Source organism: Macrococcus sp. S115 (genome assembly GCF_030067655.1).
GTDB lineage: Bacteria > Bacillota > Bacilli > Staphylococcales > Staphylococcaceae > Macrococcoides > Macrococcoides psychrotolerans.
On sequence record NZ_JASJES010000003.1, the window covers coordinates 57,672 to 115,342 of the forward strand.

Annotated in this window: 61 protein-coding genes, 1 pseudogene and 1 riboswitch (2 of these 63 cut by a window edge); of the genes and pseudogenes, 43 read left to right on the forward strand and 19 right to left on the reverse strand. The window is 34.6% G+C overall.

The features are described from left to right. The 8 genes from walK to QNJ52_RS05395 all read left to right on the forward strand — a co-directional run. Window positions 1-93 carry the 3' portion of a cell wall metabolism sensor histidine kinase WalK gene (walK, locus tag QNJ52_RS05360; protein ID WP_283722036.1) on the forward strand. Its footprint begins 1,746 nt before the window's first position, so only the last 93 of its 1,839 coding nucleotides appear in the window; its start codon lies off the left edge, out of view; the stop codon is at window positions 91-93. Continuing rightward, window positions 86-1,399 (forward strand): YycH family regulatory protein, encoded by a 1,314-nt coding sequence (locus QNJ52_RS05365; RefSeq protein WP_283722037.1) that lies wholly within the window; start codon window positions 86-88, stop codon window positions 1,397-1,399. Before walK ends, QNJ52_RS05365 begins: the two co-directional genes overlap by 8 nt. Continuing rightward, window positions 1,399-2,190 (forward strand): two-component system regulatory protein YycI, encoded by a 792-nt coding sequence (locus QNJ52_RS05370; RefSeq protein WP_283722038.1) that lies wholly within the window; start codon window positions 1,399-1,401, stop codon window positions 2,188-2,190. Before QNJ52_RS05365 ends, QNJ52_RS05370 begins: the two co-directional genes overlap by 1 nt. A 17-nt stretch (window positions 2,191-2,207) precedes the next feature. Next, window positions 2,208-2,999 carry an MBL fold metallo-hydrolase gene (locus tag QNJ52_RS05375; protein WP_219493451.1) on the forward strand — a complete coding sequence of 264 codons (792 nt, stop codon included), beginning with the start codon at window positions 2,208-2,210 and terminating at the stop codon, window positions 2,997-2,999. Window positions 3,000-3,258: 259 nt separating this feature from the next. Further along, a complete protein-coding gene (rlmH, locus tag QNJ52_RS05380) occupies window positions 3,259-3,738 on the forward strand; it encodes a 23S rRNA (pseudouridine(1915)-N(3))-methyltransferase RlmH (protein ID WP_219493452.1) in 480 nt (159 codons plus the stop codon). A gap of 166 nt (window positions 3,739-3,904) precedes the next feature. Further along, window positions 3,905-4,531 (forward strand): DUF4004 family protein, encoded by a 627-nt coding sequence (locus QNJ52_RS05385; protein WP_283722039.1) that lies wholly within the window; start codon window positions 3,905-3,907, stop codon window positions 4,529-4,531. Next, a complete protein-coding gene (locus tag QNJ52_RS05390) occupies window positions 4,506-5,231 on the forward strand; it encodes a hypothetical protein (protein ID WP_283722040.1) in 726 nt (241 codons plus the stop codon). The genes QNJ52_RS05385 and QNJ52_RS05390 overlap by 26 nt, the downstream gene beginning before the upstream one ends. Before the next feature lie 129 nt (window positions 5,232-5,360). Further along, window positions 5,361-5,945: an NUDIX hydrolase gene (locus QNJ52_RS05395; RefSeq protein ID WP_283722041.1), complete on the forward strand. Its 585-nt coding sequence runs from the start codon at window positions 5,361-5,363 to the stop codon at window positions 5,943-5,945. A gap of 108 nt (window positions 5,946-6,053) precedes the next feature. On the opposite strand, the gene hxlB is transcribed toward QNJ52_RS05395, so the two are convergent. Next, window positions 6,054-6,602 (reverse strand): 6-phospho-3-hexuloisomerase, encoded by a 549-nt coding sequence (gene hxlB / locus QNJ52_RS05400; protein WP_219494790.1) that lies wholly within the window; start codon window positions 6,600-6,602, stop codon window positions 6,054-6,056. Further along, entirely contained in the window at window positions 6,589-7,224 is a 636-nt protein-coding gene (hxlA, locus tag QNJ52_RS05405) for a 3-hexulose-6-phosphate synthase (RefSeq protein ID WP_099482777.1), read from the reverse strand. Before hxlA ends, hxlB begins: the two co-directional genes overlap by 14 nt. A gap of 102 nt (window positions 7,225-7,326) precedes the next feature. On the opposite strand from hxlA, the gene QNJ52_RS05410 reads away from it, so the two are divergent. From QNJ52_RS05410 to QNJ52_RS05450, 9 genes are all read left to right on the forward strand, one after another. Continuing rightward, window positions 7,327-7,686, forward strand: a complete 360-nt coding sequence (locus QNJ52_RS05410) for a winged helix-turn-helix transcriptional regulator (protein WP_012655949.1) — start codon at window positions 7,327-7,329, stop codon at window positions 7,684-7,686. Between the two features lie 272 nt (window positions 7,687-7,958). Next, window positions 7,959-8,438: a glycosyl-4,4'-diaponeurosporenoate acyltransferase CrtO family protein gene (locus tag QNJ52_RS05415; RefSeq protein ID WP_120786309.1), complete on the forward strand. Its 480-nt coding sequence runs from the start codon at window positions 7,959-7,961 to the stop codon at window positions 8,436-8,438. Window positions 8,439-8,458: 20 nt separating this feature from the next. Then, window positions 8,459-9,478, forward strand: coding sequence for a type 2 isopentenyl-diphosphate Delta-isomerase (gene fni, locus QNJ52_RS05420; RefSeq protein ID WP_283722042.1), 1,020 nt, complete (start codon window positions 8,459-8,461; stop codon window positions 9,476-9,478). Continuing rightward, entirely contained in the window at window positions 9,454-10,986 is a 1,533-nt protein-coding gene (locus tag QNJ52_RS05425) for a phytoene desaturase family protein (RefSeq protein ID WP_283722043.1), read from the forward strand. Before fni ends, QNJ52_RS05425 begins: the two co-directional genes overlap by 25 nt. An 8-nt stretch (window positions 10,987-10,994) precedes the next feature. Beyond that, window positions 10,995-11,858, forward strand: coding sequence for a phytoene/squalene synthase family protein (locus QNJ52_RS05430; protein WP_283722044.1), 864 nt, complete (start codon window positions 10,995-10,997; stop codon window positions 11,856-11,858). An 8-nt stretch (window positions 11,859-11,866) separates the two neighbouring features. Further along, a complete protein-coding gene (locus QNJ52_RS05435; RefSeq protein ID WP_283722045.1) occupies window positions 11,867-13,348 on the forward strand; it encodes a phytoene desaturase family protein in 1,482 nt (493 codons plus the stop codon). Next, window positions 13,345-14,391 (forward strand): glycosyltransferase family 2 protein, encoded by a 1,047-nt coding sequence (locus tag QNJ52_RS05440; protein ID WP_283722046.1) that lies wholly within the window; start codon window positions 13,345-13,347, stop codon window positions 14,389-14,391. The genes QNJ52_RS05435 and QNJ52_RS05440 overlap by 4 nt, the downstream gene beginning before the upstream one ends. Before the next feature lie 163 nt (window positions 14,392-14,554). Next, the gene (locus QNJ52_RS05445; protein ID WP_283722047.1) at window positions 14,555-14,947 is read left to right on the forward strand and encodes a hypothetical protein; all 393 of its coding nucleotides are present in this window, start codon (window positions 14,555-14,557) and stop codon (window positions 14,945-14,947) included. A 40-nt stretch (window positions 14,948-14,987) separates the two neighbouring features. Beyond that, the gene (locus QNJ52_RS05450) at window positions 14,988-17,249 is read left to right on the forward strand and encodes an ATP-binding cassette domain-containing protein (RefSeq protein WP_283722048.1); all 2,262 of its coding nucleotides are present in this window, start codon (window positions 14,988-14,990) and stop codon (window positions 17,247-17,249) included. Window positions 17,250-17,397: 148 nt separating this feature from the next. On the opposite strand, the gene QNJ52_RS05455 is transcribed toward QNJ52_RS05450, so the two are convergent. Continuing rightward, complete coding sequence (locus tag QNJ52_RS05455; RefSeq protein ID WP_219493459.1) at window positions 17,398-18,726, reverse strand: sodium-dependent transporter; 1,329 nt, start codon at window positions 18,724-18,726, stop codon at window positions 17,398-17,400. A 153-nt stretch (window positions 18,727-18,879) separates the two neighbouring features. Between QNJ52_RS05455 and QNJ52_RS05460 the strand changes: the two genes are divergently transcribed. Both QNJ52_RS05460 and QNJ52_RS05465 read left to right on the forward strand, forming a co-directional pair. Further along, entirely contained in the window at window positions 18,880-19,371 is a 492-nt protein-coding gene (locus QNJ52_RS05460) for a TspO/MBR family protein (protein WP_219493460.1), read from the forward strand. 126 nt (window positions 19,372-19,497) lie between these two features. Continuing rightward, the gene (locus tag QNJ52_RS05465) at window positions 19,498-19,851 is read left to right on the forward strand and encodes a DoxX family protein (protein ID WP_101035576.1); all 354 of its coding nucleotides are present in this window, start codon (window positions 19,498-19,500) and stop codon (window positions 19,849-19,851) included. A gap of 44 nt (window positions 19,852-19,895) precedes the next feature. Here the strand turns inward: QNJ52_RS05465 and QNJ52_RS05470 are convergent, their stop codons facing one another. Both QNJ52_RS05470 and QNJ52_RS05475 read right to left on the reverse strand, forming a co-directional pair. Next, window positions 19,896-20,039 (reverse strand): hypothetical protein, encoded by a 144-nt coding sequence (locus QNJ52_RS05470; RefSeq protein ID WP_157820802.1) that lies wholly within the window; start codon window positions 20,037-20,039, stop codon window positions 19,896-19,898. Between the two features lie 222 nt (window positions 20,040-20,261). Beyond that, window positions 20,262-20,612 carry a MerR family transcriptional regulator gene (locus QNJ52_RS05475; RefSeq protein WP_283722050.1) on the reverse strand — a complete coding sequence of 117 codons (351 nt, stop codon included), beginning with the start codon at window positions 20,610-20,612 and terminating at the stop codon, window positions 20,262-20,264. A gap of 76 nt (window positions 20,613-20,688) precedes the next feature. On the opposite strand from QNJ52_RS05475, the gene QNJ52_RS05480 reads away from it, so the two are divergent. The 9 genes from QNJ52_RS05480 (at window position 20,689) to QNJ52_RS05520 (ending at window position 28,960) form a co-directional block, all read left to right on the forward strand. Continuing rightward, window positions 20,689-21,372: a type 1 glutamine amidotransferase domain-containing protein gene (locus tag QNJ52_RS05480; protein WP_283722051.1), complete on the forward strand. Its 684-nt coding sequence runs from the start codon at window positions 20,689-20,691 to the stop codon at window positions 21,370-21,372. Window positions 21,373-21,394: 22 nt separating this feature from the next. Further along, window positions 21,395-22,060 carry an SDR family oxidoreductase gene (locus QNJ52_RS05485; protein ID WP_219493465.1) on the forward strand — a complete coding sequence of 222 codons (666 nt, stop codon included), beginning with the start codon at window positions 21,395-21,397 and terminating at the stop codon, window positions 22,058-22,060. Window positions 22,061-22,063: 3 nt separating this feature from the next. Further along, on the forward strand, window positions 22,064-23,065 hold the full coding sequence (locus tag QNJ52_RS05490) for an NADP-dependent oxidoreductase (RefSeq protein ID WP_219493467.1): 1,002 nt from the start codon (window positions 22,064-22,066) through the stop codon (window positions 23,063-23,065). Between the two features lie 197 nt (window positions 23,066-23,262). Further along, window positions 23,263-23,745 carry a pyrimidine dimer DNA glycosylase/endonuclease V gene (locus QNJ52_RS05495; protein ID WP_219493469.1) on the forward strand — a complete coding sequence of 161 codons (483 nt, stop codon included), beginning with the start codon at window positions 23,263-23,265 and terminating at the stop codon, window positions 23,743-23,745. Window positions 23,746-23,835: 90 nt separating this feature from the next. Then, the gene (gene brnQ, locus QNJ52_RS05500) at window positions 23,836-25,206 is read left to right on the forward strand and encodes a branched-chain amino acid transport system II carrier protein (RefSeq protein WP_219493472.1); all 1,371 of its coding nucleotides are present in this window, start codon (window positions 23,836-23,838) and stop codon (window positions 25,204-25,206) included. 183 nt (window positions 25,207-25,389) lie between these two features. Next, window positions 25,390-25,836: a DUF2243 domain-containing protein gene (locus QNJ52_RS05505; RefSeq protein WP_283722052.1), complete on the forward strand. Its 447-nt coding sequence runs from the start codon at window positions 25,390-25,392 to the stop codon at window positions 25,834-25,836. Then, on the forward strand, window positions 25,826-26,587 hold the full coding sequence (locus QNJ52_RS05510; RefSeq protein ID WP_219493474.1) for a cytochrome c oxidase assembly protein: 762 nt from the start codon (window positions 25,826-25,828) through the stop codon (window positions 26,585-26,587). The genes QNJ52_RS05505 and QNJ52_RS05510 overlap by 11 nt, the downstream gene beginning before the upstream one ends. A gap of 195 nt (window positions 26,588-26,782) precedes the next feature. Continuing rightward, entirely contained in the window at window positions 26,783-27,973 is a 1,191-nt protein-coding gene (locus QNJ52_RS05515; protein WP_283722053.1) for an NAD(P)/FAD-dependent oxidoreductase, read from the forward strand. Window positions 27,974-28,027: 54 nt separating this feature from the next. After that, a complete protein-coding gene (locus tag QNJ52_RS05520) occupies window positions 28,028-28,960 on the forward strand; it encodes a ketopantoate reductase family protein (protein ID WP_283722054.1) in 933 nt (310 codons plus the stop codon). Window positions 28,961-28,978: 18 nt separating this feature from the next. Here QNJ52_RS05520 and QNJ52_RS05525 read toward each other — a convergent pair whose 3' ends face one another. The 7 genes and pseudogenes from QNJ52_RS05525 to QNJ52_RS05555 all read right to left on the reverse strand — a co-directional run bounded on the left by QNJ52_RS05525 (window position 28,979) and on the right by QNJ52_RS05555 (window position 36,379). Further along, the gene (locus tag QNJ52_RS05525; protein WP_219493479.1) at window positions 28,979-29,467 is read right to left on the reverse strand and encodes a CHAP domain-containing protein; all 489 of its coding nucleotides are present in this window, start codon (window positions 29,465-29,467) and stop codon (window positions 28,979-28,981) included. Between the two features lie 33 nt (window positions 29,468-29,500). Then, window positions 29,501-30,988, reverse strand: coding sequence for a catalase (locus QNJ52_RS05530; RefSeq protein WP_283722055.1), 1,488 nt, complete (start codon window positions 30,986-30,988; stop codon window positions 29,501-29,503). 215 nt (window positions 30,989-31,203) lie between these two features. After that, on the reverse strand, window positions 31,204-32,154 hold the full coding sequence (locus QNJ52_RS05535; protein WP_219493483.1) for a 2-hydroxyacid dehydrogenase family protein: 951 nt from the start codon (window positions 32,152-32,154) through the stop codon (window positions 31,204-31,206). Window positions 32,155-32,286: 132 nt separating this feature from the next. After that, window positions 32,287-33,207 (reverse strand): 3-hydroxyacyl-CoA dehydrogenase, encoded by a 921-nt coding sequence (locus QNJ52_RS05540; RefSeq protein WP_219493485.1) that lies wholly within the window; start codon window positions 33,205-33,207, stop codon window positions 32,287-32,289. Between the two features lie 112 nt (window positions 33,208-33,319). Next, a pseudogene (locus QNJ52_RS05545) lies at window positions 33,320-34,084 on the reverse strand (homoserine O-acetyltransferase/O-succinyltransferase family protein). A 1-nt stretch (window position 34,085) separates the two neighbouring features. Next, on the reverse strand, window positions 34,086-35,363 hold the full coding sequence (locus QNJ52_RS05550) for an O-acetylhomoserine aminocarboxypropyltransferase/cysteine synthase family protein (RefSeq protein ID WP_283722056.1): 1,278 nt from the start codon (window positions 35,361-35,363) through the stop codon (window positions 34,086-34,088). Between the two features lie 63 nt (window positions 35,364-35,426). Beyond that, a riboswitch (SAM riboswitch) is annotated at window positions 35,427-35,522 on the reverse strand. 74 nt (window positions 35,523-35,596) lie between these two features. Next, the gene (locus tag QNJ52_RS05555) at window positions 35,597-36,379 is read right to left on the reverse strand and encodes a catalase family protein (protein ID WP_101040405.1); all 783 of its coding nucleotides are present in this window, start codon (window positions 36,377-36,379) and stop codon (window positions 35,597-35,599) included. Window positions 36,380-36,540: 161 nt separating this feature from the next. On the opposite strand from QNJ52_RS05555, the gene QNJ52_RS05560 reads away from it, so the two are divergent. After that, window positions 36,541-37,059, forward strand: coding sequence for a hypothetical protein (locus QNJ52_RS05560; RefSeq protein ID WP_283722057.1), 519 nt, complete (start codon window positions 36,541-36,543; stop codon window positions 37,057-37,059). Between the two features lie 104 nt (window positions 37,060-37,163). Here QNJ52_RS05560 and QNJ52_RS05565 read toward each other — a convergent pair whose 3' ends face one another. Continuing rightward, window positions 37,164-37,481, reverse strand: a complete 318-nt coding sequence (locus QNJ52_RS05565; RefSeq protein WP_283722058.1) for a thioredoxin family protein — start codon at window positions 37,479-37,481, stop codon at window positions 37,164-37,166. Between the two features lie 26 nt (window positions 37,482-37,507). Then, on the reverse strand, window positions 37,508-37,996 hold the full coding sequence (locus QNJ52_RS05570) for a GNAT family N-acetyltransferase (RefSeq protein ID WP_219493497.1): 489 nt from the start codon (window positions 37,994-37,996) through the stop codon (window positions 37,508-37,510). 132 nt (window positions 37,997-38,128) lie between these two features. Here QNJ52_RS05570 and QNJ52_RS05575 point away from each other — a divergent pair, with 132 nt between their 5' ends. Both QNJ52_RS05575 and QNJ52_RS05580 read left to right on the forward strand, forming a co-directional pair. Further along, on the forward strand, window positions 38,129-38,656 hold the full coding sequence (locus QNJ52_RS05575) for a hypothetical protein (protein ID WP_283722059.1): 528 nt from the start codon (window positions 38,129-38,131) through the stop codon (window positions 38,654-38,656). Between the two features lie 33 nt (window positions 38,657-38,689). After that, window positions 38,690-39,862: an amidohydrolase gene (locus QNJ52_RS05580; RefSeq protein WP_283722060.1), complete on the forward strand. Its 1,173-nt coding sequence runs from the start codon at window positions 38,690-38,692 to the stop codon at window positions 39,860-39,862. A 150-nt stretch (window positions 39,863-40,012) separates the two neighbouring features. Here the strand turns inward: QNJ52_RS05580 and QNJ52_RS05585 are convergent, their stop codons facing one another. The 3 genes from QNJ52_RS05585 to QNJ52_RS05595 all read right to left on the reverse strand — a co-directional run bounded on the left by QNJ52_RS05585 (window position 40,013) and on the right by QNJ52_RS05595 (window position 42,417). Beyond that, window positions 40,013-40,390, reverse strand: coding sequence for a DUF1722 domain-containing protein (locus QNJ52_RS05585; protein WP_283722061.1), 378 nt, complete (start codon window positions 40,388-40,390; stop codon window positions 40,013-40,015). Beyond that, the gene (locus QNJ52_RS05590) at window positions 40,387-41,277 is read right to left on the reverse strand and encodes a TIGR01777 family oxidoreductase (RefSeq protein WP_283722062.1); all 891 of its coding nucleotides are present in this window, start codon (window positions 41,275-41,277) and stop codon (window positions 40,387-40,389) included. Before QNJ52_RS05590 ends, QNJ52_RS05585 begins: the two co-directional genes overlap by 4 nt. 147 nt (window positions 41,278-41,424) lie before the next feature. After that, complete coding sequence (locus QNJ52_RS05595; protein WP_283722063.1) at window positions 41,425-42,417, reverse strand: D-2-hydroxyacid dehydrogenase; 993 nt, start codon at window positions 42,415-42,417, stop codon at window positions 41,425-41,427. A 487-nt stretch (window positions 42,418-42,904) separates the two neighbouring features. Between QNJ52_RS05595 and QNJ52_RS05600 the strand changes: the two genes are divergently transcribed. The 3 genes from QNJ52_RS05600 to QNJ52_RS05610 all read left to right on the forward strand — a co-directional run bounded on the left by QNJ52_RS05600 (window position 42,905) and on the right by QNJ52_RS05610 (window position 44,536). Then, window positions 42,905-43,252, forward strand: a complete 348-nt coding sequence (locus QNJ52_RS05600) for a DoxX family protein (protein ID WP_219493506.1) — start codon at window positions 42,905-42,907, stop codon at window positions 43,250-43,252. Between the two features lie 430 nt (window positions 43,253-43,682). Next, window positions 43,683-43,976 carry a HesB/YadR/YfhF family protein gene (locus QNJ52_RS05605; RefSeq protein ID WP_219493508.1) on the forward strand — a complete coding sequence of 98 codons (294 nt, stop codon included), beginning with the start codon at window positions 43,683-43,685 and terminating at the stop codon, window positions 43,974-43,976. 20 nt (window positions 43,977-43,996) lie between these two features. Beyond that, window positions 43,997-44,536: a hypothetical protein gene (locus tag QNJ52_RS05610; protein WP_283722064.1), complete on the forward strand. Its 540-nt coding sequence runs from the start codon at window positions 43,997-43,999 to the stop codon at window positions 44,534-44,536. A gap of 46 nt (window positions 44,537-44,582) precedes the next feature. On the opposite strand, the gene QNJ52_RS05615 is transcribed toward QNJ52_RS05610, so the two are convergent. After that, the gene (locus QNJ52_RS05615; RefSeq protein WP_219493512.1) at window positions 44,583-45,167 is read right to left on the reverse strand and encodes a TetR/AcrR family transcriptional regulator; all 585 of its coding nucleotides are present in this window, start codon (window positions 45,165-45,167) and stop codon (window positions 44,583-44,585) included. A gap of 156 nt (window positions 45,168-45,323) precedes the next feature. Here QNJ52_RS05615 and QNJ52_RS05620 point away from each other — a divergent pair, with 156 nt between their 5' ends. The 5 genes from QNJ52_RS05620 to QNJ52_RS05640 all read left to right on the forward strand — a co-directional run bounded on the left by QNJ52_RS05620 (window position 45,324) and on the right by QNJ52_RS05640 (window position 53,393). Then, window positions 45,324-47,093, forward strand: coding sequence for an oleate hydratase (locus QNJ52_RS05620; RefSeq protein ID WP_219493514.1), 1,770 nt, complete (start codon window positions 45,324-45,326; stop codon window positions 47,091-47,093). 1,187 nt (window positions 47,094-48,280) lie between these two features. Beyond that, complete coding sequence (locus QNJ52_RS05625; protein ID WP_219493515.1) at window positions 48,281-48,718, forward strand: MarR family winged helix-turn-helix transcriptional regulator; 438 nt, start codon at window positions 48,281-48,283, stop codon at window positions 48,716-48,718. Between the two features lie 12 nt (window positions 48,719-48,730). Continuing rightward, window positions 48,731-49,468: an SDR family NAD(P)-dependent oxidoreductase gene (locus QNJ52_RS05630; RefSeq protein WP_219493516.1), complete on the forward strand. Its 738-nt coding sequence runs from the start codon at window positions 48,731-48,733 to the stop codon at window positions 49,466-49,468. A 346-nt stretch (window positions 49,469-49,814) separates the two neighbouring features. Beyond that, window positions 49,815-51,152, forward strand: a complete 1,338-nt coding sequence (locus QNJ52_RS05635; protein WP_219493519.1) for a sodium-dependent transporter — start codon at window positions 49,815-49,817, stop codon at window positions 51,150-51,152. A 240-nt stretch (window positions 51,153-51,392) separates the two neighbouring features. Then, window positions 51,393-53,393, forward strand: a complete 2,001-nt coding sequence (locus tag QNJ52_RS05640) for a catalase (RefSeq protein WP_283722065.1) — start codon at window positions 51,393-51,395, stop codon at window positions 53,391-53,393. A 76-nt stretch (window positions 53,394-53,469) separates the two neighbouring features. On the opposite strand, the gene QNJ52_RS05645 is transcribed toward QNJ52_RS05640, so the two are convergent. Further along, a complete protein-coding gene (locus QNJ52_RS05645) occupies window positions 53,470-53,952 on the reverse strand; it encodes a pyridoxamine 5'-phosphate oxidase family protein (RefSeq protein ID WP_219493522.1) in 483 nt (160 codons plus the stop codon). A 75-nt stretch (window positions 53,953-54,027) separates the two neighbouring features. Between QNJ52_RS05645 and QNJ52_RS05650 the strand changes: the two genes are divergently transcribed. The 4 genes from QNJ52_RS05650 to QNJ52_RS05665 form a co-directional block, all read left to right on the forward strand. Beyond that, on the forward strand, window positions 54,028-54,198 hold the full coding sequence (locus QNJ52_RS05650) for a hypothetical protein (protein ID WP_219493524.1): 171 nt from the start codon (window positions 54,028-54,030) through the stop codon (window positions 54,196-54,198). A 98-nt stretch (window positions 54,199-54,296) separates the two neighbouring features. After that, on the forward strand, window positions 54,297-55,862 hold the full coding sequence (locus tag QNJ52_RS05655; RefSeq protein WP_283722066.1) for an alanine/glycine:cation symporter family protein: 1,566 nt from the start codon (window positions 54,297-54,299) through the stop codon (window positions 55,860-55,862). Window positions 55,863-55,996: 134 nt separating this feature from the next. Continuing rightward, window positions 55,997-56,308, forward strand: coding sequence for a DUF485 domain-containing protein (locus tag QNJ52_RS05660; RefSeq protein ID WP_086037847.1), 312 nt, complete (start codon window positions 55,997-55,999; stop codon window positions 56,306-56,308). Then, window positions 56,305-57,671, forward strand: partial view of a solute symporter family protein gene (locus QNJ52_RS05665; protein WP_219493526.1) — the 5' portion only. It continues 181 nt past the right edge of the window; only the first 1,367 of its 1,548 coding nucleotides appear in the window; its start codon is at window positions 56,305-56,307; its stop codon lies off the right edge, out of view. Before QNJ52_RS05660 ends, QNJ52_RS05665 begins: the two co-directional genes overlap by 4 nt.

Sequence of the window (57,671 nt, forward strand, 5' to 3'; positions counted from 1 at the left end):
AGAATCTGGGCTAATAGTAAGGAAGGGTACGGCACTTCGGTGTATATAACGTTACCTTGTGAAGTGCTAGATGACGGTGAATGGGATGTATAAAAGTATATTTAAAGGGCTAACACTTTTCATCCTTGTTTTGATGAGCGTTATATTGACATATAAAATATGGAACTTCAAACCTAATCTTGTGAATGTAGAAAATTCCATTACTAAAAGTTCAACGGCGTTAAGTCCTAAAAATTTAGATAATATTCACAGTGCTTTTTTGCCATATCAAGCGGTAAGTTATGCGAATAATAATATTTATGGGACGACAAACAAAGATATATTGCTGGAATATATTGATAGTCTATCTAATAAGAAAATAACTGCCATAAGTACAAAGCAACTCAATATTAATTATATGCCTAAAGGAATGAAAGAACGATTTCTAATATTAGATTTTGCAAGCGACTTTCCATTGTCTATGTATTTATCGGATATTTTAGATAGTACTTTTAAAGGTGATGTCGATGAAACATTTAATCGCCTCATTGTGGACAGTTATTCAAAAGATAATTTAGTCCTATATGTCATTACTGATCATCAGACAATGGTGGCAATTGAAATGGATGCTTCGAGCAATAATTTTAATGAATTCGTTAAACATAGTGAAAAATCGATGGAATCCTATACAGGAATAATAACAAATGAACAATCGACAGACGAAAAGACAAGTATCTATGTGCCGGAACATCCTTCAGAGACTAAGAGATATAGTTACCTTGCAGATATAATTAGTGTAGATGATATTAATAAAGCAGTGCTTGGTGATAAAAATAGTATTATCGAACGTAAAGATAAAAATGACTCAAAAACATACAACTCTAATACAGGTATTGTGAAAGTAAAAAATAAATCAACGTATAAATTCAATAATTTATCAGAAGTCAATCATGCTAAACCTCGACCGCTTGAACACTTAATCAGCAGTTTCAATTTTATTAGTGAACATGGCGGATTTACTGATGATTATCGTTATTTTGATATAAAATCATCTGATAATGCAATCAGCTATCAAATGTTCTTTAAAGGATATCCAGTATTTCATGAAAATCATCTTAGTGAAATTGATATTGTATGGGGAGATAAAGATGTTTATGAATATAAACGTGGTTTATATTCAACAAGCGTAGCAGTCCCTTCAACAAAAGATATTGCTAAACTTCCTTCTGCTGAAGAGGTCCGTTATAAACTCGCATCAAATCAGGAATATCATTTTGATCAAGTCAGTAATATGATGGTCGGCTTTAACATGGTCTATTCAGATCAGGATACAATTCAATCTACATTATCTTTCGAGCCGGAGTGGTATGTGAAATACAATAATGAGTGGAGATTGTATCAAGATGGGAGGCTCGTATAATGGATTGGAAGCACGCAACGTCATTGTTTATATTTGTATTTCTCATCATTAATATAACATTAGGCTATATATATTATGAGAAAGTACAACGTGCGAATATTGTAGAGGATACGAGCAGTGAAAAATTAGATTTTAAAAAAGAAGGTATTAAATTAACGAAGCTTCCTTCTGCAGAGAATGTAAAGATGAATATCGTATCAGGTAAAAGTGCTGGGTTCACACAAAGCTCTTCTGATTTAGAAAAAAAAAGTGAAGAATTGAGCACAGTGACAAAAGTAGAAATTAAACCGGCAATTAAATTAACATCAATTCAAGAAGATGATATCATAAAAGGTATTAAAAATTATTTACTTACTGAGATTGATAAAGGAAAAGAATATACTTTAAGCGGTATTGATCGCGCTAATAAAAAGTTATATTTCGACCAGATGTATGGAGAATATCCAATATTAAATAATGATAAAGCTCAGATAAAGTTTTCATATAACGAAAAGAATGAAGTAACATCATTTGAACAAACATATTTGAAAGATATCCAAGAAGGATTAGGAAAAAATAATGAAAAGAAAAAAGTAATCCCAGCGATAGAAGCATTAGAGGTACTTTATTATCAAACAAAATTAGAACGCGGCGATGAAGTTATGAGCGTACGTTTAGGATATTATTCCATTGTGCGTGAAGTAAGAGGACAAGTATTAAAGCCGACCTGGCAAGTCGCAGTTCGTAAGGTGGATTCGTCTATTGAAACGTACTATGTAGACGCGGTGAATCCAGAACAACCAATATTGTAATTTAAGTGAGTGATAGAATGATTAATATGTCAGTATTAGCAAGTGGAAGTACAGGAAATGCAGTTTACGTAGAAAGTGAAAAGGGATCACTTTTAGTAGATGCAGGACTAACAGGTAAGAAAATAGAAGGATTATTCGATCAGATTGATCGTAAAGTAGAAAACTTAAACGGGATACTTGTAACACACGAACACATCGACCATATTAAAGGACTCGGCGTATTGGCACGTAAATATCAATTACCAATATACGCGAATGAGAAGACATGGGAAAGAATTGAACATGCAGATAAGAAAATACCGAGTGATCAGAAGTTTATCTTTAATCCATATGAAACAAAATCAATCGCAGGCATGGATATTGAGTCGTTCGGTGTGTCACACGATGCGGTAGATCCGCAATTTTATATCTTCAATAATAATTATAAGAAACTTACAGTTATTACGGATACGGGATACGTATCTGACCGTATGAAAGGTATGATTCACGGAAGTGATTGTTATGTGTTTGAAAGCAATCATGATGTAGATATGCTGCGTATGGGCCGTTACCCATGGAAAACGAAACAGCGTATATTAAGTGATATGGGACATGTTTCCAACGAAGATGCTGCGTATGCAATGCGTGATGTGATTACTGGTAGTACAAAGCGTATATATCTTTCACATCTCTCTCAAGATAATAATATGAAAGATATTGCACGTATGAGCGTACAACAAATATTAAATGCACACGATATTGATACTGAGAATGAAGTGGTGATCTGTGATACAGATAAAGCCGTGGCAACACCAATTTATGAGATTTAAGTATTCACATGTGTATAAGTATAGAAAATTCACAAAATATGTGCATAACTATGTATAACTTTGTGCATAAATAATAAGTTATACACAAAAAAGAAAAGATGTTCGGTAAAACGGGCATCTTTTTTATTTTTATGCATTGTAATTTTACAAAAATTATATGAATAACCTTTAAAATGTGATTATAATAGGATTGTGAAATGTGAATATGTGATTAACTTGTGGATAAGTAGGATAACTTTTATAAAAGGAATGAATAAACATGAAAATAACAATAATAACTGTGGGTAAGTTGAAAGAGAAGTACTGGAAGATGGCTGTAGATGAATATGTAAAAAGACTTGGTGCATATACTAAATTGGAACTCGTTGAGGTAGCTGACGAGAAAGACTCGGATAATATGAGTGAGAAAGATATCGAGATTGCGAAGAAGAAAGAAGCGGAAAGAATATTGAGCAAGGTGAAGGAGGACAGCTTTGTATATACGTTAGAAATTCTTGGCAAGCAGCTCGACTCTGTGCAGTTATCAAAAGAGATGGAGCAAAAGATGAACACCGGTAAAAGTCACTTAACCTTTATCATTGGAGGATCAAACGGTCTGCATCAAAGTGTTATGAATCGCTCTAACTACGCCCTATCATTTAGTAAGATGACATTTCCGCATCAGATGATGAAAGTGATACTGCTGGAGCAAGTGTATCGAGGGTTTAGAATAATTAGGAATGAATCGTATCACAAGTAATGAGGTTTATTTAGAACTGTGCCTAATCACTGAGGTAAAGACATGTCGATTTGATATGTCTTTTTTTATAATTAGTCAGTATTATTCAAAAGAAAATATTATTAATGTTATTTAAATTAGTTAACAGTGTAACAATGTTATGTTACACTGTTTTTGAGGTGATGGTATGGAGGATTTAATATCTAAAAAAGAGTTGCTGAAAGTATGTGATATTAGCTACGGGCAGTTGTATCGCTGGAAACGAAAGAAGCTGATTCCTGAAGATTGGTTTGTAAGAAAGTCTACTTATACAGGCCAAGAAGCATTTTTTCCTAGAAATAAGATGATTGAGCGCATAGAAATGATAAAAACTTTAAAAGATGATCATGCTTTAGATGATTTGTATCAAATTTTTAAAGAAGATTGTGAGGTAATTGAACAAAGAGACTATGATAGTAGTTTGTTTGAAGAACATTATTGGGAAATTGCAGACTCCATTTTTACGAAGCGTAATAGTGTTTCACATAATGAAGGTATGACATTGATGTTTATAGAGCTTGCTTTAAATTCAGGGTATTTTTCAAAAGAAGAAGTACTAGAAAGTGCAGTAATATATCACCAAAACGAGATGAAAGATGTAAATTATTATTTTGTGCGAGCTATGGGTGTGTTCATGCTTATTTGCGCAAAAGAGATAGTAAAAATAAGTGATAACGCAAAGATTATTTATGAATTAGATGATACAAAAATTCAATTAGCTATACAACAAAAATTGAAAAGAGGTAGTCATGATGACAACGAATCTAAATATTAATGCGATGACAACTATAGCTGCGGGAGAATATGATGAAATTAAAGTTACGGGTATAGGTTCAGTAACTGGAGATATTAAAGCTGACTTGATTAAAGTAAGTGGAAAAATGGATGCTGAGGGTGATATTTCAGTTAGAGATTTCAAAGTATCAGGAATGACTAGCATCAAAGGTTCCTTAAAAGCTGATACTATGAAAACAAGTGGCAAGACAAATATTGAGGGAAGTATAGAAGGTAATGACGTCCATGTATCTGGTATGTTAGATGTTGAAGGAAATATTACGGGTGAAAGATTAAAAGTATCTGGTTACTTAACAGTTGAAGGTGATATCGAAGTTGATCATTTTGAATGTAGTGGAAAAATTGAAAGTGATGGTTTGATAAATGCCGAAACGATTAATATTACGCTTGGGAATAATTGTTCAGCACAAGAAATTGGTGGAAAAGAAATTACTATACTAGATGGAAAGGCGACTGAGAATAAAGGTTTATTTGCATCATTGTTTATAGAAAATAAAAGTGGAAAGTTGACTTGTGATTTAATCGAGGGTGATGAAATTCGTCTAGAAAACGTGCTATGTGATGTAGTAAGAGGAAAGAATATTATCATTGGTAAAGGTTGTATTATAGAAAAAGTTGAATATACAAATACAATAGAGGTTATTGAAAATGCGATTATCAATGAGCAGATAAAAATATAAATGAAGAAAGTCACTTCTCGAAATTTGAGAAATGATTATTATTATAATCTAATAGATTAAAGTACATTAATTTATTTAGTAATAAAATAATTGATGAATTATATCAGTTCGGGGTAAGGGTGGATATTAATGAGTGAGTTATTAAATGTTTATTATAAAAATAGAAAATTAAAAGGTGTTGATAGTAGACAGAAAGTACATCAACAAGGCGAGTGGCATGAAACGTTTCAATGTATATTTATACAAGGTGGCAATATATTTCTTCAAAAAAGAAGTTCTAATGTGAAAGATTATAAAGGTATGATTGATGTAACAGTTGGAGGACACCTATTGAATGATGAAACAGTTGATAATGGTACGCGTGAAATCGAAGAGGAGATGGGTATTCAAGTAGGTTTTGAAAGTTTAAGTTTTTTATGTACACTTCCTGAGGAGATGACTTCAGATAATATAATCGATAGAGAATTTATTAATATATATACTCTAGAGGTGTCAGAAGAGGATGTAAATAGTATTCACCACGACACAGAAGTAGACTATTTATTAAAGATAAACTTGGAAGACTTCTATAATTTCTGTATAAATAACACTGAGAATTGTAAAGGATACACAGTTATTAGCGATGAAGAGATCACTTTCACTAAAAGTGATTTCTTACCTTACAGCAATGCATACTTTATGTGTATTGGTGCGTTGTTATACAATAAAAAGTAAGTGAGAATGATATCCTTAAAGTTATCATAAAGTGATGTGATTTTTCTTAACAATAAAACACCTCTCTATAATTATAGAGAGATGTTTTAATATTATTTCAAATTATTATTACTCTAAGTTTGCATGATTATTCTGCATTGTTTCTTCATCAACATTTAGGGATTCTTGAATCGTTAACACGATACTGTCTAAATAGATTTGACTGCTTTGCTCAAAGAGACTCCCTAAAGGTTGTTTTGAACCTTCTGCATCGTATTTTGTACCAGCAGGTAATACGATGGTTAAGTCTGCAATATCAGCAATTGGTGATTCGTCTTTTGTTGATAATAATAATACATATGCTTCATTATCTTTCGCTGTTTGTGCGAGCAATTTTAAATGAGCTGTAGATCCTGAACCTGATGCTATAACAAAGACATCATTTTTCTGGATTGATGGTGTAGTTGTTTCACCCACGACATAAGCTTTTTTGCCTAATTGATTTAATCTCATGGCAAAGCTCTTAATGACAAGACCTGAACGGCCTTTACCAGCTACAAATATTGATGATGCATCCATAAGATCTTTTGAAAATTTCTCTGATTCTGCTACATCAACATTTGACAATGTCTGCTTTATTTCATTTAAAATTAATTCAAAGTGATTATGCATGTGCATCAACGATTTCACGACATTTTTTAGCAGCAGCTTTTGGATCATCAGCATTTGCGATACCGCCACCTACGATAATTAGGTCAGGTTTTTCGGCTGCTACTGTTTCGATTGTATCAGGTTTAATACCTCCAGCTACAGCTACTTTAGAATTTGAAATCACTGATTTCACAGTACGTAAACTTTCTAAAGGTGATACACCTTCAGCTTGTAAATCATATCCAGTGTGAACTGCGATATAATCAGCACCCATTTTATCTAATTCAGCTGCGCGCTGTTCTAAATTTTGAACTGCGATCATATCAACTAATAGTTCTTTACCGTGTTTGTGTGCTTCTTCAATAGCGCTTTTAATTGAAGCATCTTCAGCCACTCCTAAGATTGTTACGATATCAGCACCAAACTTTATCGCTTGGCTTACTTCATAGCCTGCAGCATCCATAATTTTTAAGTCTGCTAATACTTGTGTGTTATTAACTGATTTACTCATATGTTCAACGGCAGATAGCCCTTCGTTTATAACAATAGGTGTTCCAATTTCTACGATATCAATATATTCTTCTACTTCTTGAGCTAGCTTTGCTGCCTCTACTTGATCTAATAAATCGATTGCTAATTGTAATTTCATAATAATTTCCCCTCTCTATCTTTTATGTACCCATTATGGTATTATTTAAACAAAAAAACAATACTGACATTTTAGTCACTATAAATAAATGGAGGGTTTAAATTGTTAATTGAATATAATAATAAAGAATTTTATACATCGAAAGATTTGGCGTTATCTGTAATTGGAGGTAGATGGAAAATTGCAATCATCTATCATCTTTTGCATGAGGACAGATTAAGATTAAGTGAGTTACAAAATAAACTTCCTGATATCAATCAGCGTATGTTAATCAGACAACTTCGCGAGCTGGAACAAGACAAAATCATTGAAAGAACAGTGTACCCAGTAGTGCCTCCTAAGGTAGATTACAAATTGACAGAAATAGGGTTGAAACTTGATGGAGTAGTTTTTTCGATTTGTAATTGGGGAGATGAGTTTTTGCAGGTGATTAAAGGTGATAATCATAATAAGATAACATAGTGCTGCGTCGTTTAAAGATTTCTCGGAATTATAGTATAACTGGATAGGCATTAGGTATATGCTGAGTTACTTGTTGAAAGCGACACTACTAACTCTATAGCTATTGTGCGTAAGAATATCGGTGCTAGTATAAAAATATATTAATATTATATATAATACCTTGCTGTATAATTTTACAGTGATAAAATTAAAATAACAGTCGGTAACGGGATAGTGGTTACCGGCTACGGGCCCAGCTGCGTGACAGCTGGTTTTTTTGTAAAGGAGGACATATGAGGTCTATTAAATTAATCGTTAAAAATAGTATTGTTTGGCTAAGTGCTCACCTTATTATCGCCTCATTATCGGCACGAATATCAGATGACTTTTTTCATCGAAACAGCAGATTATTTAAGTCGTTTGAATTTGAGCGTTCCGGAGAAATATGGAATCATTTATTTAAAGTTAAGCAATGGAAAGTATATTTACCAGACGGTGCTTCACTTATGAAAAGAAATTATAATAAAAAGACATTACCTGATTTTAATATGAACACGTTAAGCAAGTTTATTATAGAAATGCGACGTGCAGAGTTCACACATTGGATATCAATATTGCCTGCGCCTTTATTTTTCTTGTTTAATCCACGTTTTGCAGCATGGATCAATGTCATCTATGCAGTTTGTAGTAATTTTCCATTTATCATAACGCAGCGATATAATAGACCGAAAATGGAGAGACTCTATTATTACAAGCAACTAAAGCACAAATAACGTTAAGAAAGGAAGATTAAGTGGATAAACGAACTGCGAGAAAGGATGAGCATATTCAATTAGCGCTGGACCATCCTAGTGTATCTCAGTCTGATTTTGATTCTATTAAACTGATTCATCAATCACTGCCACAATGTGATGTTAAGGATATTAATTTAGAAACGCAAATTCAAGGTATTAAACTCGCAACACCGATTTATATCAATGCGATGACAGGTGGGAGTATGCGGGCAGGAGAAATTAATAAGAAGCTTGCAATAGTTGCACGTGAAACAAATACCGCAATAGCTGTAGGGTCAACACATGCTGCTTTGAAAGATAGTACTTTAGCTCAAACTTACGCTATTGTTCGAGAAATCTATAAAGGGCCTTTGTTCAGTAATGTTGGGGCCGATGTATCGTTAGAATTTGCTAAAAGGGCCGTAGATTTATTGCAAGCAGATGCGCTGCAGATTCATGTTAATGCACCACAAGAACTTGTTATGCCAGAAGGAAATAGAACTTTCAGCAGATGGCTTGAAAATATTGAAGCTATTGTTACATCTATAGGTGTGCCTGTCATCGTTAAAGAAGTAGGGTTTGGAATGAGTCGTGAGACGATGCTGGAGCTTAAAGCAGCCGGTGTAAAAACTATAGATGTGAGTGGTAGTGGAGGCACAAATTTTATCTATATTGAGAATGAAAGAAGAACGATGAAAGAATTTGACTATTTGAAGGATTGGGGTCAGTCTACTGCTATCTCACTTATAGAAAGTCAGAATATAGCACTAGAAACTTTAGCTAGTGGCGGCATTAGAAACCCCCTAGATATATTAAAGTGCCTTGTACTTGGTGCACAAGCTGTAGGGTTATCGAGACCTATATTACTTAAATTGCAAGAGAGTGGTATAGAAGCAACCATAGAGTATATAGATTATCTTAATGAGCAGCTTATACTACTGAGCACCATGGTTGGAAAGACAAGTATTCAAGACCTGAAGACTGTCCAATATGTGCTTCAAAAGGATGTGTGGGCATGGCATCAGCAAAGAAAGGGATAGGGAGTGACCATATGAAAAGAGTTATCGTTATAGGCGCAGGGGTTGCAGGGCTTGCAAGCGCAATACGTTTGCAACACGAGGGATACGAAGTTGAAATCTATGAAAAAGAGCATTTGCCTGGAGGGAAAATGCATCAAATCGAAAAGGAGGGTTTCTTTTTTGATGTAGGTCCGACGATTGTAATGATGCCCGAGTTGTATCGTGAAGTCTTTGAACTTGCAGGTAGAAATCCAGACGATTATATACCGATGCAGAAGCTCAATCCCATGTTCTCGGGATTTTTTAACAATGGCAGTGAAAAGATTGATGTTTCCAATGATCTAGTAGAACTCATGCAGCTCTTTGAGATGTCGAGCGAAAAAGACGCTGAAGGATTTTTAAGGTACATCAGTGATTTGTACAGCCGTTTCAATATTGCTAAGAACTATTTTTTGCAAAGATCTTTCAGAACTAAGAAAGACTTCTACAACCTTAATATGATTAATCAAGGTTTAAAGTTAAGAACGCTTGGCAATGCAGAGAGCACGATGAACAAATATATAAAAAATAAGCGACTCAGAGATATGATCAGCTTTCAGACACTGTACATCGGTATCTCACCTTCTAAGAGTCCATCATTATATACAATTATTCCTATGATTGAATTTTTGTATGGTATTTGGTTCATTAAAGGCGGTATGCATACGATGGCAACAGCGATGGAACGTCTATTCAAAGAACTAGGAGGTAAAATTCATTATGGTAAAGCAGTGGAAGAAATCAAGATAGAAGATGGCATCGCTAAAGGAATTATAGTGGATGATGAATTGATACCTTCTGATTATATTATGTGTAACGCTGATTTTCCATATGCTATGAAGTCACTTGTGACATCAAAAGAATCAAAAGGTAAGTATACTGATGAGAAGATAGATAAACTAGACTACTCATGTTCATGCTTTGTCCTCTATCTCGGTGTTGACCGTAAATATCACGAGATTGATAATATTCACAACTTTATTTTCTCTGAGGACTTAGATGACAACATCAAACAAATCTTTGATGGTCGTAAGGTAGAAGACCCTTCAATCTATATGTATATCGCTTCTAAAATCGATCCATCACTTGCACCTCCGGGTAAAGACGGGTTATACGTGCTGATGCCAGTATCAGAACTTTCTACTGCCCAATATGAATGGAACGACGCAACAAGGTCATTTTATAAAGAGAAAATTCTAGACAAACTTGAAAAATTGCCTGGCATGAATAATATCAGAGATGAAATTATCACTGAAATGATGATGACACCAGCTGAGTTCAAGAAAAACTTTAATGCTTATAATGGTGCGACATTCGGCTTACAACCTACACTATTTCAAAGTAATCATCTTCGTCCTCAAAGTAAAGCGACACACTGTGAGAATTTATACTTTACTGGTAGTAGTACGCATCCAGGAGCAGGTGTACCAATCGTACTGTTATCATCTAAGATTGCTGTAGGTGAATTGATATTAGATGATCGAAAGTAGGTGAAGTTATGAGTACAATCGATAAAGATTACCAATACTGCGAGGCTATTATTAAACATCATTCAAAATCTTTCTATTATGGTTTCAAGCAGCTTCCTGAGACTGATGCAAAGGCGGTCTATGCAGTCTATGCTTTTTGTCGCATAGCCGATGACATGGTGGATCAGAAAGGATCAGTTCAATATAGAAAAGCAGAGCTCGATAGGCTGAGCAATCAATTTACACAGTTTGAGCAAGACGTGATAATCGACCAGCCGATGTGGCGTGCACTAGATGATGTTCGTCATCGGTATCCTCTTGAAATTTCTGCGTTTAAGATGCAACTAGCAGGGCAGCAGATGGACTTGGTGTATACACAACCTAAAACAATGGCGGACTTAGAGCATTACAGTCGATATGTTGCAGGTTCAGTGGGGAGAATGTTGTTACCCATCCTATCTGAAGATGTTACTTTGGAATTGAAGCAAAATGCAGAAAAATTGGGTATTGCTATGCAAATTACTAATATATTGAGAGATATTGGAGAAGACTTTAAAGTTCATCAACGTATCTATCTCCCAGTACAGATAATGCGTCAATGGAACTATACACAACAGGAACTTGAATCTCATAAAGTCAATACTGCATTTGTGGGGATGTGGGAGACTCTTGCACAATACGCAGAAAGATTGTATGACGAATTTTGTCACTCTATTACGCATTATAAACAAGAGGCGAGGATGCCGTTATTACTTTCTATGTTAGTGTACAAAGAGATATTAAATGAGGTTAGAAGAAATGACTATGACTGCTTTACAAAAAGAAATCATGTCTCTCTTCTAGATAAATATCGATTGAAGAAAGAAGCTATTTCATATCTGAAAAGAAAGTGAGGAAGGACATGAATAATAAAAATATTGTGGTGATAGGTGGTGGGCTTGGAGGCTTATCTGCTGCAATTACCTTAAGACAAGCTGGATTTAATGTGTCCTTATATGAGAAGAACAATCATTTAGGTGGAAAATTGAATCGTCTCACGCAGGATGGATTTGGTTTTGACCTTGGCCCATCTATCCTTACGATGCCCTATATTTTTGAAAACTTATTCAAGGGTAGTAAAAAGCGTATGGAAGATTATGTAGATATCGTTGAGCTGCCCTTGCAATGGAGGTGCTTCTTTCCATCAGGTCACATCTATGATCTGTATAGAGACCTTCAAGAGATGCAAGAGAATAATCAGTATCTAACAGCACAGGATATAGAGGAGTACAGAAATTTTCTGGCCTACGCAGGACGTATCCACGAGCTGACAAAGGATAGTTACTTTGAGCGTGGAATAGATACGAAGCTAAAGCTCGTCAAATATCATGGGCCAGTTAAGGCACTTAAAGGTTTTGATTATTTCAGTACGATGCAACAGGCAATTAACCGCTATATTTCTAATGAAGAATTTAGAGATATGATTGGGTATTTCATCAAGTATGTTGGCTCTTCTTCCTACGATGCTCCTGCTGTACTTAATATGATGAGCCATATGCAGCATGAGCAAGGAGAGTGGTATGTTCCTGGTGGTATGCATCTATTAGCAGATGCAATTGTGAAGCTTGCAGAGGAGATAGGTGTGCATCTTTATACAGATAGCGAAATTGTAAGTTTAGAAACCGAAGACAAACGAATCGTAGCGATGCAATTAGAGAATGGAAAACGCGTAACAGCAGATTACTTTGTATCTAATATGGAAGTGATTCCTTTGTATGAAAAATTAGTGGACCCTCCTCGCAATTTAGATGCACTGAAGAAAAAGTTTGAACCTGCAAGTTCAGGTCTGGTTTTACACATTGGTGTAAATAAGGAGTACCCTCAGCTACAGCATCACAATTTCTTCTTTTCTAATGATTCGAAGAAAAATTTTGAGCATGTTTTTCATGAGAAAAAGCTGCCAGTGGACCCTACAATTTATGTTGTAAATACCAATAAAACAGATAAAGCACAAGCACCAAAAGGGCACGAAAATATTAAAATCTTGCCGCATATCCCTTATATACAAGACAATCCATTCACAGAAAGCGCGTATCAGGAGCTAAGACAGAATGTACTTGTAAAACTTGAGAATATGGGACTTAAGGATTTACGTCGTCATATTGTGACAGAGGATATGTGGACACCACATGATATTGAAGAGACTTATCTCTCGCATCGTGGTGCAATTTATGGCACATTATCTGATCGCAAGAGTAATAATGGATTTAAGCATAGAAAACATAGTGAACATTATGATAATCTCTATTTTGTCGGTGGCACGGTCAATCCTGGAGGTGGTATGCCGATGGTTACGCTTAGTGGACAGCAGGTAGGGAGAATGATTAAGGAACAAGAACGATGATTATTTTATGGGTATCATTAAGTATTCTATCTGGATTACTATTGTTTGTTCGTAGGCCCTTAGTTAATGCACAGCCTATAGCGAATCGCAAAATTAGTGTGATTATACCCGCCCGAAATGAAGCGCATAATTTACAGAAATTGCTTCATTCATTTGATTTATCAGATGTATATGAATGTATCGTAGTAGATGATGGTTCAACTGATCATACTGCTCAAATCGCACAATCTTTAGGTGCTAAAGTCATTCGTACAGATGATCATTCGGATTGGAGAGGGAAATCAGCGGCTTGTTATAAAGGTGCTGAAGCGGCTGATGGAGAAATTCTTCTCTTTATAGATGCTGATACATGGTTCTATGACAAAAAATCAATTCAACGTATTGCTGGTACGTACAAAGAAGGGTTGATGTCCATACAACCCTATCATGAAATGAAACAATGGTATGAACAAGGGTCATTGTATTTTAATCTCCTTACAGTATTAGGACTGAATGCTACCTCCGTCTTTAAAGGTCAAGAAGGCGTATTCGGACCGTGTGTGATATGTAGTAAGGAGGATTACTTTATAACGGATGGGCACCGTGCAGCTGCCGGTCAACTGATTGAAGGTTTTGGTCTAGGTGCAGCATTTAAGGCACATCATCTTAATCTGTATAATTATATTGGGAAAAATATAATTCACTTTCGTATGTATCCTAAAGGATTAGGTGCGATGACGAGCGGTTGGATGAAGCATTTTGCTGCAGGTTCTGCTGGAACGGATAAGCGTGTATTAGCACTTATTATATGCTGGATTTCAGGCGCATTTTTACCGCTATTAATCTTCATCTATCCTACACAATACACAATAATTTTGATTGTTTATATGTTATATAGTTTATTGCTTTACAGGATGTCCTGTATCGTAGGAAGTTTTAAGCTGCTCACTGCAATGTGCTACCCAGTTGTACTTGTATATTTCGTATATGTATTTTTGAAATCAATTGTAGCAATCTATATAAGAAAAGAAGTAAAATGGAAAGATCGTAATATAAAACTATAAAAATCACTACCTTTCGTAGTGATTTTTTATGGTCTAAAAGAATCTTTAATCTTGATTATCTAGTTATTGAAGATTGGATTTATACAAGAGCTAACTGTTGAAATACCACATATAAGTACTAGAAAGATTAAAAGTAGATTACTATTATGATAGGAGTTTTGCTATGTTATTTAAAGGGATAGTTTCAGGATTAGCATTATACATTCTATTAGTGGCACTAGATATCCTATTTAAGACGAATACCGAGCGATTGCTATTGAATATCGATTTTATAACGGGTCAAGCGACCTCGCCGTTTTTACTGGAGGTCACATTACATCTGCTCGTAAGTATTATATTATATTTTAGTTTATCGCGATTGTTTCGTTATAAGGGTTTGTATATTGCAGCTTATATCGTTTTATTTGTAGTATTTATTGGATTATTCTTTATACTGTCATACCTATCACTAACAATTCATTATGACTTGACTATAAAGCTGATGTTTGTATGGTTATTAGGTCATACCTTCTATTTATTCATAGTTCATCTAATGATTAAGCATGCTTATAGTTAGAGTGAAATAGGGTATATTAACAGAAGTGAGGAGTGATTCAATGAAACCGATAAAGATTATTGGAGCAAAGCAGAATAATTTAAAAGATATATCACTGGAGATACCGAAACACCAGCTGACTGTCTTTACAGGGCGTTCGGGTTCTGGGAAGTCATCGCTAGTATTTAATACGATTGCCGCGGAGAGTGAGCGACTATTGAATGAAACATATAGTACTTATATACAGAACCAACTCAACCATTATGATAAGCCTGTTGTCGACCGTATTGAGAATTTGCCTGTATCAATGGTCATTGGACAAGATAGAATTGGTGGGAATTCAAGATCAACTGTAGGAACAATTTCAGATATCTATTCTGGTGTGAGATTATTGTGGTCACGTATTGGACAGCCATTTGTAGGATATTCTATGGACTTTTCTTTTAACAATACGAATGGCATGTGCAAAACGTGTGATGGATTAGGTTATGTAGAAGATATTGACTTAAATGAGTTATTACATTTCGATCGTTCATTAAATGAAGATGCGATCAAATTCCCCTCTTTTGCTCCAAATACTTGGCGTGGTAAACGGTATTTAAATACGGGATTATTTGACAATGATAAGAAATTGAAAGACTATTCTAAAGAAGAGATGGATACACTTTTGTATCAAGAACCTATTAAATTAAAAAATCCTCCATCAAACTGGCCGAAGACGGCTAAATATGAAGGGTTAATTTATCGATTTAGAAGATCTTTTCTAATCAACGATACATTTGAAAAGAAGAAGTTTATTAAAGACGTAAATCGTATCGTCACAAAACAAGTGTGCCCAGATTGCGAAGGTAAACGTCTGAATGACAAGATATTAAGTTGCAAAATAGATGGATTAAATATTGCTGAATTTTGTGATCTAACAGTAGATGATGAGATTAAGTTTTTGAATAAAGTTAATGATGATAAAGCACAGTATATTATTGAACCGTTAGTCAAACAATTAGAAGCATTAAAACGAATTGGTTTAGGTTATTTGACATTAAGTCGAGAAACGACAACTTTATCAGGGGGAGAGTCTCAAAGGATCAAATTGATTCGTCATTTAAATAGTCCGCTTACGGATTTAGTCTATATTATTGATGAACCGAGTATTGGTCTACATCCTGAAGATATAGAAAATATTAATCAAATCATGCTTTCAATTCGCGATAAAGGTAATACAGTGCTTGTTGTTGAGCATGATCCTGATGTAATTAAGATTGCGGATTATTGTGTTGATATAGGTCCGGGAAGTGGTAAGCGTGGAGGAGAGATTATATTTACTGGGAAATATAATGAATTACTTAAGAGTAATAGTCCAACAGGTAAGGCGCTATCACAACCACATGCTTTTAAAGAGGAAGTAAGGGTATCAAATGATTATATAGCACTAAAAAATATTACGAAGAATAACTTAAAAGATGTATCGGTTAATATTCCTGAACATGTGTTAACTGCTGTAACCGGTGTTGCAGGTTCAGGTAAAAGTACGTTAATACAAACAGGACTTCGCGAAAGAGAAGATGTAGTTTATATCGATCAGAAACCTGTACATGCGACGAATCGTTCAAATCTACTGACCTACCTTGATATCTTTGATGATATTAGAGGATACTATAGCAAAGAGACAGGTCTTAAAAAAGGGATGTTCAGCTACAACTCAGAAGGTGCATGTCCAAACTGCAGTGGAAAAGGCGTAATAAAAACGGAGCTTGCATTTATGTCTGACTTTGTTCAACAATGTGAAGTATGTCATGGTAAACGTTATCGACCAGAAGTATTGGAAGCAAAAGTAAAAGGATACTCTATCGCAGACATGCTTGAGCTTTCTGTAGAAGAAGCAATCGATTTCTTTCAGATAGACAACGTTAATCAAGTGTTGAAGAGTGTAAAGCGTACAGGACTTGACTATATGACCTTAGGACAGTCATTAGATACTTTATCAGGTGGGGAGAGTCAGCGAGTAAAACTTAGTCGATATATTAACGATGGTGTGAAAGATAAGATATTTATCTTTGATGAACCTACGACAGGTTTACATGAAGCAGATATAGATAATTTAAAACGCATCTTTGATTATTTAATTGATGAAGATAATACGGTGATTGTGATAGAACATAATTTGACAATGATGACTTATGCAGATTGGATTATAGACATTGGACCTCGTGCAGGATTAGGCGGAGGTAAAGTACTCTATAGTGGGGTGCCGAAGGAAATTGTCCATGAAGAAACATCATTAACTGGCAAACATTTATTGAAATATATTGATGATAGCAATTAAAGCATATTGCACATAGACAGTAAATTTAAGATATAAAACAGGCATTGTATAAATAATACAATGCCTGTTTATTTTTTTATATTTTAAGCGTTTCTTATTATTCCTCAATCTAGTTGTCATTAAAACACATGAATATAGCACTATGAGATTAAATTAACTGTGTTACAAACACAATTATAATGACAATAGGCAGAATATATTTTATTAAGGTATACCATAAGGTAAATAATTTGCTGTGTTGATTATCACGCATAAATATAGAGAATAATAATTGTTTGTTTAGTACAAATCCACAAAATAACGTTGTAAATAATACACCAAGCGGCATCATAATATTTGATACTAGAAAGTCCATATTATCAAATATTGTTCCTGCACCAAACGTAAAATCTTTATAAATACCAAATGATAAAGCAGGAAAAATACTTGTGATAAATACAGCTAAACTCAGCAGTAATGCATATTTTTTGCGCTTATTTTCATTATTTTTAATTAAGTTAGAAAGATTCAGTTCTAATAGTGAAATAGAAGATGTCAAAGCAGCAAATAAAAAGAGTATTAAAAATAACATATAGAAGCCAAAACCGAAAGTCATTTTTTCAAACAATTTTGGTAATACTAAAAATAATAATCCAGGACCTGCTTCTACTTCAATATTTAATGCGCTTGCAGCTGGGAAAATTGCGAGACCAGCAAGAATAGAAATTAGTAAGTTCATTATTACAATCCATAATGCAGACCGAATAACGTTTGTATCATCTTTAGTGTAAGATGCATAAGTAATCATACCGGTTGTTCCGAGTGATAAAGCAAAGAAAGACTGACCCATAGCATAAAGAGTACCTTCTATAGATAAATCCTCAAATCTGGGAATTAAAAAATATTTTAGTCCTTCGATAGCTCCTTCTAACATCAGTGCACGTCCGACAATAATTAAAAATAATAAAAATAATAATGGCATCATTATTTTTGAAGCTCTCTCTATACCATTTTGAATACCGAAAGATACGATCACTTCTGTGAGCATTATAAATAGCAATGCACCGAGAATAGATAATAAAGGATTGGCGATCATTTGCTCAAAATAATCTAATTGAAGTTCAAAGATATTCAAAATAATCCCTAAATAGTAGCCTATAAATAAAATAATCCATCCACCGATAACGCTGTAGAATGCGTATAAAATGAAAGCAGCAATATTTCCCCAAAGACCAATTAAGTTCATGAATTTTGAACCTGATAGTTTGCTAAAGATTGTTAATGAAAAAGTCTTGCCGGCATGCCCAATATAAAATTCAACGATAAGTAATGGAAGTCCAATTAATAAAGTGAACAAAATGAATTGAATTAAAAATGCTCCGCCACCGTATTGTCCTGCTATGTAAGGAAACTTCCAAATGGCACCAAGGCCGATTGCTGATCCTGCACTTGCAAGGATAAATCCAAGAGAAGAATTCCAATGTTTATTTTTGTGCATAATTACACCCCTTCGTTTTAACGCTGTAAAGTGACATTGTATCAAATATCCTTTTTTACTGCAATATAGTATTAATGAAAGGTGAATGCTTCTTTCGGTGTTTCATTATTTATATCCTTAATTTTGGGTATAAGTATTATAGAGGTGAACAAAATGATAAATACTAAGAAAATAACTAGAACACTTATACCACTCGCTGGAGGTTTAATCGTTGGAAGGCTAACAGCTAAGGCGCAAGATGATTATAAACATTATAGAAAACCACCATTTTCACCACCTGCAATTGCTTTTCCAATTATTTGGCCAATATTATATACGTCAATGGGTGTGGCGTATCAAAGAGCAATGGCTAACGCTAAAAATGAGACTGAAAGCAGTGAACTTAAGCGTGCGCATTATACCCAGCTTGGCTTGAATTATGTATGGTCTATGTTATATTTTAATCTAAAATTCAGAAAAGCATCATTACTAGAAAGTTATGCATTATTAGCTGCAGGGAGTATTACTGCTACGAAATTTTATAAGATGGACAGAACTGCAGGACATTTGATGGTTCCTTATGTTATGTGGTTGAGTTATGCGAGTTATTTAAACGGGGGCAACTGGATTTTAAATAAGGATAAAGAAGGTTACTCTAGAGACTAACAATGAAAATATATAATATGCAATTATTTGAAGGAGATATAATATCCGAGTATATTTGTATATTGCCTTGCTCAAAAGAAGTATAGTAGAGTGGTAACGAATGTTGATAAGATAAAGGAGGAAACTATGAAATTTATTATTAGAATGATTCTTGGCACATTGTTTACAACAGCAGGAGTGTTACATTTTTTGCGTGAACCAAATTTCACGAAGATTATTCCTTCGTATATTCCATTAAAGAAAGAAATCACCTATATTACAGGTATTATGGAAGTGATGATGGGGATATATTTATGTTTGAAACGCCCAAGTGTTAGCGCGAAGAAATGGATCAACCGCTTCTTGCTGGCAGTATTTCCTGCAAATGTCTACATGGCGAGAAAGCAACTCTCGCTTGGTGACAAGCAGCTGTCTCAGTCTGCATTGTATGGCAGATTACCATTACAGTTTGTATTGATGAAATTGATAAAGTGGTTGTAGTAATATATTCAATAAAGGATAGCCGAAGTAAATATAAGCGTTGGCTATCCTTTATTATTACGTTGTAATTCAATTAGTTGTTTATTTTGTTTAACGATTTCATCCGTATTCCTTCTGATTTTATAGATATCCATAAATGATAAGAAAAACATGATCATTATTATAATTACAATAATAGTATTCCCCATTTAGTCCAACACCTTTCTTTTGGTATATTATACCATAATAAGGAATCGCTGAATAAATTATACTCTTTTGATCATATTATTGTTTAATGTAATCAGACATTAACGATATCATTAGAAATAATCAAGAAATTGATTTAATATATCAAATAAATATTAGGTAAATTATTTTTAAGCAGAGTAGATGTTATTTAAAGCAACGCATATTGAGGAGCGAACTAAAGATTATAAAGGAGCAGTTTCTTTTTGTAGTTCGGTTTCGATTATATCGATATGGGAACTGATAAGATTTTTTTGCTCATTTAGAAACTCAAGATGCGCTTTTAATATCGTTTCAACATCTATTTTATTTTCATATAGCATATTTGTATTTGTCTGAATATCTTTTAATGGCATATTTAAGTTGCTTAAACACTTAATAAATTTGATCATTTCAATATCATCTTTTGTATACAATCTTTTGTTATTACTGTCTCTTTCTATATATTTCAATATGTCTTTCTTTTCATAGTAACGTAACTTACTTTTAGGTATATCACAGTATTCTGCAACATGTTCTATATAATATTTTTCCATATGAGCATATCCCTTCTCTTAAACCAAGGTTTAACTGATATCGTATATATATAAACATTATAGAGGAGAAAATACAATGAAAAAGGCATTGATTGTTGTAACAAATATTGCGAAGTATGAAACTATAGAGAGAGCTACAGGAGCATGGTTTTCAGAAGTAACGCATTTTGCTAAGGATTTCTATGATGCAGGATATGAAATAGATTTTGTTAGCCCTAATGGAGGATATGTTCCTTTAGATCCAGTAAGTTTAAATGCTGAAATGATGTCTGAGGAAGACTGGGCATACTATACGAATCACGAGTATATGAATAAGTTTGGAAATTCATTATCGCCGTCAGAGATTAAAGCTGAAGATTATCAAGCAATCTATTTTGCTGGAGGGCATGGTGTCATATGGGATTTAAGAGATAATAAGCAGTTGAATGATATTGCATTAAGTATTTATAATAATAATGGGGTTTTATCATCAGTATGTCATGGTGCAGTTGGTTTACTTAATATTGAGCAAGATGGAGAATTTATTGTAAAAGGTAAATCAGTAACTGGATTTACAAATAGTGAAGAATCTGCAAATGGAACTATTGAGCATATGCCTTATTTATTGGAAGATGAATTTGTGAATATTGGTGCTAACTTTAAAAAGGAAGCAGACTGGAGTGCTTATGCAGTAGTAGATGGTCACGTCGTTACTGGACAAAATCCGCAGTCTGGCCATGCAGTTGCAGAGAAAGTATTAGCGATATTAGATAATCAATAATAAAATTTTAGGAGTGATGAAAATGAAATCTTTAATCATTGGAGCAAATGGTGGCGTTGGTAAACATCTCGTACGTAAATTGAATGAACGTAATATTGACTTTACTGCCGGTGTTAGAAAAGAAGAACAAGTAGAAGCTTTGAAGTCTGAAGGTATGGATGCAATATATGTTGATGTTGAAAAACAATCGATAGAGGAATTAGCAGCACTATTTAAATCATATGACCAAATTTTATTTTCTGTGGGCTCTGGTGGCAATACTGGTGCTGATATGACGATCATCGTGGACTTAGACGGTGCAGTAAAAGCGATAAAGGCAAGTGAAATTGCAGGAGACAAACATTTTATTATGGTATCAACTTATGACTCACGTAGAGAAGCTTTCGATGCATCAGGAGATTTAAAACCATATACAATAGCAAAACATTATGCTGATGAATATTTAAGAAGTACTCAATTAAAATATACGATTGTTCATCCAGGTGCATTAACCGATGATACAGCTATAGGTTTATTCGATATTAGTAGTCAGTTTACAGATGTTAAACACCCGTCGATTACAAGAGAAGATGTTGCAGAAGCCTTAGTTTCAGTACTAACAGATACTAGACTCAAAGGTCGAGAGTTCCAGATAATCAATGGTGAATTAAATCTAGATGATGCAGTCATCAAATACTTGGGGGAATAATGAATGAATAATGAACAAATTGTACTTGCTAAACGTCCTGAAGGACTACCACAAGCTGATGTATTTCGATATGAACCGATTGAGATAACAGCGCCTGAAGAGGGTGAAGTTCAAGTAGAATCTATCTATATCTCAGTTGATCCTTATATGAGAGGACGAATGAATGATACAAAGAGCTATGTTCAACCTTATGAAATCGATGCCCCGATTCATGGACATATCGTCGGAAAAATTATTCAGTCAAAGCATGCACAATATAAAAGTGGAGATTATATAACAGGGATATTACCTTGGAAGAAAGTGAATACGATTAGTGCAGACAAAGTAACCAAAGTTGCTTCTGAATCTGTACCTTTGTACTTATACTTAAGTGTATTAGGTATGCCTGGTATGACGGCGTATACAGGACTATTGCAAATAGGAAAGCCACAAGAAGGTGAAACCGTAGTGGTTTCTGCAGCTTCAGGTGCTGTGGGTTCAGTTGTGGGACAAATTGCCAAGATTAAAGGTGCACGAGTTGTGGGTATTGCAGGTGGGGAAAAGAAGACCTCATATTTAAAGGATGTGCTAGGTTTTGATGCTGTAATAGATTATAAAAGAGATGATTTCACGCAGCAGCTAAAATCTGCGGTACCAGACGGTATAGATGTGTATTTTGAAAATGTTGGTGGAGAAGTGTCAGACGAGGTTTTCAAATATTTAAATAAATTTGCTAGAATTCCTGTATGCGGTGCAATTTCAACGTACAATAGTAAAGAAGATATCGGACCAAGAATCCAAGGTACGTTAGTAAAAAGTCAGGCACTTATGCAAGGCTTTGTAGTAGCGCAGTTTGCTGAACACTTTAAAGAAGCGAGTGAACAATTAGCGCAATGGGTAGCAGAAGGTAAGGTTAAATCAGAAGTAACGATTGATGAAGGATTTGATCAGCTGCCATCAGCCTTCAGAAAGCTATTTACAGGAGAAAACTTTGGGAAACAAATTGTCAAGGTGGCAGAAGAATAAAGGAAAGACATGAGAATATTAATATCGAAATTATGCTCAGTACAAAGTATGTGCGTTAATCATGTAAAGATTACAGCAATTACTTTAACTGAATATATGGACTTATCGTTTTGTGGCTATCATCCACAAAACGATTTTTTTATGGATTTGATACAAATAAGGTATGATAAAGTAAATAAAAATTAAGGAGTATTATTATGCAGATCTTTAGAGTACATCCAGAGCATGAAATAAGTGCACGATATTTAGATAATAGACGGTTATCAAAGCAAGTGCTTGAACTATATCAAATTATTAGAGTGTGTCTCGCAGAGATGAAACTTATTGAAGGAAACACCAGATACTTGCATCATCCAATAGTAAAGCATGTCTATAATGAAGGACAGCCATATATTATGGACACGTTTAAAATGCTTGAAGCAATGGATAAAGAGCATCTAAGAAGAGGTGGCAAACGTTCTCAAAACTTTAGGGAAGACTTGAAGGTTTTAGAAAACCAGATAGTGCAGTATGAAACTAAGTTTAGTCCATCACCACTACCGCCGATTTACGTATATGGTGATGATAAATTATATGGTGATGAAGTATATGAAGCTTATAAACGACTCCTTGAATTAAAATGGGAGAACGATACAATTGCACCTAGATGTAATATTATACAATATAAAAGGAAAAAGTAAATATACTTTTTTAATTAATCAGAAAATTCATATACTCAAACATACTTTAAAGTGATATAATTAAAAACTAAATTCACAATGAAGGAGTGTATGATTATTAACGCTAAAACGAAATTAACATTTAAAGAAAATATGTTTATCGGATCAATGCTGTTTGGACTGTTCTTCGGGGCTGGAAATTTAATTTTCCCGATTCATTTCGGTCAAACAGCAGGTAGCAATGTATGGCTTACAAACTTAGGATTTCTCATTACCGCGATTGGTTTACCATTCTTAGGTATAATCGCCATTGGTATATCTAAAACAAATGGTGTATTTGATATTTCAAGTCGAGTTAACCGTTCATATGCATACATATTCACGATCCTTCTATATTTAGTGATCGGACCGTTATTTGCATTGCCAAGACTTGCCACAACATCCTTTGAAATTGGTTTTTCTTCATACGTGACAGAACAAAACGGAAAATTGTTTTTATTTATTTTTAGTTTATTATTCTTTTTAGTTGCATGGATGTTCTCACGTAAACCTTCTAAAATATTGGATTATATCGGTAAATTCTTAAATCCTGTCTTTTTATTTCTTTTAGGGATTTTAATGTTACTTGCATTTATTAAACCGATGGGAAGCATTGGAAGCGCGCCTGTACAGGCCGACTATCAATCCAACGCCGTACTTAAAGGTTTTATCGATGGCTACAACACATTAGACGCGCTCGCTTCACTTGCGTTTGGTATTATTATTGTAACGACAATTAAGAAATTAGGGATTACAAACCCTGCGCATATCGCGAAAGAAACGGTGAAATCCGGATTTATCAGTATTATACTTATGGGACTAATCTATACATTGCTTGCCCTTATGGGAACGATGAGTTTAGGCCAGTTTAAAGTGAGTGAAAACGGTGGGATTGCATTAGCTCAAATTGCACATTACTACTTAGGTGATTACGGTATTATTTTATTATCATTAATCATTATTGTAGCTTGTTTAAAGACAGCAATTGGATTAATTACAGCATTCTCAGAAACATTTACAGAATTATTCCCAAAACGTAACTATTTAATGTTTGCAACAGTTGTGAGTATCGTTTCATTCGTCATTGCTAATGTGGGATTAACAAAGATAATTACATATTCTATACCAGTATTAATGTTTTTATATCCATTAGCGATCACGCTTATTTTACTGACGTTATTCAGTAAGTATTTTAATCATTCACGTACAGTTTATCAATTTACAACGTACTTTACGATGATTGCAGCGTTTGTGGATGGTTTAAAAGCAAGTCCTGAGTTTATTGCGAATACAGCATTCGCCAAAGGAATCGTGAACTTTGGAGATCACTATTTGCCCCTCTCATCGATCGGGATGGGATGGGTATTGCCGGCAGTAATCGGATTTGTGATTGGATGTATCGTTTATTTAGCAAGAGGGAAGAAGTCCATCACAGAGGCTTAATATTTCACGTGAAACACCTTACAGGAAATCTGTAAGGTGTTTTAAAATTATGAAAGATAGAAATCATTCAATTCCGTATTTCTTTAATAATTGAAGATAAATAAAATTTCTGACTTATTATCTTTTTTTCATTAACTCTTGTTTAAGAGGGTATGTGAAAGAAGAATATAAAGGAGGGTTTTTATGGTAGATAAACAGATAAAATCATATCGTTGGTCAGGTTTTATGTTCGGTATCGGACTGGCTGGATTTATTGATGAGATTATTTTTCATCAGTTCTTGCAGTGGCATCACTTTTATGACAAGATGACAAATAAAGTTGGCTTGATTTCAGATGGAATACTTAATGCAATGTGCGGCTTCTTTATAATATTCGGTTTATTCTTACTGTCTGATGCACGTAGAAAAGTAAAGGTTAACTGGCGTTATTGGCTAGGTAGAGCATTAATGGGTATGGGATCATTTCAAGTATATGATGGAATTATTAATCATAAAGTATTAAGAATGCATCAAATAAGGTATGTAGATAATGTAATTACATATGACATTGTCTGGTTGATTACAGGGGGTCTCATGATTTTAATCGGATATTTACCTTCAAGAAAAAGAGACATCATACATGCAACATAATAGTGCTACTTTTATTGTAATTGGATTAATCCTTGCGCTTTGGTATAGCAATATGTACTTAAAAGATCGAAGCTGGCCATTACACAGACTTTTATTATGGATAGCTGGTCTTATTTTTGGAGCGAGTGTTATGGTAGAACCATTTGCTTCAATGATGCACCATCGCTTTGATTATCATATGTACGGTCATTTATTGCTTGGGATGCTTTCACCACTATTACTTGTACTTAGCAGACCAGTTACGCTGTTATTAAAGACGAGTTCTGTTAACTTTAGTAGAAAAGTGTCGCGTTTGATGCAATCTAGATACGTTTCTTTTATATCACATCCAGTGACTGCGCTTATACTTAATATAGGCGGATTATGGGTGCTCTATCGTACCCCATTATTTTCTCTTATGCATGAATCGATGTTAGTTTATTATCTGGTACATCTTCATATATTTTTAGCAGGCTATCTTTTTACAAGTGTGATTCTTGCTTTCGAACCGATGATGCATAGATATTCATTTAAGTTGAGATCTATTGTACTCATCGTATCTATTGCGTTACATCAGATATTATCTAAGTCGTTTTATCCTTATCCTCCTGTTGGCGTCGAGAAGATAGATGCAGAAAAAGGAGCGATGATTATGTACTATGGAGGAGATGTCATAGAACTTATTATCATCTATCTGTTATGTCGAAATTGGTATTACTCTGTGAGACCCAATAAACATTTAATAATACAAAGAAAACCTGAAGATAGATGAGAGCAGTCAATACTTTCTAGATTATTATTCTAATAAAGCTTAGCGGAGTTTAATCATCTCACTTTTAAATTATTAATCATTAACAACCGCTAACTCACTATCGATGTTGTCGTTTTGCATTTGACTTATAAAATTGGGAATATCATAAATTATGAACTAAATATTATCATAACTACATGGAAAGAGGTAATCGATATGCATAACGGAAATTTGTATTGGCCCCATACATATGTGAAAGAAGATTATAATGATAGTTTAGAAGCGGAATATGATGTTGTGATTATCGGTGGAGGGATGAGTGGTGCACTTTGTGCTTACCGTTTCTCGAAAGCAGGATATCGCACGCTTATTGTTGAACAACACGAAATAGGTAGCGGTAGTAGTGCTGCAAATACAGGATTAATGCAATATATGAGTGATAAACTGCTGCATGAATGTGTTGAGGATTTTGGAGTATTAGAAGCTTATCATTTTTATAAAGCGAGTAAAGAAGGTTTACAAGACATCGGAGAGATTTCAAAGTTACTGCATCCGGATGTTAATTTTATACAAAGGGATAGTTTATTCTATGCATCTAAGAAAAAACATCGACAAACGATTATAGATGAATACAATGCATTGAAACGCTATGGTTTTCCGGCGGAATATGTGGCAGATGAACGGTTGAAATCAGAATATGGAATAAATAAGCATAACGCACTGATAACTCGTGAAGATGCTGAGATTAATCCATATATATTTGTTAATGAACTCGTTAAATATGCACATACACATTACAATCTCCATTGTATTGAGCATTGTGAACTTACTTCTTATAAAGCATATGATGATATTATTGAATGTAAACTTGCGGACCGAAAAGTATTGGCAAAACATCTAATAATGACAACTGGCTATGCTAAAAATAAGATAACAAAAAAATATATTCATAGAGAAGCATTTGTAGCCAGTTATGCTGTAGTAACAAAACCGATTCATAATAATTTCTGGAAAGATAAAGTGATGATCTGGGAATCTGCCAGACCATATCTATATATAAGACATGTCCCAGGAAATAGAGTGTTGATTGGCGGTCTAGATGAGTCTACAGATAAAATTCCATCAAAGCGACATATTGACAAAAGAGGGAAACAATTAATAAAAGCATTTAATAAGTTGTTTTCTAATATAGAAGTAGAGATGGATTATGCATATGGAGCACGCTTTGGTGAAACAAAAGATGGGAAACCGTTTATCGGCAAGCTAGAAGATAATGCTGAAGTTTATGGTCTATATGGTTACGGAGGAAATGGGACTGTGTATTCATCTTTCGGCAGCAAGTTGCTACTGGATATGATAGACGGGAAGTACAATCCTCTAAGCGAGATATTTAAATTGAAAAGATAGATGGATTTTTGGTATCAGAACGAAGAATAAGAAGACATTTAAGGAGGAATTCATATGTATAAAATCGCAATCGCCGGAGCAGGTGCAATGGGTGGTAGAATTGGAACTTATTTAAAGCAAAACGGTGAAGACGTGGTGTTGATTGATCGTTGGCAAGATCACATCGATGAAATCAACAAAAATGGTATGGAAATTCAAACAGAAACAGAAACATATACGCTTCAAATACCAGCGATGCAACCGGAAGAAGTTAAAGAAAAATTTGATTTAATTATATTATTAACGAAAGCAATGTATGCAGATGATATGTTAAAAGCATTAAAAGACATTGGTGCAATTACTGAAAGCACGGCAATTCTTTCAATGATGAATGGATTAGGACATGCAGATTACTTGTCGAAGTATGTTCCAAAGTCTCAAATTTTCTTAGCGGTAACAATGTGGACAGCAGGTCTTAGAGGACCTGGTCAATTGTTACTTGAAGGGAAAGGTGGTATAGAATGTCAACGTTCAGATGGACAACCTGATGAACGTACTGAAAGGATTGTGCAAGTATTAGATAACGCAGGATTAAATGCTAAGATTAGTGACGATGTATTCTTCTCAATATGGTCTAAAGTAGCAGTGAATAGTGTGCTGAATCCTTTATGTACAATCCTTGATAAAACGATTGGAGAGTTTGGTGAATATGAAGATGCACGTGAAATGTTAACGCCAATATTAAAAGAACTTGTTGCAGTGGCAAATGCACGTGGTACGAACGTTGTATTTGAAACGTTGCTAGCGAAGATTGAGGCTACTTATCCTAATGAAGCGCAGGGATTACATCATCCGTCGATGCACCAAGATTATACGAATAAACGTCTGACTGAAATTGATTATTTAAACGGGCAGATTGCTAAATATGGTGATGAGCTCGGTATTGAAACACCTACAAATGACTTAATTACGCATTTGATTCATCAGTTGGAAATGAAATATGCATAAAAAAGAAGCTTCCTAAATTTAGGAAGCTTCTTTTTGTTTAGGATTAACTTTAGGATGAATAATATTATAACGTGTCACATCTTGTGGAGTTAATATTCTACTCGTAATTTTGAAAGGCTCTGAGTAATTCATTTCTGATATCTTAAAATTACCATTTTTATATACATGCTCAATATATGCAACATGGCCCAATGACCCTCTTGAAGATTGTAATATGGAACCTTCTTTAGGTGTTTTGTTGACGAGATAACCATCTTTTTGTGCTGCATCAGCCCAATATTTTGCGTCATGCCAGTCACGTTCAATCATTGTTTCATTCTCTTTCACTTTATCGAATGCATAGGCAGTACATTGTCCATCCGTGTAAGTATTTAAAGCCATTGGATCTGGCAAGAGGGAAAGAGTAATCTCGTCAAATTTATTAGCCAGTTCATGTTTGTTTAACAACGTATATAGACCAGCACTTAAAATTATGATTACAAATATCATTGTTATGAATCTTTTCATTACAATCTCCATTATGTGGATTTAAATTAATGATTATTTATCTTCAGCTTCTAAATCTACATCGTTAATATTAATGCCCATTGCTTGAGCAACACCTTGTCCGTATAACGGATCTGCTTTATAACAATGTCTGATGTGACGATGTTTAATATGTTCTGAAACTGGCGCCATTTCATTTGCAGTATTTTCGAATAAACGCTGTTGTTCTTCAGGTGATAATAGGTTGAACAGACGTCCTGGCTGTTCAAAATAATTATTATCATCTTCACGGAAGTTCCATTCGTAAGCTGCACCATCAAGTTCTAATGCAGGTTTTTTATAACGTGCATCATCTTGGTGATCACCATACTGATTTGGATAGTAGTTAGTATGACCTCCTAAATTACCATCGACACGCATTTGTCCATCACGAGAGAATGGGCATCCCCCTCCTGTTAGGCCTTTTGGCTGGTTCACTGGTATCTGGAAGTGATTAACCCCTAGACGATAACGTTGCGTATCTCCATATGAGAATAAACGCCCTTGTAACATCTTGTCAGGAGAGAAGTCAAGTCCAGGTATAATATTAGTAGGTGCAAATGCAGCTTGTTCCACTTCAGCAAAATAGTTTTCTGGATTACGATTTAATTCGAATTCTCCTACTGGAATTAATGGATACTCACCTTTGTACCATACTTTTGTTAAGTCGAATGGATTATCTTTATGGTTTTTTGCTTGTTCATCTGTCATGACTTGAATATACATTTTCCATTTTGGGAAATTACCTTCTTCAATTGCATTGAATAAGTCGCGCTGACTTGATTCTCTATCGCTTGCAATAATAGCATCTGCTTCATCTGAAGTTAAGTTCTCAATGCCTTGTTCAGTTCTAAAGTGGAATTTCACCCATACGCGTTCACCGGCGTCATTATACATGCTGTATGTATGAGAACCAAACCCGTGCATGTGTCGGAAGCCATTTGGAATACCACGGTCACTCATTAGAATTGTTACTTGATGTAACGCTTCAGGAAGTGAAGTCCAGAAATCCCAGTTACTTTCAGGGTTATGCATATTAGTCTTTGGATCGCGCTTCACAACGTGATTTAAACTTGCGAATAATTTAGGGTCACGGAAGAAGAATACAGGTGTATTGTTACCTACTAAATCCCAGTTTCCATCTTCTGTATAAAATTTAAGGGCAAATCCTCTGATATCGCGTTCAGCATCTGCTGCTCCACGTTCACCAGCTACAGTAGAAAAACGTGTAAACATTTCAGTTTGTTTACCGATTTCTGAGAAAATCTTAGCACTTGTATATTGTGTAATGTCATGTGTAACCGTAAAAGTCCCGAATGCACCGGAGCCTTTGGCATGCATTCTTCTTTCAGGAATGACTTCACGGTCAAAGTGCGCCATTTGTTCCAAGAAGTAGATATCTTGCATTAGTAATGGACCACGAGGACCTGCAGTCATTGAATTTTCTCTATCTCCAACAGGTGCACCAAATAAACCACGTAATTTTTTGTTGTTATTTTCCATAGTTACCTCCCAAATTATAATAATTATTTCTTAATAATTATTATAATTTACAAAAAAGATAAATGCAACTAGAACGATGAATTTATTATTAAATAGATAATAACAATTGGTAGAAAGTGTTGCCACTTATAATTATGAAAATTAAAGAACGTACAGTAAGTAAAGTTTTACTGAACTGCACGTTTTTAAGGTGTAATACGAATATTATAGGTCTGTTAGTTGATAATATATTCAGGTGTCTTGTCATTAAGCTTTTTAAAGATATTTTGTGTTACGATATCAGCCATCATATCACGTGCTTCAAATGTTGCATTGCCAATATGTGGTGTAATCACAACGTTATCTAATGTTTTGAGCTTGTCGTTAATTTCAGGTTCAAATTCAAAGACATCAAGTGCGGCACCTTCAATTACTTTGTCTTCTAAAGCATCTGCTAAAGCTGCTTCATGTACGACGGGACCACGAGAAGCATTAATTAAATATGCAGTAGGCTTCATCATTTCAAGCTGTTCTTTATCGATCATATGTTTCATAGAAGGATTGTATGCAGCGTTGATTGTAATAAAATCAGATTGCTTAAGTAGTTCTTCTAAAGAAACGTATGTTGCATCAATTCCTTTTTCGCGTTCTTCATGGCGATTTGGACCCGCATATAAAATGTTCATGTCAAAACCTTTCGCACGTCTTGCTACAGCTAGTCCGATTTCACCTAACCCGATAATTCCTAATGTTTTTCCGGATACTTCTCGGCCACGAAAGAACAGAGGTGCCCAGCCATTAAAACCAGTTGTACGGCATAAATTATCTCCTTCAACAACACGACGCGCACTTGCTAAGAGTAGAGCCATAGTTAAATCGGCTGTCGCATTTGTTGAAGCTTTTGGTGTATTGGTAACATCAATGCCTTTTTCACGTGCGTACTTATATTCAATATTATTAAATCCTGCACCGTAGTTAGCGATGATTTGAAGATTGGGTGCTGCATCAATTACTGTTTTATCAACATTTGTAGATAATAGGCTTACGAGTGCATCTTTATCTTTAATACGATCAATGAGCTCTTCTTTTGTGATGAGTTTTTCTCCTTCAAACAAATCAACTTCAAAATGCTCTTTTAAAAAGGCTAAGCCTTTTTCTGGAATTTCACCTGCTACTAATACTTTCATATATGATCCCCTCCGTAACTTTTATTTACCTTTATCTTAACAAATTAAAATGTAGTTTCATATTATATGGTATTCATTTCATAACTATGGTTATAACTGCAGATGGTTTATATAAAAAGAGAGATAAGGGGATTACGCATCACCCTTATCTCTTTTTTTCATAGTTTTTTTAACAAAGCTTTCTTCTCTATAACTAGGGTTAGGATATTTGTAAAATCCTTCTCCAGTTGAAGTACCTAAATTCCCTTTGTCGACGTAGTCTTTTTTTAGCATTTCAGCAACTGCATGCATAGCTGGATTTGCACTAGCAGAAGCAGTAGCAATATTATAAGCGGTATTTAAACCTACGACATCTAAAATAGCAAATGGTCCTAGAGGAGCGCCGGTTGCTGCCATCCAAGTACGATCAATCGTTTCGATATCTGCAATACCATGAGCGTATAATTGTTCTGCAGCCTGTAGTAATGGTACAAGCAGAGAATTTAATACGTATCCAGGCTGTTCTTTTTTTACATGTATTGGAATCATGCCTATTTCAGCAGCGAAAGTTAGGACATCCTGAACATACTGTTCATGAGTTCTATCATGTCCCATAACTTCACCCGTATTATTTTTCCACACTTCATTAGCGAAATGCAGCGCGAGGAATTTCTCTTCTCTTCCTGTATATTCTCTGAATTGACTTGGCATCATTGTAGATGAATTCGTTGCAAAAATAGTCTTTTCTGGTGCAAGATTAGCCACAGATTTGTAGAAATCTACTTTAATATTGAATAATTCAGGAATTGCTTCAATCATTAAATCTGAATCTTTAAGAGATGCCTCTAGGTCAGATGTAATTTTAATTTTATTCAAGGTCTCCTGTGCCAGTTTTTCATTATTGAAATAATCAGCATATATTGGTACTAATTTCTGTAATTTCTCTCGTCCTGCTTTAACAGCCTCATCATTTATATCATACAACGTGACCTTAAATCCAAAGAATGCAGCTTGAAAAGCAATTTGGCTACCTAAGACGCCTGCTCCGACGACGGTTACGTTTTTAATATCCATATCACCATCTCCTAAATATGTTATTGTTTTTAATATATCACAATATTCTGAATATAAAAGGACGGCTAATGGCTATCTGTATGATAAAAGACAAATGATGTGAATTTGACGTTTATTCTTTTTTTAGAATAAATTTATAGATTTCTTCAGCACTACTATACCATCTTGCTTCTAAAGGTGTGATAGAGTCATCTATAAAATAATTTTCAGGGATAGGGGTATCACTATTTATTTTTAAATCGCGTTCATATTCTTTAGCTAATGTATATTGATTGTATTCTAAATGTCCGGCAAAGTAATAATCAGTATGTTTTTTATTCGTTATTATGTCGATATCATTTCCTTTATACGATATTAAGCTCAGATCATTAATTGCTTTTATTTCGGGGTTAATTTGCATGTACCTAGACTGAGGTGAATAATAGTATGTTCTATCTTTATAAAGGGGATGGGATGGATTAATGTTATAAAGATATATTCCCGACAACTTTTTCTCATTTTTTATAGGTTTGATACCGTAGTTCTTATAGAGGGCATACTGTGCTGCCCAGCAAATGAAAATCCTTTTTTTAATATGTTCTTTGGACCATTCTATAATTTTATTGAGTTCATCAATATAGGTAACTTCATTAAATTCCAGATGCTCTAGCGCTGCACCAGTAATAATCATGGCGTCATAATCAGTATCCTTAATATCTTTCAAACACTTATAATGCTACTTTAAGTAGGAGATGCTCGTATTTTTGTAATGGTGTGAAGTCAGATAGAGATATTCAGTCTTAATATCAAAACTTAATGCATCTGTTATTCTTTTAAAGTGTTGTTCTGTTGCTTGTTTATCTGGCATGAGATTGATGATGAGAAGACGTACTGTCATATTATATTGCAGAGAGTCCCTTCTCTAAATCAGCTATAATATCATCAACATGCTCAATCCCGATAGATAAACGGATGGTTTCTGGTCGAACACCAGCTTCAAGTTGCTCGCTGTCAGTCAATTGTGCATGCGTGGTACTTGCAGGGTGTATTACTAGTGATTTAGCATCGCCGACATTTGCAAGCAATGAAAATAATTCTAGTGATTCAATGAACTTCTTACCAGCTTCATAACCTCCAGTAACACCAAATGTAAAAATAGATCCAGCACCATTAGGTAAATACTTTTGTTTTAAGTTAAAGTATTTGCTTGAAGATAATCCGGCATATTTCACCCATGCAACTTTTGGATGTGATTCAAGATACTCTGCTACTTTCTGAGCATTTTCTACATGTCTTTCTACGCGTAAGGAAAGTGTTTCAAGTCCTTGGATTAGTAAGAAAGCATTAAATGGTGAAAGTGATGCGCCAGTATCTCGTAATAATGTAGTACGAATCTTAGCAGCATATGCAGCGTCTTTAAAGGCTTCTGTAAATACTAAGTTATGATATGATGCATCAGGTGCAGAAAGCCCTTTAAATTTGCCGTTATCCCAATTAAAGTTCCCACCATCTACTATAATTCCGCCGATAGAATTACCATGTCCACCAATAAATTTAGTGGCTGAATGCACAACGATATGAGCACCGTGTTCAATTGGACGGAATAAATAAGGGGAAGCAAATGTGTTATCTACAATCAGTGGAATATCTGCTGACTTTGCGATGGCTGACAGTTGTTCGAAGTCTTCGATATTACCTTCAGGATTACCAATCGTTTCAATAAAGATAGCTTTAGTATTACCTTTAATAGCATTTCTAATATTGTCGATATTTGAAGTGTCTACGATATCAACCTCAATACCATATTTCGGTAAAGTGTGACTGAATAATGTATGTGTCCCGCCATATAGTGATGCAGATGAAACGATATGATCTCCACTTGATGCAAGTGCTAAGATTGCATACGTAATTGCGGCCATGCCCGAAGATACTGCCACAGCAGCAACGCCTCCTTCAAGCTGGGCAACACGTTCTTCTAAGACTGCGTTTGTAGGATTAGTCAATCTTGAATAAATATTACCTGCTTCTTTCAAACCGAATAAATTAGCAGCATGCTCCGTGTCATCAAACACGAAAGAAGAAGTTTGGTAGATAGGCACAGCACGTGAATGAGATGCACTATCAACTGAATGGCCGGCGTGAACCTGAATGGTTTCAAAATGGAATGAATTTGTCATATGATGACCTCCTCGTAAATTAATATAAAAAAAGAGTCTACCTAAAAGATAGACTCATAAAATACCTTATCTTTCAGGATATACCTGCTGGAATTAGCACCTAAATTAATAGGTTGCCGGGTTTCATAGGGCCAGTCCCTCCACCACTCTGGATAAGCATATGAAATTGTTAATTAGTATAATATAACGCATTTTAAAAATTGTCAAACTATAATTTGAATTTTTAAAATATTTTATTCTAAGGTTATGCCTTCTTCGTTTCTATGTTGATTTGATATTTTATACATCTCTGAACGTAAATTTAATATTTCGTCATAGACAGCATCCAGTGATCCAGTTTGCAACGGGTCGAACGTAGTATATGTTTCGCTTGTTTCGGATGTAAGTTCAATATGAGCAATTTCTTCAATAACAGCGTCTTTCCGTAATTCTGAAATCGGTTTAATCTCATCATAAATTTCGGCATATAATGTTATTTGATTGTACTTCTTACGTGCATGAAATCTTATAAATTGTTCATTGTATTTAAAATAATGTAAGTTATGAAATGTTTGATTCATAGTTGTCTTGATCGGTTGATTAAGAATAAACTTCATAAGATGCTTATTGAAATCTTCAATTTTTAATAAATGTCTTAATAAATTAATTTTCAATAATTTACTTTCACTTTTATGAATGGCATGTATGTATTGAGCGATTTTCACTATAGAGACCTCTTTTGTCCAGGGGAAGTACGGAAATGTTACCATCACAAGATTAATATGTGCCTGCTTAATATGCAACGCAAGTCCTTTAAGTGGTACTAGATTAGAAGGTACATTTCTATTGGGAGGTGCGTCTGAAAGTCTGACAATCACATCTAATTGTGTATCGTCTAAATTGAATATCCGTTTTCCCATCTCATTTAACTGTAGTTTCCCTATATATTGGTTTCCTTTAGCATGTGCTCTTTTAGCACCTCGTGTTGTAGTTGCATAGCGTTCAATTGTATCAACGATAAAAGTAGCGTTATCCATAAAGTCACCTGCTTGTTATTTTTAATATGTTTATCCATATTTTAAATATATAATACTACATACAAATTTTTATTCCTCAAACATATTTGAAAACGCTTACTTTATCTCTTGTTTTTCGATATAATGGTATTAAGAGATGTTAAATGTTAGGGGGAATCTATATGAATAACCACCAGAAAGTATTGGTGTTTGGATGTTTACTAGCAACTATTTTATTTTCACTGATTGTATGGCAGAAATTACCGCAGGATACAGCGCAACATGAAGTGAAGACGAAAGAAATTAAGGCGATAGAAAAAGGCACCTACAATTCTATGGAAGAAGCGCAAAAGGCATTGGTGAACGATGTGATTAAAAGTGATGATCTTGTATCCGCAATCTATACGCCGAATAAAAAATGGAAGACACCATTTTATGTTATACAAGTTTCATACAAAGAAAATAAGCAGACATACTCAGGGTTTGCTTTTGTTGTACCGGAAAATGGGAAGTATAAACTAGAGCTTGCTGATATTAGAATAAAAACATATGATGGGATGCAACCGATTAAGGACAGTATAAAAATAGGTGAGAATAAAGTGCATATTTATGTAGGCACACCACTTGATAACCCATTTGCAGATAGTATCAGACATTCTTTTGTAGACGATAGTATAGAAGTGGCGTTCCAGGTAGAATAGAGTACGATTATAAGAAGGGCATATACGCTATTAAATAACCTGAGCGATGCAGAAAATATTATTTCTGCATCGTTCAGGTTCAATGATAGATGGAGTAAAGGTAATTAATATTCTTGAAGTAGTTGATTGATACGTAGCTTTAGCATATCAAAATCGATAATACGAGCTTGTCGATGGTACTCTTTCTCATGATTAAATAAAATGACGACAGGTGAAGAAAATAAACTGAGCTGGCCCGCAGCTTCTGGAACTTCGTCTGCGAGTAGATATACAGACGGTATATTTATATCTGTTGCAAGAGCCTTAACTTTTGGATAATCTGCATGACATACTGAACAACCAGTAGTCATGACGTATACAAGTGCCTTTTCGTTGTTTTGTAAAAAGGTTTGTAATTCATCATATGTATGAATCTGTTTCATGTGAAATCTCCTTGCTAGTTTATTATTTATTTCAAGAGTAACTGATAGAAATCAAGATCAAGCCATTTATTAAACTTATAACCAACGTCCTTTAAAGTGCCTGTATATTTAAAATTAAATTTTTTGTGTAGATAAATGCTACCTTTATTTTCTGAATCGATACCCGCTACCATTGTTTTGTAACCTTCGCTGCGTGCACTATCGATAATATGACTCAGCAGTTTTTCTCCGATACCCATATGTCTGAAATAAGGTGAGACATATACAGAGTGTTCTACGGTAAATTGATAAGCTGCAAAGTTTCTGAAAGGACCATAAGTAGCAAAACCAGCTACACGACCATCAATTTCAAAGATAAACACTGGATACCCTTGCTTTTCTTTTTCCATTAACCATTGTTTACGTTCCAGCAAACTCGTTTTTTCATAAGTATATATTGCTGTTGTATTTAAAATGGCATGATTATAAATGTCCAATATTTTCGGTAAGTCATTCTGAGTTGCATGTCTAATCATTATAAACCTCCACAATTTTTTAATATTAAAAGCATAACGTATTTATAATATTACGTATAATAATATGATTTAAAATATATTTCTAAAATAAGGGAATGATAGTGTAAACTAATGTTAAAGGAGTGGATGCATATGAACAACCAAAAAAAGCTAATAAGTTTTATAACCCTAATTGTAATCACAGCAGCGATTATTATTTTGTGGCAATGGAATTATCAATACCCTGAATTGAGTAAAGCAGATATTAAGAAAATTGAAGGTAAGCATTATAAAGATACCGATGAATTGAATCGTCATCTTGCTCAATTAGACAACAAACAAATTGCTTCCAGTGCTACTACAAGCATTGTTGTAGAGGAGAAGGAACTCCCACTCGTCATTTTAAGTTCATTTTCTGGTGAAAGAAGTGATGCGACTTATAGAACATTTATTTATTTAATACCAGAGGGTGAAGGGTATAAAGCAGATGTACGAAAAAATGGTATAAGATTTAGTTCAGATATGAAACCTGTACTTGATGAGTTTAAATTTAACAACCATATTATCAAATCATATTTAGGACCAAAGTCGGATAACTTGATTGGAGAAGGTCACTTAATTATGGATGACGGAAAAGATTTAGAATTTGTCGTTTATCCTGAAAAGGTTATTGGCAAGTAATGGTGTAATGTCGTGAATGAAGGAGAGAGTCTTATGCATGCGCGTTTAATCGAAAAGCTCGAACATAAAGAACAAAGAATGATAGAAATCAGAAGATATTTGCACGAAAATCCAGAGCTTTCATATAAAGAAGATAATACAGCGGAATATATTACAAATTTTTATGAAGATATGGATGTTTCAGTTGAAACAAATATTGGTGGTTTAGGTATAAAGGTAACGATTGATAGTGGAATTCCGGGACGAACGATTGGTATTCGGGCAGACTTTGATGCACTCGCCATTCAAGAAGAAACTGGGCTGCCTTTCGCTTCGAATAATCCCGGCGTAATGCATGCATGTGGCCACGATGCCCATACGGCATATTTATTAGTACTAGCAGAAACATTATATGAACTTAAAGATACATTGAAAGGCAAGATTGTTATTATTCATCAACCAGCAGAAGAAGTTCCGCCTGGTGGTGCGTTAGCGATGATTAATGACAATATACTTGATGAGATAGACCATATGATTGGCCTACACGTCATTTCAGATTTAGAAGCGGGTAAAGTATATTATCGTCCAGGGTATACACAAACAGGCAGTGCAGCCTTTAAACTCACAATTCAAGGGCGTGGCGGCCATGGCTCTTCGCCACATACAGCGAATGATGCGATTGTTGCTGCAAGTTACTATGTTAATGCGTTACAAACAATTGTATCAAGAAGATTGAGTCCGTTTGAAACGGGGGTTGTGACCATTGGCTCGTTCGAAGGACAAGGACAGTTTAATGTCATCAAGGATAGTGTATTGATACAAGGCGATGTCAGAGGACTGACGGATACTACAAAGAAGAAGATAGAAGCAGAAATCAAAAGAATTACATATGGACTAGAAGTCATGTATGGTGTGCAGTGTCATTTAGATTACTTAGATGATTATCCTGCACTATACAATGATCCAGAACTCACTGAAGCGGTAGCCAGAAGTATTAGAACCCACTTGCAGGATATCCCTATAGAGTTAACAGAGCCACAGCCTTCTAGTGAAGATTTTGCGTATTACGCAAAAGAACGGCCATCCGCATTTATTTATGTTGGAGCAGCACCCGTAAATGGTGAAGTTTATCCTCATCATCATCCAAAATTTAATATCGATGAAAGTGCACTACTGATAGCTGCAAAATCAGTCGGTGTAGCTGTGCTTGATTATTTAAAAGCTTAAAATGGAATAAATACCTTATAGGCAAAAAGTATTGTCACACTTGAAAAGGCAATTTATTAATATACTCCTTATAAAGTAGACACTTAAAAGTGAAAGCTTTATAAGGAGCATAATTAATAACTCTATAGATTAAAGAAGAAATGTGAAACGTTAAGCCGCTTCCTTAAGAATAGAACTTTGTAATAAGTATGAGACACGATACCGAGTTGCCAGTAACAATAAATAGCTTTTAATGTCTCTATCGTTACGTGAAACATCAGTGAGAAGGCTGAAAAAATATGCTTTTTCCTCTTCGGCAGCAATCTTTTTAAAATACCCCCACATATGTTCAAAGCTATTACGCATTGAACCTTCACTCGGCTGCATATTGTAAGTCTCTTCAATAATGTCCTCTAATACCTGAGGTTCATCTAATCCATTATTTAGTTCTTGACGAATCAATAGATATTGTCTTTGACTATAATACATTACTTTATATTTCTCTTGCTTCCATAATTGTTCTACTTGTTTGCGTGATTCCTTATTCATGACTGCCTCAATAGATCTGATAGTGCAATTTTGACATTAGGATATGAAAATTTAAAACCATCAGCTAATAATTTTTCTGGTAATACTCTTTGACCTTTTGTCACCATGATCGACTGTTCGCCTAATAGAAGCTCGATTAATTTAGTTGGGGTAACAAAATAATGTGGACGATGAATCGTCTCAGCAATCACTTTTCCAAGCTGCTGCTGCGTTACAGGGTAGGGTGCAGTTAAATTATATATACCTGTCAAACGATGTTTATATATATAAAGTATTGCATCGACTAAATCATCCAGGTGAATCCATGAGTAAGGTTGTGTACCTTTACCTATAGGTCCCCCTGCAAATAATTGATAAGGCTTAATCATAAGCGGTAGTGCACCGCCTTTGTCGGAGAATATTACGCCGAAACGTACATAAGCAACATCAGCTCCATTTTGCTCTATTTTTTTGGCCTCTTTTTCCCATAGATGCACGGTTTCAGATAAGAAATCAAAGGGTGAAATCGTATCTTGTTCAGAATATACTGCTTCAATTGAAGGTGGATAATAACCCACCGCACTTGCAGAAATGAGTAGAGGTACACTTTGCATGTTATCGATGATAGGCAACAATTTCTTTGTAGACTCGATTCTGCTGATTTGTATCGCTTCTTTGTGTTCTTTCGTCCATCGTTGATTAAGAGAAGCTCCTGCTAAGTTGATGACGAGATCGACATCAGGAATATTCTGCTCATAATTTTCTTTGTCCCAATTGATATATGTAATATTGTCATGGTTTTCTTTATCCGAACGTGTAAGGATATACACTTCATCTTCAGAAGAAAACTTTTGTTGTAAAGCGTTTCCGACAAGGCCGGTTCCACCAGTCATTAATATTTTAGTCATAACAGCACTCCCTTTTAAAATTGTATTTTATATACTTATACCCTTTTATTAATATTTTAATGAATAAAAATTCGGTAGTACGTATAGAATTAAAATTTAATGGCGCTCTGTGTATGAGCTAATGACATTCTAGGGATACGCCTCCTTTTAATTTACTCGATTATCACAGCTACCTGTTTCAATGACTTGTTTTGCAGAATCAAGACCACCTTCTACTAAGTTCATTACGGCAGTTTCTGTATAAAAAGCGATATGCTGAGAGATGAGAACATCTTCACGCTGTATGAGTTCTAGCAGTACGTCATCTTCTACTGATTTATCGCTAAAGTCTTTCGGGAAATAAGGTGCTTCATTTTCATAAGTATCTAAGGCAGCAGCAGCTACTTTTCCTGAATTTAATGCATCCAGCAAGTCTTTAGTGTTTACAATCTTTCCTCGTGCAGTATTGACAATGAATACACCATCTTTCATTTTTGCAAATAAAGACTTATCAAACATATACGTATTTTCCTTTGTAAGTGGCATATGTATTGAAATTAAATCTGCATTTCCAATTGCTTCTTCAAGTGAGTCTGTATATGTTAAGAATGCTTCTGCTTTTTCATTTGGAGCTAGATCATAGCCGATGACTTTGGCACCAAAGCCATTAAATATTTGAGCTGCAATCGTACCGATTCGTCCAGTCCCAATAATGGCAACAGTCATTGAACGGATTTCTTTACTGATGATGGATTTGTTCCAGGTAAAATCATGTTGCTTTACTTTATTTTGAATCTTTTCAGTATTTCTAATAATGTTCATGGCTGCAGTTACAGCATATTCTGCAATTGCATTTGGAGAATAACTAGGAACGTTCGATATGATTAGGTTGTGTGCAGTTGCTTTCTCAAGATTGAACATGTCGAAGCCAGCAGAACGCTGGGCAACTTGCTTTATACCTTGAGCTGCAATTTTTTCATAAATATCATCTTCAAATGGTGCTGTCTGACTTGTTGATAGTCCGTCGTATTCTTCTAATAAATGTACGTTCTCTAAAGTTAACGGACTAGGATTAAAGGTAATTTCTACATTGTTCTTCTCGGCCCAGCTTAATGCCGCCTTTTTTTCGTCTTCTCTCGTCCCAAACATGATTAATTTCATTGTGCATCGCTCCTGTTCATATTGTTATGTATGTCATATGTGCATGAATAATTATATTGTACCTATATTGCTTTCATTACTCACGGCAAATGCTTAAATTGTTTGATTATTTAAATTATTTTTTAAAATTGATGATATGCAGTAATCTTTGCATTCAAGATAAGTCCGAAACCTGTAAGTGTGAAGACTGGTACTGCGCCGTTCACCAGCATGAGTGCAATATGGACAATGAGACTGAAAATTAATGGTTTCTTTCTGCCTGTTGTAGCGGATGCTATCGGAACTGCAATATTTATTACGATAATGAATTTGTCAGTACAATCGGGAATACAAATGAATATTACTTATATAAGCATGTTCATACTTTCATTATTTGGATTAGTATTATCTTTACGCTATCCCAAAAATGAAAAATCAGTCTAATGGACTATAGATATATTAAATATATTATAGTATATTTAATATATTAAATTTAGGAGGCAATAAAATGCATAAACATATTGTAAATGGATACGTAGCAAAAGACATTCTCAAAAGTAGTTTACCGAAAGTGAAAAATGATGAGGCGATGGCTCAGCAATTCAAAGAAGGATTCAACCTATCTCCGAGTATGATGAAAGTCGCAGGATACTTTGAATTAATCGGTTCAATCTTCTTGATGTTATCTGTATTTAATAAAAAATTTGCAAGAATCGGTGCAATGCTAATCAATGTTATTATGTTAGGTGCAATGTATAACCACCTAAAAGCAGGTCATGGAGTAAAATCATTAAGCGCGGCAGGTAAGTACTTTGGTTTAAATATGGTTACATTATTTGATTCTTTTAGAAAATAATGTTTAACGTTGATAGATGCCCTTAGATTAGTGTCTATCAATCAAAATAAGCATGGAATTACAGTTATTTTCACAAAGTGGATGAGTAGATATAGGACATCTTCACAGGTCAAATTGGTAATTGTCAAGTAAGCTTGCTGGTCAGAACAATATTGAACTAGGTAATATTGTCACATTTGAAACACCACAATAAATAAAGCCCGAATGATGCTAGTAAATGGTGAACATTTACATCGTCATTCGGGCTTGTTTTTCATATTGTTCCACTAATTTCTTTATATGTGATATGTTTATTATACTATTTATATGCTGGAAAATAGATGATCGATTTGATTTCTATTGTTCGCAGTTTCGTATGAATCGTTTAAAGATTATCTTGAATGATAAAGTTGTAAAATATTTGCAATAAACAATAGATAGGAGAATAATTATGAATATATATATAACGGACAAAGCTAATCAATGGTTCAAAGAAGAAGTAGGACTAGGATCAGGTGACAAAGTTAGATTTTACAGTAAAATCTATGGATCCAGTAAAGTTCAGGAGAATTACTCGCTAGCTTTTACTATAGATGCAGATGATGATAAAGCAGTGACAGCTATTACTGCAGATGGCATAGTATATTATGTGAATGAGCCAGATTTATGGTTTTTTGATGGTCATGATTTATATATTGAGTACGATGAACAACTTGAAGAAGTTGCATACGATTATAAAAAATAATGCACTTGAGGTGAAGTACATTGTATCTATTAGAAATAACGGAACAAAGTTATAGGCAAGTGGTTGGTGTGTTTGACAAGGAATCAGATATTGAGCAATGGATCGCCTCGGTTCCTTTCATAAAAATGGATAAATACGGGAACACGGTGTTATTATATGACGAAATTCCTGCCTATTACGAAGTTAAGTTTGGTGGAAGTATCTATCCATTTACTCGCTATGCTTTTACAGGGGAGGACACGATCTATGTTGTATGGAACGAAATTGCTCATATTAATACGACTCAAGGGCTTGTGAATGGAACATCAAAGGTTGGCGTTTACATTTATGAAAATACAGAAATTAGACAAGCAGTTAATTCACGTGAAACTTTGAAAAAGGAGTTAGCGACATATTATGATGCACGAGATACTTCTTACTATTTCGGAGGCATTGGATCAGAAGATGGAGAGTATATTAATATTGAAAATGGACCATTTATCCATTTTGATCCAATGACAATAGAGCATTATGAAAGCTCAGAAAATATAGAGACATTTATTAAAGAGATTACAAATTAATTTATATCGATTAAAGAACTAGGAGAATACTTCCTAGTTCTTTATTTTACTTTTGAAATCTCATTTTGCTCCAGAATTGGTTTAACATTTCTTCTAGTGAACTAGACAGGTGATCGACATTGTTGCCGCCTGCTTGTAACCAGTTAAATATAATGCGCATTATACCCCCAGCGGAAAACTCTGCAAGCAGATTGATGTCTTGGTTAAAAACATAGCCGTTTTCCATCTCACGATTTAAATGAGATTCAATAATTAAATAAAGTTGTTTATAAATAATCATTGAGATGACACCATAGATTTCACTGCATATTACAGATTTTGCAAGCGATTTATTTTGGTCTAAAAATAATAATACATCGTGAATCATAGCAGCATAAAATTTTTCAGGATGATAGTGATTGTAATGTACATCATTTTTTTCATTATAAATGTTGAGGAGATGAATGATTGTACATTGATAAAAATCATATTTATCTTCGTAATGACGATAAAATGTAGAACGTCTGACTAATGCCTTTTCACAAATTTCGTTAATGGTGATGGAATCAAAATCTTTAGCATTTCCTAATTCAAGTAGTGCATTCCGTAACGCCTGTTCAGTCTTGATAACTCTTAAGTCTTTTTTATCCATATGTACACCTTCTTTTGAGACATATTTATACATAATGTCACATAAGTGACAAAACTATTTATAAAATTCTCTGAATATGAAAAATAATGCGATAGAGTAATGAATATAAAGCAAGCATGCAACTTTAAATTATATATATCGAATGGAGTGGTATTTATGTATTATAGTAATGGAAACTATGAAGCATTTGCAAGTCCGAAAAAGCCAGAAGGGGTAGATAATAAGTCTGCATACTTAGTTGGTTCTGGTATAGCGTCATTAGCAGCAGCGAGTTTTTTAATACGAGACGGGCGAATGAAAGGTGAAAATATCCATATATTAGAAGAGCTTGATCTTCCTGGAGGAAGTTTGGATGGAATATTGAATCCTGAACGTGGCTATATAATGCGTGGCGGTCGTGAAATGGAGAATCATTTTGAATGTTTATGGGATTTATTCCGTTCGGTGCCATCATTGGAAGTCGAAGATGCTTCTGTCCTTGATGAATTCTACTGGTTAAATAAAGAAGATCCAAACTATTCGAAGTGCCGCGTAATAGAAAATCGTGGACAACGCCTAGAATCAGATGGAAAAATGACTCTAACAAAAAAAGCGAATAAAGAAATCGTCGAGCTTTGCTTAATGAAAGAAGAACAGCTGAATGATGTGAAGATATCTGATGTCTTCAGTAAAGACTTCTTAGACTCAAATTTCTGGATTTACTGGAAAACGATGTTTGCATTCGAACCTTGGCATTCTGCTATGGAGATGCGTCGATATTTAATGCGTTTTATCCATCATATTGGTGGACTTGCAGACTTTTCAGCTCTAAAATTTACGAAGTTCAATCAATTTGAATCACTTGTTATGCCTTTGATCGAGCATCTTAAAGCGAACAATGTAACATTTGAATATGGTGTAACCGTTAAGAATATACAAGTTGAATGTTCAAAAGAGTCAAAAGTTGCAAAGGCAATAGACATCGTGCGTAAAGGTAATGAAGAATCAATTCCTTTAACAGAAAATGATTTAGTATTTGTAACAAATGGCAGCATCACTGAAAGTACTACTTATGGAGATAACGATACACCTGCCCCACCTACAACAAAACCTGGAGGTGCATGGCAATTATGGGAAAATTTAAGTGCACAATGTGATGAGTTCGGTAATCCGTCTAAATTCTATAAAGATTTACCAGAGAAAAGTTGGTTCGTTTCTGCTACAGCAACAACAAATAATAAAAAAGTTATAGATTATATTCAAAAAATTTGTAAACGTGATCCATTATCAGGCCGTACAGTAACTGGTGGTATCGTTACTGTAGATGATTCAAAGTGGCAGTTAAGCTTTACGTTAAACCGACAACAGCAGTTTAAAAATCAACCGGATGATCAAGTGAGTGTGTGGATTTACGCACTTTATTCAGATGAACGTGGAGAACGTACGAATAAAACAATTGTTGAGTGTTCTGGTAAAGAAATTTGTGAAGAATGGCTTTATCATATGGGTGTTCCTGAAGAAGAAATTTCAGCACTAGCAGCAGAATGTAATACAATTCCAAGCTATATGCCGTACATTACTGCTTACTTTATGCCACGTAAAGAAGGAGACCGTCCTTTAGTAGTACCACATGGTTCAAAGAATATTGCATTTATAGGTAACTTTGCAGAAACAGAAAGAGATACCGTATTTACAACAGAATATTCAGTAAGAACTGCTATGGAAGCGGTGTATAAACTTCTAGAAGTAGACCGTGGAGTGCCTGAAGTATTCGCTTCAGTATACGATGTGAGAATTTTATTACATGCGTTATCTGTACTGAATGATGGCAAGAAACTAGATGAAATTGATATGCCATTCTATGAAAGATTGGTAGAAAAACGCTTATTGAAGAAAGCATCTGGTACATTCATTGAAGAATTATTAGAAGAAGCTAAATTAATATAATAGATTTTTATCGTTTGATATCTCTAGTGAAAACTGGTTTCATTACAGTGATTATAAAAATGGGTAAGCATCTATGAGGGTTTCCTTGGTATGTTTGCTATTGAGATCATAATATGAAACTCTGTATAACATCTTTTAACGAGGCCTAAAGTAATAGGCCTCTATTTATTTTGTTTGGAGAACGCACTTTCATATTCCTATAAGTTTATAAATAATCTGTTGTGAAATTTATAATCATTTGTTGCTATTTGAATATAATCAATACCTGAAATAGAAGATATATTTCAATCGTATAGAATAGATGCCAATCTGTTCATTCAATCAATTGACGATGTATAGTTTACGAAGAAGAACGCAGATTATTTATTAGAAACTGTTAAAGTGCATGTTCAAGACTTTGAAATGCCGACACCAGCATAATTAAGTAAACTATTTAGTAAAATGAAGAAACAAAAAACTCTTGATATCAATGCGATTATGCTGAAGAAACATCTTGCCTTGAATGTAATGATGTATCGACGAATAGAAAATATATTGTATATAAAAATAAAACGGATCAGTTTGAAGATATTTATAGTGAAATTTCAACGAATAAAGTGAAAGGGTTCTGTAATATATGTAATGCGGAATTAGATGTTGTGCTAGTTTTAAATAAAACGAAACATAATAAGAGTGATGAGACTTACACGAAGAAAGGGGATTGTATTTGTCACAATACTGTGAAGTGTAACCAAAACTTAGACAATGTAGAAGATTTTATGAATTTGTTGCGCGTACGAAATAATTAGCTAATTAAAAATGGTTGAATTTATAGTCGGAGTACATAATGTATGCTTCGGTTATTGTTTGTCTTTGTTGTAGAGATTGAGGAGTTGTTCATTTTGTTTAATATTCTCATCTTTATTTCCGATTGTTTTATAAATATCCATGAATACCAGGTGAATTTAAGATAGGTTACATTAAAGGCGCAAAGAATGTGCCACTAAATTACATTGAGAATTACAAAGGCACAGAAAATATATATGATTTACCAATCAGGTATGAGAGGTAAGCGTGCAGTAACAAGGAGTAGATGTAATTAACGTAAGAGGTGGGCAAGTATCTTTATTTTTGAGTATTTTAATTTACTATTAAATAGTTTAGTGTTAAATTATTTAATAATAAATTAATGATATAGAGGTGTATATATGGAAGAATCTAACTTCTTCAGACTTGTTCATGATGGGAATCAACTTAGCTATAAGATGATATCGTTATTTTTAAAGCACTTTGACCATAAACTTAACATTTCCCAAGTAATATTACTCGAATATATTAAGCGAAATGGTCATGCAAAGCCTTCAGACATTGCAAAAGCATTAGGTTTTACATATGGTGCAATTACGACAATGACAAACAAGCTTGTAGAAATGGAATATGTCGTGCGTATTAATCATTCAGGTGACAGACGTGTCGTAATGCTCAATATAACTGAAACAGGTTTGAAAGTGTTGGAAGAAGCAGAAAGTGTTGGAAAGCAAGTACGTAATGCAGTATATGATATATTATCTGAAGAAGAACTTAAACAAATGAAACAGATTCAGGAAAAATTATTAAATCATGTAGCATCAATCAAAACATTGTAAGGAGGAAATAAAATGGAACGTTTAAAAGACAAAGTAATTATTATTACGGGTGCAGCTCAGGGTATGGGGAAAGTGCATGCAGAGCGTGCAATTGCAGAAGGCGCTAAAGTAGTGATTACAGATATAAATGAGGAAAAGGGGCAAGCTGTAGCAGTGACATTAGGCTCAGATGCATTGTTTATCAAACATAATGTTGTAAGTGAATCAGATTGGGAAAATGTTGTACAGACGACACTTGAATATTGGGGTAAGATTGATGTGCTTGTTAATAATGCTGGTATTACATATAATATGAAAATTGAAGAAATTACTTTAGATGACTATATGAAGATTGTAAATATTAATCAAGTTTCTGTGTTCTTAGGTATTAAGTCAGTAACCGCAACTATGAAAGCTCAAAATTCAGGTGCGATTATTAATATATCATCTATGAATGGTCTTGCCGGCGGCGCAATTGGATATACAGATACGAAGTTTGCGGTAAGAGGTATGACAAAGGCAGCAGCAAGAGAATTATCACCGTTTAATATTACAGTAAACTCTGTGCACCCTGGTGTTATTCATACACCGATGCTTGAACAACCTGGCGTAAAAGAAGCGGTGGATAAATTTAAACAAATGATTCCAATGCGTCGTGTAGCGCAAGCTGAAGAAGTTTCAAATATGATCATATTCTTGGCATCAGATGAAGCAAGATATTCAACAGGCTCAGAATTTGTCATTGACGGTGGTGTAACAGCCACTGTTTAGAAGAAATTTTGATAAAATTGTTTGATTTACTTCCATCTCAGGTGGCTAACTTGATTATAAATATCGCACAGAATTTTCAGAAAATAAATTGACATAAAAAATGAAATCTGATAATATTAAATCAATTCAACGCTAAAGGAGTTAGTATTATGACAAACACAAAGCTACAGTTAAATAATTGGTGGCAGCTGTCCTGATACTTATAACCGTCATAGGTATAAGTATCTATGACGGCTTCCTTAGCATTCGCTTAAGAGGCCGATGTATGAGCGGTCTCTATACTTAAGAGATCGTGTGTACACACGGTCTCTTTTTTATTTTTATATTTATTTTAGGAGGGATTTATATGGAGAGGCAATCAGGTTTCACATCAAAATTAGGTTTTATACTAGCAAGTGCAGGTTCAGCGATAGGGTTGGGGGCGATGTGGAAATTCCCTTATGTGATGGCTGATAATGGAGGAGCAGCATTCCTTATTTTGTTTATCATTTTCACTTTATTTATTGGATTACCAATATTAATGAGTGAATTTGTGATGGGCGTCGCTGGGGAGACTTATAGTACACGAGCATTTAGTAAGTTATCTGGTAAGAAGAAGTATGATTTAATCGGCTATCTTGGTAATATCGGGGTATTTTTATTAATGAGTTTTTACAGCGTTATCGGCGGCTTCATCTTAATATATATTATTCGTACGATAAAAGTGATTTTTACTGGAGATGCGACCAAAGATTATACAGTGTTATTTGGTAGTATCATATCAAATCCATTGAATACAATTGCAGGGGTTATTTTGTTCCTGGCATTAACGGGCATTATTGTTATTAAAGGGGTGCAAAATGGTATTGAACGTGTCTCTAAGTTTATGATGCCGATGTTATTTGTAATGTTTCTCATTATGATCATTCGATCAATAACATTACCAAATGCGATGGAAGGTGTATCATTCTTTTTAAATCCAGACTTTAATAAACTAGATCAAGAAGCCGTTTTATTTGCGTTAGGACAATCGTTCTTCTCTTTATCTGTAGGGTTTGGGGGGATGTTGACTTATGCTTCTTATATGAAAAAAGGAACTGATCTTGTGCAAGCAGGAGGATATATTGTATTACTTAACATTTTAGTAACGTTATTAGCGGGATTGGCGATATTTCCAGCCACGGCATCTTTGGGCATAGATAATGCACAAGGCCCAGGTTTACTCTTTATCGTGTTACCTTATGTCTTTAATCAGCTACCATTTGGTTCGATGTTCTATTTAATTTTTTTATTGCTATTTTTCTTTGCAACAATTACGTCATCCATCAATCTTGTAGAAATCAATGTTTCAAATATGACAAAGAATGATAATACGAAACGTCTGAAGTCTGTTCTTGTGATTATTTTAGGTATCTTCATTGTAAGTATTCCATGCGCACTATCATTTGGACCGATAAGTGACATGAAGTTCCTAAAAGGAACATTCTTTGATAATATGGACTTCCTTGTATCCAATATCATGTTACCAATTGGTGTATTATGCTATACGTTGTTCTCAGGTTACGTATTAGATAAAAAGATAATGAAAGCATACTTCGTCCAGAAGCCATATCAGAATAAACTGTTTAATGTATGGATCATATTACTGCGATATGTTATTCCACTGGTCATATTATTGGTGATTATCAATCAATTGGTGCAGTAAATGCTTAGCCATTTCTTTATGTAAGTTGAACGATGATATAACGTTTCGTTTCTTCTTGGCACGACCGCTAGACATAAGGTAACCAGCTTCTTAAATAGTTTTTTATTGGTTTATTCTCTGAAATTTCATTTCAGAGAATATTTTTGTGCATTATTTTGCTTAATATTAGTATTCCTTAATGTTTTGAATGCATTAAATAGGGAATTGTCAAATGTATAAAAACTTATAGGGGGAACGATAATGACTAATAAAAAAGATGAGCAATTAGAAGCATTTCGTAGAGACCACTCAGAAGATACTGCACTTACGACAAACCAAGGATTAAAGATGGCAGAAGATGAATTCTCGCTTAAAGCTGGAGAACGTGGACCAACCTTATTAGAGGACTTCCATTTCAGAGAAAAAATGACGCATTTTGACCATGAAAGAATTCCTGAAAGAATTGTACATGCTCGTGGCTATGGTGCACATGGAGAATTTGAAGTATATGAAGATTTAAGTAATTATACTAAAGCGAAATTTTTAACAGATACATCTAAAAAGACACCTGTATTTGTACGTTTTTCGACAGTGCAAGGTTCTAAAGGATCAAATGATACAGTACGTGATGCACGCGGATTTGCGACTAAATTCTATACTGAAGAAGGTAATTATGATTTAGTAGGTAACAATATTCCTGTATTCTTTATTCAGGATGCAATCAAATTCCCGGACTTAGTACACGCAATAAAACCAGAACCACATAATGAAATTCCTCAAGGTGGAACAGCTCACGACACGTTTTGGGATTTCTTTGCACAAAACCCCGAGTCAACACATATGACGATGTGGACGATGAGTGATAGAGGCCTTCCGAAGAGCTTCCGTACAATGGAAGGGTTCGGTGTGCATACATTCCGTTTAATCAATAAAGAAGGAAAGTCACACTTTGTGAAATTTCATTGGAAACCTCTACTCGGCACACATTCTTTAGTATGGGATGAAGCGCAAATTATCGCGGGGAAAAACTCTGACTTTAACCGTGAAGATTTATATGAATCAATCGAAAAAGGTGACTATCCAGAATGGGAATTAGGACTACAAATTATTTCAGAAGAAGAGGAATTTAAGTTTGATTTCGATATATTAGATCCAACGAAATTATGGCCAGAAGAAGAAGTGCCAGTTAAACGTGTGGGTAAAATGACTTTAAATCGCAATGTAGATAATGTCTTTGCAGAAACAGAGCAAGTTGCATTCCATCCAGGACATCTTGTACCGGGAATTGACTTTAGTAACGATCCATTATTACAAGGGCGATTATTCTCATATACTGATACACAGTTATCTCGTTTAGGTGGACCAAACTTCCACCAAATTCCTATCAACAGACCTGTATGCCCGTTTGCGAATAATCAACGTGATGGTATGCACCAATCATTTGTGCATAAAGGACAAACATCCTACCATAAGAATGCAATCAATAATAATAATCCCCATACGACACCCGTTGAAGAAGGTGGATTTGAATCTTACCATGAGAAGATTGATGCACATAAAGTGCGTGCCAGAAGTGAAAGTTTTAAAGATCACTACTCACAAGCAAAGTTATACTATAATAGCTTAACGCAGCCTGAAAAAGAGCATCTAAGAGATGGATTTGCTTTTGAATTAGGTAAATGTAAGCATGATTTCGTTAAAGAAAATGCAATTGCCAATATTAATAAAGTCGATAAAGACTTAGCGACTCAAATTGCAGATAAAATTGGCGTTCAAGCCCCTACAACAGATGAAGAAGTGAAATCAGATAAGAAATCACCGGCACTTAGCATGGAAAACACAATTAAGAAGTTAGACACATTATCTGTCGCTATTATGGTTACTGCAAGTTCAAAAGAAGCAGAGATTAAAGACATCGTGCAAAACTTAAGCGATAACAAGGTTAATTTTAAACTTGTTGCTGAGAAAGCAATGACAATTGGAGCATTTAAAGTATCTGAAACATTTGATACAGTGCACTCTACATTCTTTGACGGTATTATCGTACTGGATGCAAAAGTACCCCTCTTGCCACCAGCGAAAGACTATATTGAAGCAGCAAATCGCCACTTTAAGACAATTGGTTTTAGTAAACAAGCTGAAGCAGCAATCGATGCAACATCTGTGAAAAAAGATGAGCCAGGTATCATTGAAATTGATGCCTCTGCAAACAATTATCTTGATGCATTAGTAAAACAAAGACATTGGGATAGACAACCATAAATTCAAGACCTCTACGTGAGGTCTTTTTAATTTTGAATTTAAAAAACACAGTAGAGCAATCTACTGTGTTTACATATTATTTAAGATTAAGTGATTCATTCAATGAACTGTTTTCTCTACTACCTTTTTCTTTGGAAAAAAGTGATTTAATGCCTTCAACAACAGTTTTCACTGATTCATCTGTTGCCCAGTATTCAGCAGTTTCTGGAACTACTTTAATAAGCACGACATTTGGATCTTCAGGATTTGTTTTTAAGAAAGCTTCTATTCCTTTACTCCAGTATTCTTTAATCTTGTCGTTGTCATTTACGATAAAGGCATTTCCTGAGATTGATACATATCCTTTATTAGCGAATGATAAGTTCACACGATTATCTTGCTCAATTTCTTCAGTTTTTTCAGTGCGTGTTGACATAAACCAAATATCCCCATTCGCATCTACATCTTGATAACTCATTGGTCGTGAAACGAGTTTATTATCTTGAATGGTTGTCATCATTGCAATATCATTCTTTTCAATCAGTTCAAATAACTTATCATAGATTTCTTTTTGATTCATATTATCGCCTCCATTATCTTTATATATTATAATTACCCTTAAGATTAGTACTTTATGCATAGAAAGAGGTTAAATATGGAAAGGGAATTTGTAACGATTGACGACATTATTGAGATGGGAGTTCCTTATCCGTTGTTTTCGATGTGGATGACGAATAGTCTGATTGAGGTTGCTTACCAATCAAAGAAAGAACGATTTTTCTGGAAAAAGGATATAGAGAAGTTAAAAAGGGAATACATAAATTAAATTTTCAGAATAATCTATAAATACATTGCCATACGTCTTTAGTGAATATATAATTAATAAGTGTATCACTTCACTATTATATTTAAGGGGTTGGATGTATGGAAGGGATTATAAGCTTTTTAAACGAGATTGTATGGAGTAAACCATTAGTCTACGGCTTGTTAATTACAGGGATTTCATTTTCATTAATAATGAAGTTCTTTCAAGTCAGGCATCTAAAAGAGATGATCCGACTGATGTTTCAAGGGGAGAAGTCACCTACAGGAATTTCTAGTTTCCAGGCAATTGCTTTATCGCTTGCTGGACGTGTAGGGACGGGTAATATAGTCGGTGTTTCAACAGCAATTTATATCGGTGGCCCGGGAGCTGTATTCTGGATGTGGATGACTGCATTTTTGGGTGCGAGTTCAGCATTCATCGAATCTACACTAGCTCAAATTTATAAGAGAGAGATTAACGGTGAGTATCGAGGGGGTCCCGCATATTATATTGAAGCAGGAATGAAAGGCGGATTTGCGAAAGGTTATGCGATATTATTCGCAATACTGGCAATAGTATCAACAGCATTATTATTACCTGGTATTCAATCTAACGCCATTGCAAGTTCTATGAAGAATGCTTTTGGATTCGAAGGATGGATTATCGGTATAGCGCTTGTAGTGGTTTTAGCATTAATTATTTTTGGAGGAGTTCGCTGGATTGCATCTGTAGCGACTGCAGTAGTCCCTTTTATGGCAATCTTATATATTTTATTAGCGGTTGTTATTATTGTTCTTAATATTGATAAAGTCCCTGGTTTATTTGCATTAATATTCAAGTCAGCATTCAATATGGAATCAGCGTTTGGTGGGATACTTGGTGCAATGATTGAAATCGGTGTTAAACGTGGACTTTATTCTAATGAAGCTGGTCAAGGTACAGGGCCTCATCCGGCGGCAGCAGCAGAAGTATCACACCCTGCTAAACAAGGTTTAGTTCAAGCTTTCTCGGTATATGTTGATACGCTGTTTGTATGTACAGCAACAGCATTAATTATTTTATTATCAGGTACATTCAATACAACGGACGGCTCGATGAAGGGTGATATGCCGAACTTAATTAAAGATGGCGGTGTATATGCACTAAATGCTGATGGAGAGAAGGACTACTCTGGAACAGCAATGTATGTTCAAGCGGGTATTGATAAAGCATTCCATGGAAGTGGTTATCAATTTGATCCGGCATATTCGGGTATTGGTTCATATTTTGTTGCTATTGCACTGTTCTTCTTTGCATTTACGACCATATTAGCATATGCATATATAGCAGAAACCAATGTATCTTATTTGACGAAAAATGGTAGTGTATCTTTAAATAAGTTTTTAATTAACGTCACACGTTTAATTATTGTTGGTGCAACATTCTATGGTGCAATAAAAACAGCAGACGTTGCCTGGGCGATGGGTGATTTAGGTGTAGGACTTATGGCATGGTGTAACATTATTGCGATCTGGATTTTACACAAACCTGCAATACGTGCGCTAAAAGACTTTGAGATGCAGAAGAAAGAGAAAGGTTCTGGTAAATATGCGATTTATAAACCGAATCCAATTGAGTTACCGAATGCGAAATTCTGGTTAGAAGATTATCCGAAACGTTTAAAAGAAGAGAAGATTGAAGAGTAGTTAGAGAAGGGAAGGAGTATTTATACTCCTTTCTTTTTATGCATAAATTTATTAATTAAATATTGACAATATTCTGACAAATAAATAGAATGAAATAGGGTGCATAATTACACAATGTATAAGGGGATGAGTAGATGGAACAACATGAGTATAATATGATTGCACAAAGTGAAAGTTTCAAGAAATTGCAGAAAGAACGTAAATCTTTTATATTTCCAATCTCATTATTTTTTATTGTAGCGACAATTTTATTTCCAATTCTTACAGGCTATACGAAATTTCTGAATAAAGAAGCATTCTGGAATATTTCCTGGGCATGGATCTATGCATTTATGCTATTTATTATGGTGTGGACGCTTGTAACACTCTACATGTCTAGAGCGAAACACTTTGATATTCAATCAGAAGCAATTATCAATGAATATCGAAAGGGGAATGAGCTATGAATACAACTGTAATTATTATGTTTTTGTTTTTTGTGAGTTTAACATTAATTATTACTTACTTTGCTTCAAAAAGAACAAATTCTGCTGAAGATTTCTACACAGCAGGAGGAGGACTGACAGGCTGGCAAAATGGGCTGGCCATTGCAGGAGATTATCTTTCAGCAGCCTCATTTTTAGGGATCGCTGGAGCTATTGCATTATGGGGATTTGATGGATTTTTCTATAGTATCGGATATTTAACGGCATATTTAATCGTATTATATATCGTTGCAGAACCTTTAAGAAACTTAGGGAAGTATACACTAGCAGACATGATTGCTGCTCGATTTGAACTGAAGAAAGTACGTGCAACGGCTGCAATATCATCGATTACGATTGTTATTTTCTATATGCTTGCACAGCTTGTAGGTGCTGGTGCACTGATTCAGCTCTTATTCAATATACCTTATACATGGGCGGTTATTATCGTTGGAATTATGATGACAATTTATGTACTATTTGGTGGCATGACAGCAACGAGCTGGGTTCAAATGGTCAAAGCAGTTTTATTAATGATTGGAACGATTATTATTTCTTTCCTTGTATTAAAGCACTTTAACTTTAGTATCGCCAACATGTTTGGTGCGATGAAGTCCATTGATGCACCTGAACTTAAGAGTGACTATATTAATCCGGGGTCACAAGGGAAATCGCCATTAGATAATATCTCTTTAATCGTTGCTTTATTATTTGGTACAGCAGGATTACCGCATATTCTCATGCGTTTCTTCACGGTAAATGACGCAAAGACCGCACGATCTTCGGTTATGTGGGCAACATGGCTTATTGGTATTTTTTATATCCTTACAATATTTTTAGGGTTTGGCGCAGCAAGCTTACTAACACGTGAAGAAATCATATCAGCAAACCCTGCAGGAAATATGGCGGCACCCCTTCTTGCGGATAAGCTAGGTGGAGATATCTTGATGTCATTTGTATGTGCTGTTGCGTTTGCTACAATTCTTGCAGTAGTTGCAGGACTTGTATTATCAGGTGCTTCTGCTTTTGCACATGATATTTATGGCGAAATTATTAAGAAAGGTAATATATCAGAACGTGAACAGATGAAAGCAGCAAAAATTGCTTCTTTAGCTGTATCCGTATTATCGATATTACTTGCCTTGTTTGCTCAAAATATGAATGTTGCCTTTCTAGTATCACTTGCTTTTTGTGTGGCAGCAAGTGCAAACTTACCGGTAATTGTATTTACGATTTTCTGGAAGAGGTTTAATACTCAAGGTGCGATTGCAGGATTACTGACAGGATTGATTACTTCTTTGATTTTAGTAATATTGAGCCCGAATGTTATGAATCCTGATGGAAC

Excerpts from the sequence above, each read along its gene's own strand:
- QNJ52_RS05630 (WP_219493516.1), top strand. The coding sequence starts at position 48,731 with ATGGAACGTTTAAAAGACAAAGTAATTATTATTACGGGTGCAGCTCAG.
- QNJ52_RS05390 (WP_283722040.1), top strand. The coding sequence starts at position 4,506 with ATGATGACAACGAATCTAAATATTAATGCGATGACAACTATAGCTGCG.
- QNJ52_RS05570 (WP_219493497.1), bottom strand. The coding sequence starts at position 37,996 with ATGATTAGACATGCAACTCAGAATGACTTACCGAAAATATTGGACATT.
- QNJ52_RS05435 (WP_283722045.1), top strand. The coding sequence starts at position 11,867 with ATGAATAATAAAAATATTGTGGTGATAGGTGGTGGGCTTGGAGGCTTA.
- QNJ52_RS05620 (WP_219493514.1), top strand. The coding sequence starts at position 45,324 with ATGTATTATAGTAATGGAAACTATGAAGCATTTGCAAGTCCGAAAAAG.
- QNJ52_RS05615 (WP_219493512.1), bottom strand. The coding sequence starts at position 45,167 with ATGGATAAAAAAGACTTAAGAGTTATCAAGACTGAACAGGCGTTACGG.
- QNJ52_RS05650 (WP_219493524.1), top strand. The coding sequence starts at position 54,028 with ATGGAAAGGGAATTTGTAACGATTGACGACATTATTGAGATGGGAGTT.
- brnQ (WP_219493472.1), top strand. The coding sequence starts at position 23,836 with ATGATTATTAACGCTAAAACGAAATTAACATTTAAAGAAAATATGTTT.
- QNJ52_RS05550 (WP_283722056.1), bottom strand. The coding sequence starts at position 35,363 with ATGACAAATTCATTCCATTTTGAAACCATTCAGGTTCACGCCGGCCAT.
- QNJ52_RS05440 (WP_283722046.1), top strand. The coding sequence starts at position 13,345 with ATGATTATTTTATGGGTATCATTAAGTATTCTATCTGGATTACTATTG.
- QNJ52_RS05430 (WP_283722044.1), top strand. The coding sequence starts at position 10,995 with ATGAGTACAATCGATAAAGATTACCAATACTGCGAGGCTATTATTAAA.
- QNJ52_RS05425 (WP_283722043.1), top strand. The coding sequence starts at position 9,454 with ATGGCATCAGCAAAGAAAGGGATAGGGAGTGACCATATGAAAAGAGTT.
- QNJ52_RS05455 (WP_219493459.1), bottom strand. The coding sequence starts at position 18,726 with ATGCACAAAAATAAACATTGGAATTCTTCTCTTGGATTTATCCTTGCA.
- QNJ52_RS05520 (WP_283722054.1), top strand. The coding sequence starts at position 28,028 with ATGTATAAAATCGCAATCGCCGGAGCAGGTGCAATGGGTGGTAGAATT.
- QNJ52_RS05585 (WP_283722061.1), bottom strand. The coding sequence starts at position 40,390 with ATGAATAAGGAATCACGCAAACAAGTAGAACAATTATGGAAGCAAGAG.
- rlmH (WP_219493452.1), top strand. The coding sequence starts at position 3,259 with ATGAAAATAACAATAATAACTGTGGGTAAGTTGAAAGAGAAGTACTGG.
- QNJ52_RS05460 (WP_219493460.1), top strand. The coding sequence starts at position 18,880 with ATGATAAATACTAAGAAAATAACTAGAACACTTATACCACTCGCTGGA.
- hxlB (WP_219494790.1), bottom strand. The coding sequence starts at position 6,602 with ATGCACATGCATAATCACTTTGAATTAATTTTAAATGAAATAAAGCAG.
- QNJ52_RS05590 (WP_283722062.1), bottom strand. The coding sequence starts at position 41,277 with ATGACTAAAATATTAATGACTGGTGGAACCGGCCTTGTCGGAAACGCT.
- QNJ52_RS05635 (WP_219493519.1), top strand. The coding sequence starts at position 49,815 with ATGGAGAGGCAATCAGGTTTCACATCAAAATTAGGTTTTATACTAGCA.
- QNJ52_RS05445 (WP_283722047.1), top strand. The coding sequence starts at position 14,555 with ATGTTATTTAAAGGGATAGTTTCAGGATTAGCATTATACATTCTATTA.
- QNJ52_RS05370 (WP_283722038.1), top strand. The coding sequence starts at position 1,399 with ATGGATTGGAAGCACGCAACGTCATTGTTTATATTTGTATTTCTCATC.
- QNJ52_RS05475 (WP_283722050.1), bottom strand. The coding sequence starts at position 20,612 with ATGGAAAAATATTATATAGAACATGTTGCAGAATACTGTGATATACCT.
- QNJ52_RS05505 (WP_283722052.1), top strand. The coding sequence starts at position 25,390 with ATGGTAGATAAACAGATAAAATCATATCGTTGGTCAGGTTTTATGTTC.
- QNJ52_RS05655 (WP_283722066.1), top strand. The coding sequence starts at position 54,297 with ATGGAAGGGATTATAAGCTTTTTAAACGAGATTGTATGGAGTAAACCA.
- QNJ52_RS05480 (WP_283722051.1), top strand. The coding sequence starts at position 20,689 with ATGAAAAAGGCATTGATTGTTGTAACAAATATTGCGAAGTATGAAACT.
- QNJ52_RS05450 (WP_283722048.1), top strand. The coding sequence starts at position 14,988 with ATGAAACCGATAAAGATTATTGGAGCAAAGCAGAATAATTTAAAAGAT.
- QNJ52_RS05515 (WP_283722053.1), top strand. The coding sequence starts at position 26,783 with ATGCATAACGGAAATTTGTATTGGCCCCATACATATGTGAAAGAAGAT.
- QNJ52_RS05560 (WP_283722057.1), top strand. The coding sequence starts at position 36,541 with ATGAATAACCACCAGAAAGTATTGGTGTTTGGATGTTTACTAGCAACT.
- QNJ52_RS05565 (WP_283722058.1), bottom strand. The coding sequence starts at position 37,481 with ATGAAACAGATTCATACATATGATGAATTACAAACCTTTTTACAAAAC.
- QNJ52_RS05525 (WP_219493479.1), bottom strand. The coding sequence starts at position 29,467 with ATGAAAAGATTCATAACAATGATATTTGTAATCATAATTTTAAGTGCT.
- QNJ52_RS05365 (WP_283722037.1), top strand. The coding sequence starts at position 86 with ATGTATAAAAGTATATTTAAAGGGCTAACACTTTTCATCCTTGTTTTG.
- QNJ52_RS05645 (WP_219493522.1), bottom strand. The coding sequence starts at position 53,952 with ATGAATCAAAAAGAAATCTATGATAAGTTATTTGAACTGATTGAAAAG.
- QNJ52_RS05580 (WP_283722060.1), top strand. The coding sequence starts at position 38,690 with ATGCATGCGCGTTTAATCGAAAAGCTCGAACATAAAGAACAAAGAATG.
- QNJ52_RS05555 (WP_101040405.1), bottom strand. The coding sequence starts at position 36,379 with ATGGATAACGCTACTTTTATCGTTGATACAATTGAACGCTATGCAACT.
- QNJ52_RS05540 (WP_219493485.1), bottom strand. The coding sequence starts at position 33,207 with ATGGATATTAAAAACGTAACCGTCGTCGGAGCAGGCGTCTTAGGTAGC.
- QNJ52_RS05470 (WP_157820802.1), bottom strand. The coding sequence starts at position 20,039 with ATGGGGAATACTATTATTGTAATTATAATAATGATCATGTTTTTCTTA.
- hxlA (WP_099482777.1), bottom strand. The coding sequence starts at position 7,224 with ATGAAATTACAATTAGCAATCGATTTATTAGATCAAGTAGAGGCAGCA.
- QNJ52_RS05395 (WP_283722041.1), top strand. The coding sequence starts at position 5,361 with ATGAGTGAGTTATTAAATGTTTATTATAAAAATAGAAAATTAAAAGGT.
- QNJ52_RS05600 (WP_219493506.1), top strand. The coding sequence starts at position 42,905 with ATGCATAAACATATTGTAAATGGATACGTAGCAAAAGACATTCTCAAA.
- QNJ52_RS05375 (WP_219493451.1), top strand. The coding sequence starts at position 2,208 with ATGATTAATATGTCAGTATTAGCAAGTGGAAGTACAGGAAATGCAGTT.
- QNJ52_RS05535 (WP_219493483.1), bottom strand. The coding sequence starts at position 32,154 with ATGAAAGTATTAGTAGCAGGTGAAATTCCAGAAAAAGGCTTAGCCTTT.
- QNJ52_RS05495 (WP_219493469.1), top strand. The coding sequence starts at position 23,263 with ATGCAGATCTTTAGAGTACATCCAGAGCATGAAATAAGTGCACGATAT.
- QNJ52_RS05510 (WP_219493474.1), top strand. The coding sequence starts at position 25,826 with ATGCAACATAATAGTGCTACTTTTATTGTAATTGGATTAATCCTTGCG.
- QNJ52_RS05640 (WP_283722065.1), top strand. The coding sequence starts at position 51,393 with ATGACTAATAAAAAAGATGAGCAATTAGAAGCATTTCGTAGAGACCAC.
- QNJ52_RS05625 (WP_219493515.1), top strand. The coding sequence starts at position 48,281 with ATGGAAGAATCTAACTTCTTCAGACTTGTTCATGATGGGAATCAACTT.
- QNJ52_RS05575 (WP_283722059.1), top strand. The coding sequence starts at position 38,129 with ATGAACAACCAAAAAAAGCTAATAAGTTTTATAACCCTAATTGTAATC.
- QNJ52_RS05490 (WP_219493467.1), top strand. The coding sequence starts at position 22,064 with ATGAATAATGAACAAATTGTACTTGCTAAACGTCCTGAAGGACTACCA.
- QNJ52_RS05605 (WP_219493508.1), top strand. The coding sequence starts at position 43,683 with ATGAATATATATATAACGGACAAAGCTAATCAATGGTTCAAAGAAGAA.
- QNJ52_RS05595 (WP_283722063.1), bottom strand. The coding sequence starts at position 42,417 with ATGAAATTAATCATGTTTGGGACGAGAGAAGACGAAAAAAAGGCGGCA.
- QNJ52_RS05465 (WP_101035576.1), top strand. The coding sequence starts at position 19,498 with ATGAAATTTATTATTAGAATGATTCTTGGCACATTGTTTACAACAGCA.
- QNJ52_RS05485 (WP_219493465.1), top strand. The coding sequence starts at position 21,395 with ATGAAATCTTTAATCATTGGAGCAAATGGTGGCGTTGGTAAACATCTC.
- QNJ52_RS05385 (WP_283722039.1), top strand. The coding sequence starts at position 3,905 with ATGGAGGATTTAATATCTAAAAAAGAGTTGCTGAAAGTATGTGATATT.
- QNJ52_RS05660 (WP_086037847.1), top strand. The coding sequence starts at position 55,997 with ATGGAACAACATGAGTATAATATGATTGCACAAAGTGAAAGTTTCAAG.
- QNJ52_RS05530 (WP_283722055.1), bottom strand. The coding sequence starts at position 30,988 with ATGGAAAATAACAACAAAAAATTACGTGGTTTATTTGGTGCACCTGTT.
- QNJ52_RS05415 (WP_120786309.1), top strand. The coding sequence starts at position 7,959 with ATGAGGTCTATTAAATTAATCGTTAAAAATAGTATTGTTTGGCTAAGT.